Raw genomic sequence first — 55,678 nt, forward strand, 5'->3', positions numbered from 1 at the left:
GTCCTCTCCGACGTCCAGGGCCTGGTCGAGGGCCTGGGGAAGAACCCGGTGGTGTGCGGCGACAAGGCCGGCTTCATCGCCAACACGCTGCTCTTCGGCTACCTCAACCACGCGGTGCGGATGTTCGAGGGCCGCTACGCCACCCGCGAGGACATCGACGCCGGCATGCGCTACGGCTGCGGCTACCCGATGGGCCCGCTGGCCCTGCTGGACCTGATCGGCCTGGACACGGCGTACGAGATCCTGGACACGATGTACAAGCAGGGCCGCGACCGGCTGCACGCGCCCGCCCCGATCCTCAAGCAGATGGTCACCGCGGGCATGCTCGGCCGCAAGACCGGGCGCGGCTTCTACACCTACGAGGCGCCCGACAGCCCCGTCGTCGTCGCCGACGACAAGACCCCCTCGGCCGACTCCGCGCCCCAGCTCAAGCGCGACATCAAGCTGGTCGGCGTGGTCGGCACCGGCACGATGGCCTCGGGCATCGCCGAGGTCTTCGCCAAGAGCGGGTACGACGTGCTCTGCGTGGGTCGCTCGCAGGCCAAGGCCGACGGCGTCATCGCCGCGATCACCAAGAGCTTCGACAAGCAGATCCAGCGCGGCAAGAGCACCGAGGAGGCGAAGGCCGAGGTCCTCGCCCGGGTCACCGCCTCCAGCCGCCTCGACGACCTCAAGGACGTCGACCTGGTGGTGGAGGCGATCGCCGAGGACCTCGCCATCAAGACCACCCTGTTCGAGAACCTCGACGAGATCTGCAAGCCGGGCGCCATCCTGGCCACGACCACGTCGAGCCTGCCGATCATCTCGATGGCCAAGGTGACCAAGCGTCCCGAGGACGTCATCGGCATGCACTTCTTCAACCCCGCGACGATCATGAAGCTGGTCGAGGTGGTCTCCACGGTGTCGACCTCCGACGACGTCGCCGAGACCGTGCTGGCGCTGTGCGCGAAGGTCGGCAAGGTGGCCGTCTCCTGCAGCGACCGCGCCGGGTTCATCGTGAACGCGCTGCTGTTCCCCTACCTCAACGACGCGGTCAAGATGCTGGACGCCCACTACGCCTCGGCCGACGACATCGACATCGCCATGAAGCAGGGCTGTGCGCTGCCGATGGGCCCCTTCGAGCTGCTCGACGTGGTCGGCAACGACGTCTCGCTGGCGATCCAGCGCGAGCTCTACCTGGAGTTCCGCGAGCCCGGCTTCGCGCCGGCGCCGCTGCTGGAGCACCTGGTCACCGCCGGCTACCTGGGCCGCAAGACCAAGCGCGGCTTCCGCGACTACAGCGCCCGCTGAGCGGCCGGGCCGGTCACGCCACCCGCCGTGGCGTGGCCGGCCCTGACGCTCTCAGGCCGGCTGGGCGGGCTGCCACGGAGTGAGCCAGGGCGTGGCCGGCCAGCCCTCGCGCCCGGCCACCAGCTCGTACATGGTGGCGCCGTCCACCGCCTCGCGGACGATGTCGGCGTGCCCGGCGTGCCGGGCCAGCTCCTCGATCAGGTGGAACCACGCCCACCGCACCGACCACGCCTCGATGTCGGTGGGGTTCCACGGCGCCGGCGGCACCGGGACGGGGGTGTCCAGGTCGAGGCGCGTCACGGCGTCCAGCACCCGGCCCGAGACGTCGTCGAACGCGGCGAGCGCCGCCTGGACGGTGTCGCCGGGCAACCAGGTGTACGCCGCCTCCCGGGCGGCGTACCGCTCCTCGTCGCTGCGCTCGTCGACGGGGTGCTCGGGCGCCGCGAGCGCCTGGGCCAGCCAGCCCTCCTGGACGTCGCTCACGTGCTTGACCAGCGCTCCGACGCTGAGCGCGCTCGGGGTCGGAGCCAGCCCGGCCTGCTCGTCGGTGAGGCCGTAGGCCACGGCCCGGAAGGCATCCTGCTGCTGGAGAAGGTAGGCGCGTAGGGCGTCGCGCTCGTCGCGTACGGGTGGGGCCTGTCCGGGCATCAGCTGTGCTCCTCGGTGGTGGCGGCGACGTGGTCGCCGGGGGTCCGGTTCACGGTGGTGGCGCGGTGCAGGTCGCGCAGCAGCGCGATCTCGGCACCGTGGTGGATCAGCTCGCGGTGGATGTGCAGGACCAGCTCGGCCATCGGGTGCTCGGCCCAGGGCCCCTCGGCCTCGCCGCACGGCCGGGTCAGGCCCTCCTCGCCGAGGGCGCGCACGCCGGCCGTCCAGGTCGCGTACGCGTCGTCGAGCTGGGCGAGCGCTCCCTGCGCGGTGCCGGCGTAGTCAAAGGAGACGTAGTCGGTCGGCGGAGCGCCGAAGTGGGCGGCGTTGCGCCCGGCGAGGACGCCGACGATCACGTGCCCCAGCCGCCAGGCGATGGTGGTCACCGGCGCCGGGTCGGGCTCGGGGAAGGCGAAGTCGATCGTGAACGGGCCGCTGCCTCCCTGCACCGGGGCGGTGCCGGTGCCGCGCGGGCGCACGTTCCAGGTCTCGGGCGCCGGCTCCCAGAAGTACTCGGCGTCGGTGAGGTCATCCAGCCGCGGGCGCAGCTGGTGGCGCCAGTGCCAGTCGATCTGGTCGAGGAGAAGGGGGTTCCAGGTCAGGGTCGTCGTGGTCATGAGCCCACCCTGGCGGCAATACAGGACCGTTTCGGTCCGCTACCTCTGCGATCCTGGGGGTATGGCCGACACGACCCAGCGGGTGCTGACCCTGCTCTCCCTGCTCCAGTCGCGTCCGGTGTGGACCGGGCCGGAGCTGGCCGAGAGGCTGGGCGTGACCACCCGCTGCATCCGGCGCGACGTCGAGCGGCTGCGGGAGCTGGGCTACCCGGTCAACGCCACGCAGGGGGTGGGCGGCGGCTACCAGCTCGGTGCCGGCCGGGCGCTGCCGCCCCTGCTGCTCGACGACGAGGAGGCGGTGGCCGTCGCGGTCTCGCTGCGCCTGGCCGCGGGCGGCACCGTGGCCGGCGCGAGCGAGGCGGCGCTGCGGACCCTGGCCAAGCTCGACCAGGTGATGCCGCCGCGGCTGCGCGCGGAGGTGCGGGCGATCCGCGACGCCACCGTGACCCTGGCCGGCACCGCGATCGAGATCGACGGCGAGGCGCTGCTGACCCTGGCCCGAGCCTGTCGCGACAGCGTGCGCGTCCGCTTCGGGTACACCCCGCACGGCCGGGACGCCGGCGAGCGCACGGTGGAGCCGGTGCGGATGGTGGCCGCCGGCCGGCGCTGGTACCTGATGGCCTGGGACGTGGAGCGGGACGACTGGCGGACCTTCCGGCTGGACCGGATGAGCGGGGTCCGGGCGACGACCTGGCGCTTCCCGCCACGCGAGCACCCCGACCCGGCGGCGTTCGTGCAGCGGGCGGTGGCACACGGTCCCTATCGCTGGCAGACCCGGGTGCGGCTCGGCGCGCCGGCCGAGGAGGTGCGCCAGGTGGTCACCCCGCAGTCGGGCACGGTGACCCCGCTGGACGCGTCGAGCTGCCTGCTCGAGGCCGGCGCCGACAGCCTGGCGTCGATGGCGCTGCACCTGGCCTGGCTGGGCTTCGAGATCGAGGTACTCGATCCACCCGAGCTGCGCGAGGCGCTGGGCGAGCTCGCGGCCCGGCTGCTCCGGGCAGCCGCCGCCCGGCCCGAGCAGGCACACTGAGCCCGTGCGCCTCGTCTCCCTCGCCCTGCCCGCCGTGCTGGTGACCCTCCTGCTGGGGCTGCTGGGCTCGCCCGCGGCGGCCGCCGGCCCTCCGCCGGGTGCCGACTGGGACTACCAGCTGGGCGGGCCGCGCGGGGTCCCCGACCACGTCGGCGTGGTGGTCCTCGACCGCGAGGCCGCTCCCGTGCCGGGGCGTTGGAACGTCTGCTACGTCAACGCCTTCCAGACCCAGCCGGACCAGCGCCGGCTGTGGCGCGAGCGGCACTGGCGACTGGTGCTCAAGCAGGGCGGGCGCCCGGTGGTCGACTCCGGGTGGGGGGAGTGGCTGCTGGACCTGCGCACCCCCGCCCACCGGGCTGCGCTGAGCGCCATCGTGGGGGAGTGGATCGACGGCTGCGCCGCCGACGGGTTCGACGCCGTCGAGCTCGACAACCTCGACTCGTTCAGCCGCAGCCGGGGGTTGCTGCGCCCGCGCCACGCGAAGGCCTACGCCCGGATGCTGGTCGCGCGCGCCCACGACGCCGGGCTGGAGGTGGCGCAGAAGAACTGGGCGGAGCTGGACGGGAGGAGCCTCGGCTTCGACTTCGCCATCGCGGAGTCCTGCGGGCGCTGGCGCGAGTGCGGCGCCTACGTCGCGTCGTACGGGGCCCGGGTGCTGGCGGTGGAGTACGGCCGCGCCGACTTCCGTCGTACCTGCCGGCAGTGGGGGGAGCGGATCCCGGTGCTGCTGCGCGACCGGGCGCTGGCGCCTCGGGGCGCGCGCCGGTTCTGCTGAGACGGATATGTCAAGCACACTTGACATATCCGCATGGTGACAAGCATGCTTGACACATGAAGAACGTCGTGAGGGAGCTGCGCGCGGCCCGGGGCCTGTCCCAGGCGGACCTGGCCCGGGCGCTCGGTGTCTCGCGGCAGACCGTGAACTCGATCGAGACCGGTCGCTACCTGCCGTCCCTGCCGCTGGCCATCACGGTGGCCCGGTTCTTCGGCACGACCGTGGAAGAGGTGTTCGATGTCGATGCGTGAGAGCCCCACGTCCCTGACCCGCTGGGCCATCCCCGCTGTGGCGGTGCTGGCCGGGGTGGCCTACCTGGTGGCCGGCCTGCTGGGCGACGACCTGGCCTTCGGGGTGTTCGGCCTGGTCCTGATGCTGGCCGCCGGCGGAGGCTTCCTGCTCGCCACCCGCTTCAGCGAGACGGCCTCCGGGCTGCGTGAGCGGACCGACGAGCGGATCAACGAGATCGACCGCTCCGCGGCGCTGACGGCCGGGATGAGCGTGCTGCTCGCCGTGCTGGCGATGTTCGTGATCGAGCTGGCCCAAGGCGGGGACGGCTCTCCCTACTACCAGCTCGGAGCGCTCGGCGGCCTGGTGTACCTGGTCTCGCTGCTGTGGCTGCGCTGGCGTCGCTGAGCGGTCGCTCAGGCGCCGCTCAGGCGCCCGCGCGTCGCGCTCGATAGGCCGCCACCGCCACCCGGTTGCCGCACGCGGTGCTGCAGAAGCGCCGCGAGCGGTTGCGGGAGAGGTCGAGGACCAGCCCGTCGCAGCCGTCGTCGGCGCACACACCCAGGCGCGAGGTCTCGTCGGCGCGGATCACGTCGATCATCGCCATGGCGGTCTCCACCACGATCCGCGTCGCCAGCGGCTGCTCGGGGTCGACCGCGTGCAGGTGCCAGTCCCAGTCGTCGTGGCGGACCAGCTGGGGCAGGGCCCGCGCCTCGGCCAGCATCCGGTTGACGATGCCGGCGGCCGCGTCGCGCTCGCTGGTGAGCAGCTCGCGCAGCGCGGGGCGCAGGGCGCGCACCGCGGCGAGCTCGGCGGTGTCGCGCTGGTGGCGCCCGGTGTACTCGAAGCGCGCGTAGAACGCGTCCAGGTCGGCCACGCTCTGCAGCGTGTCCGGGGGCGAGGCGGTGTTGACCAGGGTCACCGCAGCCAGGAGTGCCACCTCGGTGTCATGGGTGAAGGGCATGTTGACAGGTTACTCAGGCCGGACCTAGCGTCATTGCCCATGGGCACGATCACTCATGACACCCGCGCGTCGTCGCGGCTGGGCTCCGGAGTGGCACTGGCGCTGCTGTCCGCGGCCGCCTTCGGCACGTCGGGAGCTCTGGCCCGCGGGCTGCTCGAGGCCGGCTGGTCGGCCGGAGCGGCGGTGACGGTGCGCGTCTGGCTCGGCGCCCTGATCCTGGGGGTCCCGGCTCTGGTGCTGCTGCGCGGGCGCTGGGGGCTGCTGCGCGCCCACGCGGGCCTGGTCGCGACCTACGGACTGGTCGCGGTGGCCGGGTGCCAGCTGTGCTACTTCTACGCGGTCGCCGAGCTGCAGGTCGGCGTGGCGCTGCTGATCGAGTACACCGCGCCGGTCGCGGTGGTGCTGTGGATGTGGGCGCGTCACGGACAGCGGCCCGGGTGGCTGACGGTAGCCGGGGCGGCGATCGCCACGGCGGGGCTGGTCCTGGTCCTGGACCTGATCTCCGGTGCCGACCTGAGCCTGAGCGGGGTGCTGTGGGCGCTCGGTGCGATGCTCGGTGCGGCGACCTACTTCGTGATCTCCGCCGACGAGGACAACGGTCTGCCCCCGCTGGTCCTGGCCGGAGGGGGGCTGCTGGTCGGCGGCCTCGTGCTGGCCACGGCGGGCCTGCTCGGGCTGGTCCCGATGGCGGCCAACACCCGCCCCGTGGCGTACGCCGCGGGCACGGTGTCGTGGTGGGTGCCGCTGCTCGGGCTGGGCCTGGTCTCGGCGGCCCTGGCCTACACCGCGGGGATCGGCGCGAGCCGCCGGCTGGGCTCGCGGCTGGCCTCCTTCGTCGCCCTGACCGAGGTGCTCTGCGCCCTGCTCTTCGCCTGGCTCCTGCTCGAGGAGCTGCCGCGTGCCGGGCAGCTCCTCGGTGGCATGCTGATCCTGGCCGGGGTCGTCGTGGTGAAGACCGGCGAGCGCGACGTCCCCGTGGGCGACCCGCAGTCGCCGCTCAGCGAGTGAGCCGTCTCAGCGGGCGTCCTGGCGCTTGACCACGACCTCGCGCATCAGCAGCAGGATGGCGGCGGCGGTGGGAATCGCCAGCAGCGCACCGACCACGCCGAGCAACCCCGCGCCGACCAGCGCCGCGATGACGATGACCGCGCCGGGCACGTCGACCGAGCGCGACATCACCCGCGGGTAGATCACGTAGTTCTCGATCTGCTGGTAGACGACGTAGAACACCACGCAGGCGAGCCCGATCCGGGGGTCGTTGGCCAGGCCGATCGCGCTGACGATGACGGCGCCGAGGGTGGCCCCGATCATCGGGATCACGTCGAGCAGCGCGACCACGAAGGCCAGCGCGACGGCGTACTCGCCGAGGCCGACGACGACCAGGAACACCAGCGAGGTCACGCCCGCGGTCAGCGCCACGAGGAAGGCGCCGGAGACGTAGGCGCCGACGTTGCCGAGGATCTCGTCGCCCAGGGCGCTCACCCGCTCGCGCCGGCTGGCCGGCGCGAGCCGGTACAGCGACGCCTTGAGGTGGGGCAGCGAGACGAGGAAGTAGAGCGTCAGCGCGATCACGATGAACGCGTTGAACAGCACCGAGAGCACCGCGATGCCGAAGCCCAGCGCGCCGCCGAAGGCCGCCGAGGCGAACCCGCCCTCGGCGATGTAGTCCTGGACCCGGTCGATGAGCCCGTAGCGCGCGTCGAGCTCCTGGACCCGGTCGTTGTGCTGGAGCTGGTCGAGCCAGTCCGGCGCGCTCCTGGTGATCTGGGTGACCTGCTCGGTGATCACCGGCACCAGCGCCAGCAGGAACAGGGTGATGCCGAGCAGCACGAAGCTGATCACCACCGTGACCGCCCACGGGCGCCGCAGGCCGCCGTGCACGATCAGCAGCTCGACCCAGGGGTTGAGGCCCACCGCGAGGAAGGCCGCGACCACGATCAGCAGCAGGATCGAGCTGATCGAGACGACCTGCGTGCCCAGCCAGATCGCGAGCATCGCGCCCAGGGCCCCGAAGAAGCCGATGGTGAAGGGTGAGTGCGACAGCAGCGGCCGCCCCTGGCGAGGTGCCCGGGGGCGGCCGATGCGTGGCTCGGGGGGTGCCTCGATCAGGACTCGTCCTCGGTGAAGCCCGCGACGACGTCGCGCAGCGCGCCCAGCTGGGCGGCGATCGCGTCGCGACGCTTGGACATCCGCTCCACCTCGGCACGGATCACGGCGAGCTCGCGCTCCGCCTCCGCGTCGCCGCTGGCGGCGATCGACTGGGCCTGGGTGCGCGCGGAGGTGACGATCTGCTCGGCCTCGCGCCGCGCCCGGCTGACCAGGGCCTCGGACTCGGTCTGGGCCTGCTGCCGCTGGGCGTTGGCCTGGGTGATGGCCTCGCGGGCCCGCTCCTCGGCGGCGGCCGCGCGCTGCTCGGCCTCCTCGACGAGGCGACGCGTCTCGGCGGTGGCGCTGTTGTGGTGGTCGGTGGCCTCGCGGGCCAGGCGCTCCTTCTCCACCGCCAGCGTGCGGCGCGCCTCCTGCACCTCCCGGTCGGCGGCAGCGCGGGCCTGCTCGGACTCGCGGGTCGCGGAGATGCGCAGGTCGTTGGCCTCCTGCTGGGCGGCCAGCCGCAGCTGGTCGGCCTCGCGCCGTGCCGAGGCGAGGGTGTCGGCGGCCTCGGCCCGAGCCAGGGTCCGCTCCTGCTCGGCGTCGGCGAGGATGCGGATGCGCCGCTCCTCGAGGTCCTTGAGCTGGACGATGCGCATGTCCTCGGCCTCGCGGCTGGCGTCGGCGCGGATCGCCTTCGCGTCCCGGGCGGCCTGCTCGCGGATCTCCCCGGCGTCGCGCTCGGCCGAGGCCCGGACGTCGGCGGCCTCCTCCTCGGCCAGACGCAGCATGGCGCTGGCTCGGCCGCCGAGACCGGCGTAGGAGGGGTTCTTGTTCTCGTCGAGCTCGGTGCGCAGCCGCTCGGTCTCGGCCTCGAGGCCGGCCAGGCGCTGCTGCGCCTGGGCCAGGTCGCCGGCCAGCGCGGCCCGCTCGGCGAGCATCGCCTGCAGTTGCGCGTCCACCGCCTGGCGGTCGTAGCCGCCGCGACGCACCACGGGCAGGCTGCCCGGGTCGAACGCGCTCGCGCCCGAGGCCATCGCGGGGCGCTGCTGTCCGGTCGGGCCGGGCTGAGCGACCGTGCGCTGCGCGGTCGGCGGCGCCGTCCGCCCGGGGGCGGTGGGAGGTGGCGTGGAGGCGGCGGATCGGGTGGTGCCGCCCTGCTCCTGCTCCACGGCCGGGATCAACCGGGTCGGCTGGTCATCGACGGACGCCTCGGTGCCCCCCGGCTCCTCGTCGAAGATGGACAGACCCTGGTTGCTCATGTCGTGGCTACCTCTTCCTGGCGGTGCGGCGAAGGACTCAAGTGTCGCGCATGGGCGGTGAACAACCCACCCCGGCTCGCAGGCGTTCGGCGAGCCGGGGTGGGAATGTCGCGGGGGCCCCGAGAGGCCGCCGGCTCAGACGCCGCGGAAGCGGTTGATCTCGGTCAGGTGGCGGCTGCGCATCTCCTGGTCGCGCACGCCCAGACCCTCCTCGGGGGCCAGGCAGAGCACGCCGACCTTGCCCTGGTGGGCGTTCTGGTGGACGTCGAGCGCGGCCTGGCCGACCTCGTTCAGGCCGTAGGTCTGCGACAGCGTCGGGTGGATCATGCCCTTCGCGATGAGCCGGTTGGCCTCCCAGGACTCGCGGTAGTTGGCGAAGTGCGAGGAGATGATTCGCTTGAGGTTCATCCACAGGTACCGGTTGTCGTACTCGTGCATGTAGCCCGAGGTCGAGGCGCAGGTGGTGATCGTGCCGCCCTTGCGGGTCACGTACACGCTCGCGCCGAAGGTCTCGCGGCCCGGGTGCTCGAAGACGATGTCGATGTCCTCGCCGCCGGTGAGCTCGCGGATCTTCGCGCCGAAGCGCTTCCACTCCTTGGGGTCCTGGGTGTGCTCGTCCTTCCAGAACTGGTAGTTCTCCTCGGAGCGGTTGATGATCAGCTCCGCGCCCATGCTGCGGGCGATCGCGGCCTTCTCCTCGTTGGAGACCACGCAGATCGGGGTCGCGCCGCCGTTGAGCGCGTACTGCGTGGCGAAGCCGCCGAGGCCGCCCGAGGCGCCCCAGACCAGGACGTTGTCGCCCTGCTTCATCGCGCCGCCGTTCTTGGAGACCAGCTGGCGGTACGCCGTGGAGTTCACCAGGCCGGGGGAGGCGGCCTCCTCCCAGGTCAGGTGGGCGGGCTTGGGCATCAGCTGGTTGGACTTGACCAGCGCGATCTCGGCGAGGCCGCCGAAGTTGGTCTCGAAGCCCCAGATCCGCTGCTGCGGGTCGAGCATCGTGTCGTCGTGGCCGTCGGGGTCCTCGAGCTCGACCGAGAGGCAGTGGGCGACGACCTCGGTGCCGGGCTTCCAGCGGGTGACGCCGGGGCCGGTCTTGAGCACGACGCCGGCCAGGTCGGAGCCGACCACGTGGTAGGGCAGGTCGTGGCGCTTGGTGAGCTCGGACTGGCGCCCGTAGCGCTCCAGGAAGCCGAACGTGGAGACCGGCTCGAAGATCGAGGTCCACACGGTGTTGTAGTTGATCGCCGAGGCCATCACCGCGACGTACGCCTCGCCGGGTCCGAGTTCGGGCAGCGGCACGTCGTCGAGGTGCAGCGACTTGCGGGGGTCCTTGTCGCGGGTGGCGACGCCCTCGAACATGTCGACCTCGTCCTTGTGGACCGTCACCGCCCGGTAGGACTCCGGGAGGGGCAGTGCGGCGAAGTCCTCCGCGCTGGTGTCGCCGGCGAGGATTGCGTCGAGAATCTGCTTCACGGGTACTCCTGTGTCGAGGCGGGGCTGCGGCAAGTGGTGCGGAATCTACTCAGGAGTAGCACCGGGTGTCAGCCCCGTGTGATCTATCTTGCGGACCCTCGACACAACTCCTACGCTGCGCGGGACCCGGGCGCCACCAGTCCTGCCCGCCGATCGAACTCCTCAGGAGACCTGTGACCGCGCCTCGCGTCGACCTCAACAGCGACGTGGGGGAGTCCTTCGGGCGCTGGGTGCTGGGCGACGACGAGGCCATGCTCGCCGTGGTGAGCAGCGCGAACGTCGCCTGCGGCTTCCACGCCGGGGACCCGCTCACCCTGCAGACGACCTGTCGCCACGCCGCGGCGCAGGGTGTCGCGGTCGGCGCCCAGGTGGGCTACCGCGATCTGGCCGGCTTCGGCCGGCGCTTCATCGAGATGGAGCCGGCCGAGCTGACCGCCGACGTGCTCTACCAGATCGGGGCGCTGGAGGCGATGGCGCGCGCGGCGGGGACGCGGGTGCGCTACGTCAAGCCGCACGGCGCCCTCTACAACGCGGTCGTGCACCACGAGGAGCAGGCGCGGGCGGTGGTCGCCGCGGTCCGCGCCTGGGACCCGTCGCTGCCGGTGCTGGGCCTGCCCGGCAGCGTGCTGCTGCGGGTGGCGCAGGAGGCCGGGCTGCGCGTGGTGCGCGAGGTCTTCGCCGACCGGGGCTACACCCCGCACGGCACCCTAGTGGCGCGCCGCGCGGCCGGCGCCCTGCTGAGCGACCCCGAGGTGGTGGCCCGGCGGGTGGTCCGGATGGTCACCGAGGGCGTGGTGGAGGCCGTCGACGGCAGCGAGGTGGCGCTGAGCGCGGAGTCGGTGTGCGTGCACGGCGACTCCGCGGACGCCGTGCGGATGGCGCGCCGGATCCGGGAGGAGCTGGCCCGGGTCGGGGTCGACGTGGAGCCGTTCGTGTGACGGGCCGGCGCGGCCCGACCCCCCGCCTGCTGCCGTACGGCGACCGGGCGGTGCTGGTCGAGCTGGCCGACACCGCGGCGGTGCTGCGCCTGGTCGACGCGCTGAGCGCCGCCGCTGTGTCCAGCGTGGGCGACCTGGTCCCGGCCAGCTCGACGGTCCTGTGCCTGGCCGGCGAGGGCGTGCCCGTCGCCCGCCTGCGCGCGGACCTGGCCGCGACCCTGGAGCGCCTCGCCGGCTCCACCGACCCGACCCCCGGCCCGCCGGCGTCCGCGCGAGAGGACGTGGTGGAGATCCCGGTGCGCTACGACGGCCCGGACCTGGCCGAGGTGTGCCGGCTGACCGGCCTGGCCGCCGGGGAGGTGGTCCGCGCCCACACCGGCACCCCCTGGCGGGTGGCGTTCGGCGGCTTCGCGCCCGGCTTCGGCTACCTCGTCGGCGGCGACCCCCGGCTGCGGGTGCCGCGCCGACCGCGTCCGCGCACGCGCGTGCCCGCCGGGGCGGTGGCGCTGGCCGACGAGTACAGCGGGGTCTACCCGCGTGAGTCGCCCGGGGGCTGGCAGCTGATCGGCACCACGCGCGTGTCGACGTGGGACCTGGAGCGCGAGCCGCCCGCGCTGCTGCGCCCCGGCGCGAGCGTCCGTTTCGTGGTGGAGTCGTGAGCCGCCCCCGGCTGCGGGTGCGCCGCGTCGGCGGTCCGTGCCTGGTCGAGGACCTGGGGCGCCCGGGCCAGGCGGCGATCGGGGTGGGTCGCAGCGGCGCGGCCGACCGGGCGTCGTACCTGCTCGCGAACCGGATGCTCGCCAACCCGCCCGGGGCGGCCGCCCTCGAGGTGGTGCTGGGGGGACTCGAGCTGGTCGTCGAGGAGGCCCTCGCCTGGGTCTGCGTGACCGGGGCACCCGCCCCGGTGAGCGTGGCGGGGCGCGAGGTCGGGCCCGGCCGGGTGGTGGCCGTCCCGGCCGGCTCGGTGCTCCGGCTGGGCACGCCGCCGGGCGGACTGCGCTCCTACCTGGCGGTGCGCGGCGGCATCGACGTGCCCCCGGTGCTGGGCTCACGCAGCCGCGACGTGCTGGCCGGGCTCGGCCCGGCGCCCGTCGTGCCCGGTGACGTGCTCGACGTCGGGGAGCCGGGGGAGGCCCAGCCCGTGGTCGGCGCGGTGGCGCTGCCCGGCTACCGCGACGAGGTGGTGCTGCGGGCGGTGCCGGGGCCGCGCCACCACCGGATCGCGGACCTGGGGGCTCTGGTCACCACGACGTGGACGGCCTCGGCGGACTCCGACCGGGTGGGCATGCGCCTGACCGGGGGAGTGCTGGCACCTGCCCCGGGTGCCGTCGCACTGGCCAGCGAGGGAGTGCTGCGCGGAGCGATCCAGGTCCCGCCCGCCGGCGAGCCCGTCCTGTTCCTGGCCGACCATCCGGTCACCGGCGGCTACCCGGTGGTGGCCGTGGTGCTCGACGCCGACGTCGACCGGGCGGCGCAGGTGCGCCCAGGTGAGCGGCTACGGCTCACCTGGGCGCGCACCTGGCGCTGAGTCATCCAGCGCCGAATCATCTAGTGCTGAGTCAGTGCGCGGGGACCTTCGCCGGCTCGACGAGCTCGACGAGCACGCCACCGGCGTCCTTGGGGTGCACGAAGTTGATCCGGGAGTCCGACGTGCCGCGGCGCGGGGCGTCGTAGAGCAGGCGCAGGCCGCGCTCGCGCAGGATCGCCGAGACCTGCTCGACGTCGGTGACGCGGTAGGCGAGCTGCTGCAGGCCCGGACCGGAGCGGTCGAGGAACTTGGCGATCGTGGACTGCTCGTTCAGCGGGGCCAGCAGCTGGATGCAGGAGCCGGAGTCACCGACGGCCACCATCGCCTCGCGGACCCCCTGCGCCTCGTTCACCTCCTGGTGCACCACATGCATGCCGAACTTGTCGCGATACATCGCGATCGCCTCGTCCAGGTCGGGCACGGCGACGCCGACGTGGTCGATGCAGGTGAACAGGTGCTCGGGAATCTCCAGCGGGGCTGTCATGAACGCCATCGTACGCCGAGGCCCACGCCCCGCCAGGGGCTCAGCACACTCGCCGCCGGCTGTGACGAGCGCTACAGTCCACGCGTGCGGCGGACCCCTCCCCGGAGACGGCTACTCATGGGTATCGTCGCTGGTCATGACCGGCCCGTGACTCGTGGGCCGGGAAAAAGTGAACCCGTTGCCAGGGAGGCACCATGTCCGGATCCGTCATCGTCGCGGGGGCACGCACCCCCATCGGACGCCTGCTGGGCGGACTGAAGAGCCAGTCGGCCGCCGACCTGGGCGGGGTCGCCATCCAGGGCGCCCTGGAGAGGGCCGGCGTCACCGGCGACCAGGTCGAGTACGTCATCATGGGCCACGTCATCCAGGCCGGGGCCGGGCAGATCACCGCCCGCCAGGCGGCCGTCAAGGGCGGCATCCCGATGAACGTGCCCGCGCTGACCATCAACAAGGTCTGCCTCTCGGGCATCAACGCCATCGCGCTGGCCGACCAGCTGATTCGCGCCGGCGAGCACGACATCGTCGTCGCCGGCGGCATGGAGTCGATGACCAACGCTCCGCACGTGCTGCCCAAGTCGCGCGAGGGCTTCAAGTACGGCGACGTCGCGCTGGTCGACTCGATGGCCTACGACGCGCTCTACGACCAGTTCACGAACCAGGCGATGGGCATCCTCACCGAGGAGTGCAACGCCGCCTCGGCCAAGCTCACCCGCGAGGAGCAGGACATCTTCTCCGCGCGCAGCCACGAGCTCGCCGCGGCCGCGGCCAAGAACGGCGTCTTCGACAACGAGATCGTCCCGGTCACCATCAAGGGCCGCGGTGGCGAGACCCAGGTCGCCACCGACGAGGGCGTGCGCGGCGACACCACCGCCGAGTCGCTGGCCAAGCTGCGTGCCGCCTTCGCCAAGGAGGGCACGATCACCGCGGGCTCCTCCTCGCAGATCTCCGACGGCGCCTGCGCCGTGGTGGTGATGAGCAAGGCCAAGGCCGAGGAGCTCGGCCTGGAGTGGCTCGCCGAGATCGGTGCCTCCGGCCAGGTCGCCGGCCCCGACTCGACCCTGCAGCTCCAGCCGTCGGCGGCGATCGCCAAGGCGGCCGAGAAGGAGGGCATCTCGGTCCAGGACATCGACCTGTTCGAGATCAACGAGGCCTTCGCGGCCGTGGGCATCGCCTCGGCGCGCGACCTCGGCGTCGACGAGGAGAAGGTCAACGTCAACGGCGGCGCCATCGCGCTGGGACACCCGGTCGGCATGTCCGGGGCCCGGATCGTGCTGCACCTCGCACTGGAGCTGCAGCGTCGCGGTGGCGGCATCGGCGCGGCCGCCCTGTGCGGTGGCGGCGGCCAGGGCGACGCGCTGATCGTGCGCGTGCCGAAGGCCTGAGTGAGCACCAGCAACGGGACCCTCGGGGGCCGACGTCGCGCTGCGGCGTCGGTCCCCGACCTCGTCTCCCGGGCCCGCGAGGGTGAGCCCCGAGCCGTCGCCCGGCTGATCTCCCTGGTGGAGGACGCCTCGCCGCTGCTGCGCGAGGTGATGGCCGCGCTGGCGCCGTACACCGGGAACGCCCAGGTCGTCGGGATCACCGGTTCCCCGGGCGTCGGCAAGTCGACCTCGACCAGCGCCCTGGTCACCGAGCTGCGCCGGGCGGGCAAGCGCGTCGGCGTGCTGGCCATCGACCCCTCCTCGCCGTTCACCGGGGGCGCCCTGCTGGGCGACCGGGTGCGGATGCAGGACCACGCGCTGGACCCCGAGGTGTACATCCGCTCGATGGCCTCGCGCGGGCATCTGGGCGGCCTGTCCTGGGCGACCCCCCAGGCGATGCGCGTGCTCGACGCCGCCGGCTGCGACGTGATCCTCGTCGAGACCGTCGGGGTGGGCCAGAGCGAGGTCGAGATCGCCGGCCAGGCCGACACCACGCTGGTGCTGCTCGCGCCCGGGATGGGCGACGGGATCCAGGCGGCGAAGGCGGGGATCCTCGAGATCGGCGACCTGTTCGTGGTCAACAAGGCCGACCGCGACGGGGCCGACCAGCTGCGCCGCGAGATCCGGTCGATGGTCTCGCTCTCCGAGCGACGGGAGGGAGCCTGGCAGCCGCCGATCGTGAAGACGATCGCGGCGAAGGAGGAGGGGGTCGACGAGGTCGTCGCGGAGATCGGGCGCCACCACGCCTGGCTGCGTGAGAGCGGCGAGCTCGAGCGTCGGCGCACTGCCCGGGCGCGCCACGAGATCGAGACGATCGCGGTCACCGCGCTGCGCGAGCGCTGGGGGGACGTCGGCGGCCGCACCGAGCTCGACGACCTCGCCGCCCGGGTCGCGGCGGGGGAGTCCGACCCCTACGCGGCGGCCGACGAGCTGCTCGCGGCGTACGCGGAGTAGCGTGACCGCGGGCCTGTGACCGGGCTCGCACGGCTGGGGCGGGGCAGAGCGTGCGAGGCGCCGGGTCCCGTGTGATAGTTAGGTGAGCCTCACCTGATGGGAACCCCTGTGACCACCCTCGACAAGCCTCGCCCGGTGCCGGAACGCGCCGCGCGGCGCGACGACGCGCTCCCCGGGCGGCGTCGCGGGACCACGGCACTGTCGCTGCTGGGACTCGCGCTGCTGCTGGTCGGGGTCTGCCTGGCCAGTCTCGCCTGGGGGACCCGCGACGTGGCCCCGGGGGCGGTGCTCGACGCCCTCCTCGCGCCCGACCTGTCCGACAACGACCACCGCGTCGTGCGCGAGCTGCGGCTGCCGCGCACGCTGGTCGGGCTGCTGGGCGGGATGGCGCTCGGCCTGGCCGGCGCGCTGATGCAGGGGCTCACCCGCAACCCGATCGCCGACCCCGGACTGCTGGGGATCAACTCGGGCGCCTCGCTCGCGGTGATCGTGGCGATCTCCGTCTTCGGCATCACCGGCGCGGCCGGCTTCATCTGGTTCGCCTTCGTGGGCGCCGCCCTGGCGGCCCTGGTCGTCTACGGCGTCGCGACGCTCGGGTGGGAGGGGCCCACCCCGGTCAAGCTGGCGCTGGTCGGCGCCGCCTTCACCGCCACCACCACCTCGCTGATCACGATGGTGCTGCTCACCGACCGCTCGGTGCTGGAGCAGTACCGCTTCTGGCAGGTCGGCTCGCTGATCAACCGCCCGCTCTCGACGGTGGCCGTGATCGCGCCGTTCCTGCTCGCCGGGATCGTGCTCACGATGCTGAGTGCCCGCTTCCTCAATGCGATGTCGCTGGGCGAGGACCTGGCCCGCGGGCTGGGCCAGCACGTCCTGCGCGGCCGGGCGATCGTCCTGCTCGCGGTGGTCCTGCTGTGCGGCGGCGCCACCGCCCTGGTCGGCCCGATCGCCTTCGTGGGCCTGATGGTCCCGCACGTGGCGCGCTTCGTGGTCGGCCCTGACTACCGCTGGATCCTGCCCTGGTCGATGCTGCTGGGGCCGGTCCTGCTGCTGTGCGCCGACATCCTCGGGCGCCTGGTGCTGCCCCACAGCGAGCTCGAGGCCGGGCTCGTCGTCGCCGTGATCGGGGCTCCGGTGCTGATCGCGCTGGTGCGCCGCTCGAAGGGGGTGGCGATGTGACCCTGCTCGAGGAGCGACCCACCGGGGTCGGCGAGCGGGAGGCGCGGCTGCTGCTGCGCAGCACCGCGCGCACCCGCCGTACCCGCCGGATCGCGGTGAACGCCGTGCTGAGCGTGCTCGCCGTGGCCACGATCCTGCTGACCCTGTCGGTCGGCGAGATGGCGGTCGGCGTCGGCGACGTCTTCGCCACCGCCCTGGGCCGCGGCGACGAGATCTCCCGCCTGGTGCTCGTGGAGTTCCGGCTGCCGCGGGTGCTGATGGCGGTGCTGGTCGGCGTCGCCTTCGCGCTTGCGGGCGGCCTGTTCCAGTCGGTGCTGCGCAACCCGCTGGCCAGCCCCGACATCATCGGGATCTCGCAGGGTGCCAGCGTCGGGGCGGTGGTCGCGCTGCTGGTGCTCGGTCTCTCGGGGCCGATGGTCTCGCTCGGCGCCCTGGTCGGCGCCGCGGTGATCGCCGGGGTGAACCTGCTGCTGGCCTCCCGCGGCGGCCTGGCCGGGCACCGCTTCGTGCTGTGCGGGATCGCGCTGGCCTTCGTGGCGAACAGCGTGCTCAGCTACGTGCTGACCCGGGTGGACGCGCGCGACGCCCAGACCGCGATGGTGTGGCTCTCCGGCTCGGTGTCCTCCGCCGAGTACGACGCGATCAGCCGGCTGGCCCTCGCGCTGGTCGTGCTGGTGCCGCTCGCGCTGGTGCTGGGGCGGCCCCTGGGCATGCTCGAGATGGGCGACGAGGCGGCCAGCGCGCTCGGGGTCTCCTCGGCGAGGCTGCGGCTGGGCGCGATCGTGCTCGGCGTGGCGCTCGCCGCCGTCGCCACCGCGGCCGCCGGGCCGGTCGCGTTCGTGGCGCTCACCGCCGCTCCCATCGCCCGCCGCCTCGTCGCCGACGGTCGCCTCTCCCTGGTGGCCACCGCCCTGGTGGGCGTGGTGATCATGGTCGTCGCGGACCTGGCCGCCCAGCACCTCCTCGACGGCGTGCAGCTGCCGGTCGGTGTGGTGACCGGCGTGATCGGCGGGCCCTACCTGATCTGGCTCCTCGCGAGCTCCCGTCCCCCGAGGAGGAGCGCATGAGCGCACCCACCGCCACGGCCCCCGACCGGGCCGTCGCGCCGAGCACCCCGCCGACGCTGCGCGCGGAGGGACTCGGGCTCGCCTACGACCGCCGCCAGGTCGTCGACGACCTCGACCTCGAGCTGCCCTCGGGCAAGGTCAGCGTCATCGTGGGGGCCAACGGCTGCGGCAAGTCCACCCTGCTGCGCGGTCTGGGCAGGCTGCTGCGCCCCAACCGCGGCCGGGTCCTGCTCGGCGACGAGGACATCCACCAGATGTCCGCGCGCAAGGTGGCCTCGGTGCTGGGCCTGCTCCCGCAGCAGCCGCTGGCCCCGGAGGGGATCACCGTCGGCGACCTCGTCGGGCGGGGGCGCTACCCGCACCAGGGCGTCTTCCGGCGCTGGAGCGCCGAGGACACCCGGATCGTCGCGCATGCGCTGGCGGCCACCGGGACCGGCGACATCGCCGGGCGGCGCATCGAGGAGCTCTCCGGCGGGCAGCGCCAGCGAGTGTGGATCGCGATGGCGCTGGCCCAGGAGCCGCGGATCCTGCTCCTCGACGAGCCGACGACGTACCTCGACGTCGCCCACCAGGTCGAGATCCTCGACCTGCTGGCCGAGCTCAACCACACCCGGGGCAGCACGGTGGTGATGGTCCTGCACGACCTCAACCTCGCGGCCCGCTACGCCGACCACATGGTGGTGATGGGCAACGGGGGCATCCTGTGCCAGGGCGCGCCCGGGGACATCCTCACCGTGGACACGGTGCGCGCGGCGTTCGGACTGGACTCGGTGGTCGTGCCCGACCCGGTCACCGGGGACCCGATGGTGGTGCCGCTGTCCGGGTTTCACCGCCCCTCCGTTGAGCGCTAAGTTAGGATAGCCTTACCGTGCTACCAGTGGGGTGGCGCGAGTTCAGTGATCTGGAGTAAGCCCGTGTCCTTGAAGAACGCCTTTCCGCGCACGCCCGCTCGGCTGCGTCGGTCCCGCGGTCTGGTCGGCGTGGCCCTCGCGGTCTCGCTGCTGTCCCTGGCCGCGTGCGGGTCCGAGAGCGACTCCGACGACGCCCAGGGCGGCGCGGACTCCTCGGCCGCAGAGTTCGAGCCGGTCAGCATCGAGCACGTCTTCGGCAAGACCGAGATCGACGCGCAGCCCGAGCGCGTCGTGACCCTCGGCTGGGGCTCGGCCGACGCGGCCATCGCCCTGGACGTGGTGCCGGTGGCGATGCCCTCGCTGACCTACGGCGCCGACGAGAACGGCCTGATGCCGTGGACCGCCGAGGCGCTGGAGGAGAAGGGCGCCGAGACCCCCACGCTGTTCACCGAGGGCGAGGAGCCCCCCTACGAGGAGATCATCAAGGCCAAGCCCGACGTGATCCTCGCGACCTACTCCGGCATCACCGAGGCGCAGTACAAGAAGCTCTCGGCGATCGCCGACACCGTCGCCTACCCCGGCGAGGCCTGGGCGACCCCGTGGCGCGACGTCATCACCACCACCGGTGAGGCGCTGGGCAAGGCCGACGAGGCCGAGGAGCTGGTCGAGGAGATCGACGGGCAGGTCGCGACCGCGGCCGAGGAGCACCCGGAGTTCAAGGGCAAGACCATCGCCGCCATCGCCGACTTCGGCTCGCTGTACGTCTACACCAGCGACGACCCGCGCGTGCAGTTCCTCGAGGACCTCGGCTTCGAGGTCGCACCGAGCGTCGACAAGCTGGAGACCGGCGAGGACACCTTCTTCTACACGATCTCCTACGAGGAGTCCGACAAACTGACCTCCGACGTGCTGGTCTCCTACGCCGACAGCGAGGAGCAGGCCGCCAAGGTGCGCGACTCGGCCTCCACCAAGGCCATGCAGCAGGCCAAGAACGGCACCATCGCCGAGATCACCGGCGCGCCGCTCGTGGCGTCGATCTCGCCGCCCACCGCGCTGTCGCTGACCTGGGGCCTCGACGACTTCGTCACCGCGCTCTCCGAGGCGGCCAACAAGGTCTCCTGACCTTCCACTCCGTTCGACGCGGACGCCCAGGACCGTCTCAGGTCCTGGGCGTTCGTCGTCCCCGGGCGCGCCTGCGCAGGTGCGGGGTCGTGGACTGCTAGAAATATGACGACCCATGCCCGCGGACACAGGACGGACCAGCCATGAACGCCAAGAAGGCGGTGCTCGCCCTCCTCGTCGTGCTGCTCGGGTACTGGATGGTCAACGACCCCCAGGGTCTCGCCGACTTCGCCCGCACCGGCGGCTCCGAGGGCTGGGGCGGCCTGAGCAGCGCCTTCGAGGCGATCATCGCCTTCGTCGGCGCGTTCTGAGACGGGCCCTGTCGTGGGTCTCCTCCGGGCGGTGACCGACCCGAACATCGCCAAGCACCTCCTGCGCGAGGAGGGCGAGGTGATCGTCGACGAGGTCCGCCACCACTGGGTGGCCTACGTCCTGCCGGCGCTGGAGGGGCTGCTCGCCCTGGCGCTGCTGGTGGCGCTCCCGTTCGTCGACGCGGACCTGGCCTGGTTCCCCTTCCTGCTCGTCGTCGCGCTGGTGGCGCACGGCGGCTGGCGCGCGCTGGGCGAGCACATGGACCGCTTCGTGATCACCAATATGCGGGTCTTCCGGGTGCACGGGGTCCTGTCCCAGCAGCTGGCCACGATGCCGCTGACCCGGATCCTGGACATCACCGTCGCCAAGCCGCTGCACGGGCGGATCCTCGGCTTCGGTCACTTCTGCTTCGAGTCCGCGGCCCAGGAGCAGGGCCTGCGCGACATCCGGTACGTCGGGCGCCCCGACGAGCGAGACCTCTCGATCCAGCGGGTGGTGCAGCGATCGGGCCTGCGTGGGCCTCGCACGGTGAACTGATGAGCCACCCCGGCGGCACCCGGCGATGACCCTGCCCTTCGACCCGATCGACGAGGCGGCCCGCCAGTGGGGCCTGCGCTGGTCCGGCGTGCCCGCCATGCACGCCGTCACCTCCCTGATGCGGGTCCAGCAGCTGGTGATCGCGCGCCTGGATGCGATCCTCAAGCCGCACGGGCTGACCTTCGCGCGCTACGAGGCGCTGGTCCTGCTGGTCTTCTCCACGCGCGGCTCGCTACCGCTGGGCAAGATGGGGGAGCGGCTCCAGGTGCACCCGACCTCGGTCACCTCGATCGTGAACCGGCTCGAGGCCGCCGGGCTCGTCGTACGGCGCCAGCATCCCGACGACGGGCGTGCCGTGCTGGCCGAGATCACCGAGGCCGGCCGCGCCGTGGTGGAGGCGGCCACCCGCGACCTCGTCGAGGCCGACTTCGCGCTCGGGGCCCTGGACGAGGACGCCTTGGGCGAGCTGTCGACGCTGCTGCGCCCGGTCCGCTCCGCCGCCGGCGACTTCTGAGGGCTCCGGTGCTCCGGGACGCGACGCCTGCACTAAGGTCAGCCAGCATGATCATGGGGACCGCCGGCTCGGCTCGGGCTGCTCGACTCGCCGGCGCGCTCGCCGTACTGGCCGCGGTGGTGTGCGTCCCGGCGCCGGCACAGGCCGCCGACGACCCGCAGCTGCCGGGCGAGGAGACCGCGACCAGCACCGACCTCGGCGCACCCACCGACCTCACCGCCGGCACCTGGCGCTTCGACGTGGAGGGCCCCGACGAGCCGCGCTGGTTCCGGGTGCCGCGGACGATCCCGGGCAGCACCGTGCACGCCTCGGTGCTGGCCCCGGCCGCCGAGGGCGACGCCGTGGACCTGGTGATCGCCACGCCGGACGGCGACTCCTGCGCCCAGGGCAGCGCCCGCGCGCCGTTCTCCTGGGGATGGCTGATGGACACCCAGGCCCGGGTGGGGCCCGAGGTCGACCCGGACGGCACCGGGACGGACGAGGACGAGGACCCCTGCCTGGCCGCGAAGTCGCTGCTGGTCGCGGTCGGACGCGCCAGCACCGCGGAGGGCACCGGGCGGCTGCCGGTGAGCCTGCGCCTGGTCGAGGAGGCTCCGGTGAAGAGCCTCGAGGGGCTGCCCGAGACCGAGGAGGCGCCCGAGTTCCGGGCGCCGGACGTGTCGGGGGAGCCCAGCGACGCCGAGGCCGCGCCCGGGCTCGTCGACGTCCCGGAGATCGGCACGGGGATCCACCGCGGGACCCTGTCCAGCGGTGAGGACGACGTCCGCCGGATCTCCCTGGAGTGGGGGCAGCACGCCCTGGTCCGGGTGGTCAGTCCCCGGGTGGCAGAGGACGTCGCCGAGGACCTCCCGGACGGCCTGCCCGACCTGCGCCTGGCGGTCCGCGGACCGCTGCTGTCCGCCGTGACCGACCCGGTGGACCGGACGCTCTCGTCGAGCAGCGTGACCACGCTGGAGGCCGTGGTCGGCCCGGTGGAGTACCTGCAGCGCGCCGCCGACGGTCCGTACCTGCCCGGCGACCACTTCGTGGTGGTGACGGCCGAAGGCGTCGACGGCGACCCGCTCGAGGTGGACTACACCCTCCAGGTCGAGGTGGTCGGGGAGCCCGACGCGGCGCCGGCGTACACCGAGGACGACCCGTTCGTGCTCGGCGACGGGGAGACGGCGCGGCTGGTGGGCTACGACGTCGGTCGCAGCCTGGTGCGGACGCTGAGCGCCGGAGCGCTCGCGGTGCTGGGGCTCGGCAGCCTGGGCGCCGGGGTCGTGCTGCTGCGCCGCCGCTGAGGCGGCGCTCAGCCGAGCACGCTCAGCCCAGCACCTTCAGCCCAGCGCCACCAGCAGGGCGGCCACCAGCAGGACCAGGCCCAGCGCCAGCAGCGCGAGGCCGGGGACTGCGCTGCCCCGGGGCCGCGGACTCGCGCCGGCGGTCTCCACCGGCTGCTCCACGCGGGTGGGCGCGGGCAGGACCGAGGTGGCCGGCGAGCGGGTGGGGGCATCGGGGAGTCGGACCGCCCGGGTGGGGGCGCTCGCGGTCAGGCCGGCGGTGGCCGGCTCCGGCGTGGAGGCCGGCTCCGGAGCGGGGGTGGGGGAGCCGGGACCGAAGTGGTCGCGGACCTCGACGTCGTCCCCGTCCTGCGGTGCGAACGCGGACAGTCCGAGCTCGGACAGCTCGGCGCGCAGCTGTGCGGCCGTGGAGTGCCGATCGTCGGGGTTCTGGGCGCTCGCGCGCAGGAGTACGGCGACCAGCCGCTCGACGAGCTCGCGCGGCTGGGGGAGGACCTCGGGCGCGGGCGCGACCAGGGGGTCCGGGCTCGCCGCGGGGCGCGTGCCGGTCAACATCTCGAGTCCGACCACCGCGACCGCGTAGAGGTCCTGGCGCGGGTCGGGGTGGGCGCCGTGCCACTGCTCGGGGGCCATGTAGCCGGGCGTGCCGATGGCCATCGAGGCGTGCGTCATCCGGGGCTGATCGGTCGGCGCGGCGATCCCGAAGTCGGTCAGCCGCAGCTGGGGCAGCCCTCGGCCGGTGGGCTCGAGGAGGAGGTTCGCCGGCTTCACGTCGCGGTGCACGATGCCGGCCGCGTGGACCGCCTCGAGGGCCTGCAGGGTCTGGTCGAGGAGAACCCCTACCCAGCGCACCGGCAGCGGGCCCTGCTCCTTGAGCAGGTCGGCGACCGAGCCGCCGCGCACCAGCGGCATCGTGAACAGCACCCGGTCGTCCATCCCGGCCCAGGACAGCGGGGTGACCACGTGGCGGTGGTCGATGCGCACCGACTGCTCGCGCACGAAGCGCAGCAGCGAGGAGGCGTCGGACTGGCGCAGGATCTTGGCGATCTTGACCTCGCCGTCGGCTCGGTCGTGGATCAGCCAGACCGACCCCATGCCGCCCTCGGCGACCGGGTCGAGCAGCTCGTAGCGTCCCGCGAAGATCTCACCCACGGGGAGCACCCTAAGGCCATCGGTCTCGGCAGACCCCTGGATGTATTTAGTAGGACGTCCTAGTATCTGGCGTATGAGCGACTCCTCCCGTGACCTGAACCACGCCTCGAGCGGCGAGCCCGGTGCCGCGTCCGGCCGCGCCCGCTGGCAGGCCAGGTACGACGCCTCCCGGGTGCGCGAGGCCGACTTCACCACCCTGTCGGGCGTGCCGGTCGACGCGGCGTACGGCACGGAGGACTCGGAGTGGCCCGGCGAGTTCCCCTTCACCCGCGGCCTGCACCCGACCGGGTACCGCGGCCGGACCTGGACCATCCGCCAGTTCGCCGGCTTCGGCAACGCGCAGCAGACCAACGAGCGCTACCGGATGATCCTGGGCCGCGGCGGGGGCGGGCTCTCGGTGGCCTTCGACATGCCCACGCTGATGGGCCACGACTCCGACAGTCCCAAGGCGCTGGGAGAGGTCGGCCACTGCGGCGTCGCCATCGACAGCGCCGCGGACATGGAGACGCTCTTCGACTCCATCCCGCTGGGCGAGGTGACGACGTCGATGACGATCAGCGGCCCGGCCGTCCCGGTCTTCTGCATGTACCTGGTCGCCGCCGAGCGTCAGGGCGTCGACCCCGGCGTGCTCAACGGGACCCTGCAGACCGACATCTTCAAGGAGTACATCGCCCAGAAGGAGTGGCTCTTCGCACCCGAGCCGCATCTGCGCCTGATCGGCGATCTGATGGAGCACTGTTCGCGCGACATCCCGGCCTACAAGCCGCTCTCGGTCTCCGGCTACCACATCCGTGAGGCGGGCTCGACGGCCGCGCAGGAGCTCGCCTACACGCTCGCGGACGGGTTCGGCTACGTCGAGCTCGGCCTCTCCCGCGGGCTCGACGTGGACGTCTTCGCGCCGGGGCTGTCGTTCTTCTTCGACGCCCACCTGGACTTCTTCGAGGAGATCGCGAAGTTCCGTGCCGCCCGCCGGATCTGGGCCCGCTGGATGCGCGACGTCTACGGCGCGAAGACCGAGAAGGCGCAGTGGATGCGGTTCCACACCCAGACCGCCGGCGTGTCGCTGACCGCGCAGCAGCCCTACAACAACGTAGTGCGCACCGGCATCGAGGCGCTCGCGGCGGTCCTGGGCGGCACCAACTCGCTGCACACCAACGCCCTGGACGAGACGCTGGCGCTGCCCTCCGAGCAGGCCGCGGAGATCGCGCTGCGCACCCAGCAGGTGATCATGGAGGAGACCGGCGTCGCGAACGTCGCCGACCCGCTCGGCGGCTCCTGGTACGTCGAGGCGCTGACCGACCGGATCGAGGCCGAGGCGAACGCGATCTTCGACCGGATCCTGGCGATGGGCGGCTCGACGCTGACCCACGCCGATTCCGACGGGCTCGCCGAGACCATGCGCCAGGCCACCGGCGAGGCCGAGGCGGGGGTGTGGCCGATGACGCGCGGCATCCTGCGCGGCATCGAGGAGGGCTGGTTCATGTCCGAGATCGCCGAGGCCGCGTTCCAGTACCAGGTGGCGCTGGAGAAGGGCGACAAGCGGGTGGTGGGCGTCAACTGCCACCAGGACTCGGTCACCCACGACCTGGAGATCCTGCGGGTCTCGCACGAGGTCGAGGTCGAGCAGGTCCGGCTGCTCGCCGAGCGCCGGGCTGCGCGCGACGCCGCGGCCGTGGAGTCCGCGCTGACCCGGGTGGTCGAGGTGGCGCGCACCACCGAGAACATCATCCCGGCGATGCTCGACGCGGTCCGGGTGGAGGCCACGCTGGGGGAGATCTGCGACGCCCTGCGCGCCGAGTGGGGCGAGTACCGCGAGCCTGCGCGGTTCTAGTCGTGGTGCTTGGGGGAAGATGGGCACCATGACCCAGCAGCCGTTCACCCGCCCTGGAGCGATCGACCTGTCCGCCCTCAAGCGCCCGGCGCCCGCGCCGTCCGCCGCAGCCCCCGGCGGCGTCCCTGGTGCAGCCGGTGGCGCCCCCGCAGGCATGGCCGGTGGTGCCCCCGCCGGCGCGCCCGGCGGCGGCTCGGCGTACGCCGTCCCGATCAGCGAGCAGAACTTCCAGCAGGTCCTCGAGACCTCGATGACCGCCCCGGTCCTGCTGGTGTTCTTCTCGCGCACCCGGATGCCGGAGAGCGGCCAGCTCGCCGACGACCTCGAGACGCTCTCGGGGGAGTTCGAGGGCCGATTCCTGGTCGGGCTGGTCGACATCGACGCCGCGCCGGCGATCGCCCAGGCCATGCAGATCCCGTCCATCCCGCTGGTGGTGGCCGTCGTCGACGGTCGCCCGATGCCGCTGCTGCAGGACCCGCTGCCGATCGACGAGCTGCGCACCGCGCTGACCCAGGTCGCCCAGCAGCTCACCGCGCAGGGCGTGGCCGGGCGACACCAGCCGCGCGCGGTCGGCCCGGTGGCCGACGGCGACGAGGAGCCGCAGCTCGACCCGCGCTACGCCCCGGCGCAGGACGCGCTGGCCGACGGGGACATCGACCGTGCGGTCGCCGAGTACCAGAAGCTCGTCGACGCCAACCCGGCCGACACCGAGGCCGCGGCCGGGCTGGCGATGGCCAAGGTGCTGCAGCGCACCCAGGGCGTCGACCTGAACGCCGCCCGCACGGCGGCCGCCGAGGCGCCCGACGACGTCGATGCGCAGACGATGGTGGCCGACCTCGATCTGCTGGGGGGACACGTCGACGACGCGTTCAACCGCCTCGTCGAGCTGGTGCGCCGTACCTCCGGCGACGAGCGCGACCGCGCCCGCCAGCACCTGATCGGGCTCTTCGCCGCCGTCGGCAACGACGACTCCCGCGTCATCAAGGGCCGCCAGAACCTCGCCTCCGCCCTCTTCTGACCCCCCACCCCGCCGCGCCGCGCCGCGCTCCGCGCGTCCCGCGCGCGCCGTACCCCGCCGCTGTAACGCGGGGTTATGTCCACTGGAGCAGCGTTATTTCGCTGTGGCAGTAGGCATAACCCCGCGTTACAAGCGGGATGTGTCGCCGGGGGGCGGCGCGGGGGCGGGGGCGGGGCGGGGCCGGGGCGGGAGGGCGGTGAGGAAGGCGCGTACGGCGGGGGAGGTGGCCATGCTGCGGCGGTGCAGGGCCAGCACGTCCCGGGTCGGCACGGGGTCGTGGGCCGGTACGGCGCACAGGCCGGCCGGCAGCTCCGAGCGCCCGAGGCGCGGGATCAGCGCGATGCCGAGACCGGCCTCGACCAGGGCCACGTGCGAGTGGAACTCCAGCGACTCGTGGGCGATCAGCGGCAGCCGGCCGGTGCCGTCGTACATCCGGGTCAGCCACTGACGGCAGATCGTGCCCTGCGGCGTCGCGATCCAGCGCTCGTCGACGAGGTCGGCCGGTGTCACCCGCTCGCGCGCGGCCAAGGGGTGGTCCGCCGCCACGATCACGTCCGCGACGTCGCGCGTCACCGGGGTCGTCTCCAGGTGGTCGGGGACCGCGATCGGGACGTCGCCCCAGCGGTGCACGATCGCCACGTCGCTGCGACCGTCGGCCACCAGCTCGACGGCGTCCCAGGGCTCGCGCTCGGTGAGGGAGACGGTGAGCGCCGGGTGCTCGCGCTGCACCGTGCGTACGGCGGGCGCGACCAGGCCGCGCGTCGCGGTGGAGAACGCGGTGACGCGCAGGTGACCGGTCACGGTGCCGGCGCCCGCGTGCAGGTCGGCCTCGATCTCCTCGAGGTCGGTGAGCAGCCGGGCGCCGGACTCGACCAGCTGTCGGCCGGGAGCCGTGAGCAGCACCCCGCGTCCCACCCGCTCCAGCAGCGGCACCCCGGCCTGGCGCTCGAGACGCTTGACCTGCTGGGAGACCGCGCTGGGGGTGTAGCCCAGTGCCGCGGCGGCGGCGACCACCGAGCCGTGGGTGGCGACGGCGCGCAGGGAGATCAGGGCGGCGAGGTCGATCATGAAGCAACGCTACAAGAAGACATGCAGATCAGTGCGCTGGTGCTTCGTGGTCGGTGGGCCCCAGACTCGTCCGGGTGACTGTACGAGACTCCCTCCTGGCCGCCCTGGTCGCCACCATCTGGGGCTTCAACTTCGTGGTGATCGACTGGGGGATGGCAGACGTGCCGCCGCTGCTGTTCGTGGCGCTGCGCTTCGGTCTCGTGGTCTTCCCCGCGATCCTGCTGGTCCCACGCCCCGCCGCGCCGTGGAGGACCGTCGCCGCCGTCGGGGTGTTCATGTCGTTGGGACAGTTCGGCCTGCTCTACGTCGCCATGCACGCCGGGCTGCCGCCCGGTCTCGCGGCGCTGGTCCTCCAGGCCCAGGTCATCTTCACGATCGTGATCGCCGCCGGGGTGCTGGGGGAGCGCCCCACCCGCGGGCAGGTCGCCGGCGTGCTCCTGGGCTCGGGCGGCCTGGTCGTGGTCGCCCTCGGCCGTGGTGGCGACGTGCCGTTGGCTGCCCTGCTGCTGTGCCTGGCCGGCGCGCTGTCCTGGGGCATCGGCAACGTCGTCTCCCGGGCGTCCGGGATCGCCGGCGGGCTCTCGCTGACGGTGTGGTCGGCCGTCGTGGTGCCGGTCCCGCTGCTCGCGCTCTCCCTGCTGCTCGACGGCCCGGACACCGTCGGGGCGGCGCTGGTCGGGCTGAGCCCGCAGGCGGTGCTCTCGACGCTGTACACCGCGGGGCTGGCCTCGCTGGTCGGCTACGGCATCTTCAACGCGCTGCTCTCGCGCAACCCGCCGGCGGCGGTGGTGCCGTGGGTGCTGCTGGCGCCCGTGGTGGCGATGACCTCGGCCTGGCTGCTGTGGGGCGAGCAGCCCAACCGCGCGGAGGTCGGCGGAGGCGGGCTGCTGCTGGTCGGCGTGCTGGTCGCCCTGCGCCCGGGGTTCGGGCGGCCCCGCAGGGACCTAGTTGCCGGACTCGGTGTAGGCGGGGGAGTCGCCGGGGCCGGCCTGGCGCAGGGCGGCCTCGACCCGGCGGGCGGTGAAGTCCGCGCACCGCTCCCTGACCTCGTCGAGGGTGCAGAACGCCGCTGAGCGGATCTCGCGCTCCTCGCGAACGACGCGCTCCAGCATGCTCGAGGGGTGGCGCCCCCCGTCGAAGACCAGGCACAGCGCGTCGTCCCAGCCGCTCCACGCGGGCAGCCAGTCGGTGAGCAGCAGCGGCCCGGCCGGGATCGTCAGCCCGAGCTCCTCCTCGATCTCCCGGCTCACCGCCAGCTGCGGGGACTCGCCCACCTCGACCACGCCGCCGGGCAGGTCCCAGTCCCGCTTGTAGGTGAGCTGGCACAGCAGCACCCGGTCCTGCTCGTCGCGCACCAGCATCTGGCTGATCGCCCGCTTGCGCGGCAGGAACGAGTTGAGCAGCTCGCGGAACCCCTCGGGGCGATCGGCCGGCACGTCGGAGGCGAGCCGGGCGAAGACGACCAGGTCCACGGTGCCGCCGTCGCGGGGCACCCCGCGCATCACGCCCTCGCGGCGCAGCCCGGCCCAGGTGGCGATGCGCAGCGCGGCCTCGTCGTCGGGGGGGATCAGCGTCTCCACCCGGAGGTGGCCGGCGAGCAGCGCCTCGACCTCACGGCGTACGACGTCGACGGCGGCCGAGCCGTGGGCGGTCAGCGACGGCTCCCAGCTGATGCGGGCGATGCCCTCGGCGACCACCGCCACGTGCAGGGTCGGCTGGCCCGGGAGGGACGACGGGTCGGTCACGCAGTCACCCTAGCCGTCCCTCCCGCGCCCACGCGCGAAGCCGTCACGTGCTCAGCGACGGCGCCGGAACCAGACCGTGGCGAGCGGCGGGATGACCACATCGGCATGCGCCGGGTGGCCGGACCACTCGCCCTCGACGGCCTCGATCGCGCCCAGGTTGCCGACGCCGGAGCCGGTGTAGCCCTCCGCGTCGGTGTTGAGCACCTCGTCCCAGGTGCCCGCCTCGGGCAGCCCGAGGCGGAAGCCCTCGTGCGGCACGGCCGAGAAGTTCGCCACGCAGACCAGGTCCGGCGCACCGGGCGCCCGGCGCACGAACGAGAACACGTTGCGCCCGGCGTCGTTGGCGTCGATCCAGGCGAAGGTCGACGCGTCGTTGTCGGCGGCGTAGAGGGCGGGGGAGTCGCGGTAGACGGTGTTCAGGTCGCGGACCAGGTCGCGCATCCCGCGGTGCTCGGGGTGGTCGAGCAGCCACCAGTCGAGCTGGCGGGCCTCGGCCCACTCCGACTCCTGGCCCAGCTCGACGCCCATGAACACCAGCTGTTTGCCGGGGTGGGCCCACATGAACCCGAGGTAGGCGCGCATGTTGGCCAGCTGGCGCCAGCGGTCCCCGGGCATCTTGCGCAGCAGCGAGCCCTTGCCGTGCACGACCTCGTCGTGGCTGATCGGCAGCACGTAGTTCTCGGAGAACGCGTAGACCAGCGAGAACGTCATCTGGGCGTGGTGGTAGGCGCGGTGCACCGGGTCGTGCTCGACGTAGCCCAGCGAGTCGTGCATCCAGCCCATGTTCCACTTGAAGCCGAAGCCCAGCCCGCCCTCGCTGGTCGGGGCGGTGACGCCGGGCCAGGAGGTGGACTCCTCGGCGATGGTCATCGCCCCCGGCACCCGCTTGTCGACGGTGGCGTTCATCTCCTGAAGGAACTGCATCGCCTCGAGGTTCTCGCGGCCCCCGTGCACATTGGGGGTCCACTCGCCCGGCTCGCGGCTGTAGTCGAGGTAGAGCATCGAGGCGACCGCGTCCACACGCAGCCCGTCGATGTGGTACTCCTCGAGCCAGTACAGCGCGTTGGCGACCAGGAAGTTGCGCACCTCGCGGCGACCGAAGTTGAAGACGTAGGTGCCCCAGTCGGGGTGCTCGCCCCGGCTCGGGTTGGGGTCCTCGTAGAGCGGCGTGCCGTCGAAGCGGGCCAGCGCGAACTCGTCCTTGGGGAAGTGCGCCGGCACCCAGTCGACGATGACGCCGATGCCGGCCTGGTGCAGCCGGTCCACCAGATGGCGGAAGCCGTCGGGGTCGCCGAGCCGCGCGGTCGGGGCGAAGTACGACGTGACCTGGTAGCCCCACGACCCGCCGAAGGGGTGCTCCATCACCGGCATGAACTCGACGTGGGTGAACCCGAGCTCGGTGAGGTAGGGCACCAGCACGTCGGCGAGCTGGCGGTAGTCGAGGGTCTCGCCCTGCCAGCCCTTGCGCCACGAGGCGAGGTGCATCTCGTAGACCGACATCGGCTCGGCGACGTGACGCCGCTCGGGACGCGAGGCCATCCAGGCGTCGTCGGACCAGGAGTAGGAGGAGTCGAAGACCACCGACGACGTCAGCGGCGGCACCTCGGTGTGGAAGGCCATCGGGTCGGCCTTCTCCCGCCAGACGCCGTCGGCACCCAGGATCGCGAACTTGTAGCGGGTGCCGGAGCCGATGTCGGGGACGAACAGCTCCCACACGCCGGAGACGCCGAGCTGGCGCATCGGGTGCTCGCGGCCGTCCCAGCCGTTGAAGTCGCCCTTGAGGCGCACACCGCGGGCCGAGGGCGCCCAGACGGCGAACGAGGTGCCGGTGATCCCGGCGGGGTAGTGGCGCACCTTCGCGCCGAGGACCTCCCAGAGGTTCTCGTGGCGGCCCTCGTTGATCAGGTGCAGGTCGGTGGGGCCCAGCGTCGGCAGGAACCGGTAGGGGTCGTCGAGGACCACCGGCTCGGCGTCGTAGGAGACCACCACCCGGTAGTCGGGGACCTCCTCGACCGGCAGCACGCCGGCCCAGATGCCCTCGTACTCGTGCACCAGTCGGGTCTCGGTGCCCTGGTGGCCGATCACGACGCTGGAGGCCAGCGGCTTGAAGACCCGGACCGTGACGCCGCCGTCGTGCGGGTGGGCGCCGAGCACGGCGTGCGGGTCTCCGTGCGCGCCCTCGATGAGCAGGTCGAGCTCCTCGCGGGGCACCGGCTTGAGCGCGGCGGTGGAGGCGGGGGTCTCGTCGGTCATGATGTGGCTCCGATCCGGGCGACGGCAGCGAGGGGGATGGACACCCACGCCGGTCTGTTTCGGGTCTCGTAGACGGTCTCGTAGACGGCCTTGTCCGCGACGTACGCCGCGAGCAGGGTCTGCTCGCCGGCGGAGAGGTCGCGACCGGCGTAGGCCTGCAGGAAGGCGTTGCGGTTGTGCTCGGACCACTCCTCGGCGCGGTAGGCGCGCTGGTGGTCGTCGTTGGCGTCGCCCTCGCCGAGGGTGCGCTCGACCACGCGCGGCGCGTAGTCGAAGGAGCGCAGCATCCCGGCGACGTCGCGCCATGGCGAGTCCGGCAGCATCCGCTCGGCCAGCGGCTTGGCGGGCTCGCCCTCGAAGTCGACGATCTTCCAGCCCTTGCTGGTGCGCAGGGTCTGGCCCAGGTGCAGGTCGCAGTGCACCCGCTGGACGGGCACGTCGTCGAGCTCGCCGAGCCTGGCGTACGCCGCGCGCAGGCCCTCGGCGTACGGCTCGAGGCCCGGCACGATCGTCAGCGCCTCGTCCAGGCGCCGGCTCATCGCGGCCCCGAGCTCGGCCATCTGCGCGGAGCTGCGCCGCTCGACGGGGAAGTGCTCGGCGAGGTCCGCGTGCACCTCGGCCAGCGCCACCCCGAGCCGCGCGGCCTCGGCGGCGAAGTCGCCGCCCACCTCGTAGGCGTGCAGGTCGGCCTCGGCGAAAAGGTTGCGCACGCTGGCCAGGGCGAGGTCCCAGCCGTCGCTGGCGGTGCGCAGGAACTGCTGCAGCATCGCCAGCTGGATGACGGAGTCGGCGGCCTCGTCGTGGATGTCGAGCCAGCCGTAGAGCGCGGCCACGTGGTCGGAGCCGGTGCGGGTGAGCACCTCGTGGATCGCGATGTCGGGGTTGACCCCCGGGGTCACCTTGCGGAAGACCTTCATCAGCGAGTCCTCGCCGAAGGCCACCGACGAGTTGGACTGCTCCCCGCTGAACAGCGTGGAGTGCCCACTCAGGTCGAGGTCGTGCCCGGGCAGGCGGTGGAAGGCCAGCGGGCTGTCGGGGTCGACGGTGCGGGTGGCCGCCAGGTCGAAGGAGCGCAGCCAGGACGCCATCGCGTCGTGGTCGTGGACCGCGTCGTAGGCGTGCACCTCGCCGAGGCCGAGGTCGGGCTCGGCCCAGGTGCCGACCAACGCGTGCTCGAGGCGCTCCTGCGGCTCGGGGTAGAAGGCCAGCGGGACCTGGTACATCTCGCGGCGCTCCTCGCCGCCCTCGGTCCCGTCGGTGTAGTCGACGACGACGAGGTCGATGACCACCCGCGGGCCGCCCTCCACGCCGCCGGGCACCTCGCCGAGTCGCCGGATCTGCGTGACCGTGAAGGCGCGGCCCTTGCCGCCGAACCAGCGCGACCTTTCCAGGAACGGGACCATGACGTCCGTGGGACCGGTCATGTCGACGCTCCCTCCTCCGCCGAAGCGGGCTTGGTGAGACGGAACCAGTAGAAGCCGTAGGCGCCGAGGGTCAGCAGGTAGGGCAGCTCGCCGACGGGCGGGAAGGGCACCCCGCCGAGCAGCTCGACGGGCTGGTAGCCCTCGAAGCGGCGCAGGTCCAGCTCGACCGGCTGGGGGAAGCGCGAGAGGTTGTTGACGCAGACGATGGTGTCGGTGCGCCCGTTCTCGTCGGTGTGCTCGCGGGCGTAGGAGAGCACGCTGGGGTTGGACCCGCCCAGGTCGGCGAAGGTGCCGAGGCCGAACGCCGCGTGCTTGCGGCGGGCGTGGATCATCCGGCGCGTCCAGTGCAGCAGCGAGGAGGAGTTCTCCAGCTGCGCCTCGACGTTGACGCTCTGGTAGCCGTAGACCGGGTCCTGGACCAGCGGCAGGTGCAGCTTGCCCGGCGTGGCCACCGAGAAGCCGGCGTTGCGGTCCGGGGTCCACTGCATCGGGGTGCGCACCCCGTCGCGGTCACCGAGCCAGATGTTGTCGCCCATCCCGATCTCGTCGCCGTAGTACAGCACCGGCGAGCCCGGCAGGGAGAGCAGCAGCGCGGTGAACAGCTCCATCTGGTTGATGTCGTTGTCCAGCAGCGGCGCCAGCCGGCGGCGGATGCCGATGTTGGCCTTCATCCGCGGGTCCTTGGCGTACTCGCCCCACATGTAGTCGCGGTCCTCGTCGGTGACCATCTCGAGGGTGAGCTCGTCGTGGTTGCGCAGGAAGATGCCCCACTGGCAGTTGTGCGGGATCGCCGGGGTCTGCTCGAGGATCTCCGAGATCGGGAAGCGCGACTCGCGGCGCACCGCCATGAAGATGCGCGGCATCACCGGGAAGTGGAAGCACATGTGGCACTCGTCGCCACCGGACTCGAAGTCGCCGAAGTAGTCCACGACATCGGCGGGCCACTGGTTGGCCTCGGCCAGCAGCACCCGGCCGGGGTACTTCTCGTCGACGAAGCGGCGCACCATCCGCAGGAACTCGTGGGTCTCGGGGAGGTTCTCGCCGTTGGTGCCGGGACGCTCGTAGAGGTAGGGGACCGCGTCCAGGCGGAACCCGTCCAGGCCCATGTCGAGCCAGAAGGACAACGCCTCCAGCATCGCCTCGTGGACCTTGGGGTTGTCGAAGTTGAGGTCGGGCTGGTGGCTGAAGAAGCGGTGCCAGAAGTACTGCTGGCGCACCGGGTCCCAGGTCCAGTTCGACGGCTCGGTGTCGACGAAGATGATCCGCGCGTCCTCGTAGAGCTCGTCGGAGTCCGACCAGACGTAGAAGTCGCCGTAGGGGCCCTCGGGGTCCTCGCGGCTCGCCTGGAACCACGGGTGCTGGTCGCTGGTGTGGTTCATGACGAAGTCGATGATCACGCGGATGCCGCGCTTGTGCGCCTCGTCGAGGAAGTGGTGGAAGTCCTCGATCGTGCCCACCTCGGGGAGGACCCCGGTGTAGTCGGCGACGTCGTAGCCGCCGTCGCGCAGCGGGCTGGGGAAGAACGGCGGCACCCACAGGCAGTCGACGCCGAGCCACTGGAGGTAGTCCAGCTTCTCGGTCAGGCCCTTGAAGTCGCCGGTGCCGTCGCCGTTGGAGTCGCGGAACGAGCGGACCAGCACCTCGTAGAAGACGGCCGTCTTGAACCAGTCGGGGGTGTCACCCCCGGCGAAGAGCGCGTTGTCGGCGGCGGTGGTGCCCGCGGCTGGGTCGGCGGTGACGGCGGGATCGCCGGTCGTGGATCCGGATGACGCGGGCTCGATCAACGGGGCCTCCTGACAGTGAGGATGTGGGCGGGCTCGTAGGACGGGTCGAGGCGCACGTAATTGTGCGCGCCCCAGGTCCAGGTCTCGTCGGTGAGCTCGTCGTGGACGTGGAAGGAGTCGTGCCACTCCATTCCGAGGGCGGGCAGGTCGAGGTGGACGGTCGTCTCGCGGGTGCCGTGCGGGTCGACGTTGACCACGACGATGACCAGGTCCTCCTCAGCGTCCGCCTGGGCGGCGGACCCCGCGGGCGGGGACTGCTTGGAGAAGACCAGGACGTTCTCGTCGTCGCTGTGGTGGATCACCACGTTGCGCAGCTGCTGCAGTGCCGGGTGGGCGCGGCGGATCGCGTTGAGCCGGGTGAGGTACGGCGCGAGCGTGCGGCCCTGCGCCTCGGCGCCCTCCCAGTCCCGGAGCCGGATCTGGAACTTCTCCGAGTCGAGGTACTCCTCGCTGCCCGGCTTGAGCGCCACGTGCTCGTAGAGCTCGAAGCCGGCGTAGACGCCCCAGCTCGGCGAGCCGGTGGCCGCGATCGCAGCCCGGATCTTGAACGCCGCCGGCCCGCCGTACTGCAGGTAGGCGTGCAGGATGTCGGGGGTGTTCACGAAGAAGTTCGGCCGCAGCAGGTGTGCGGACTCCTCGGACAGCTCGCGCAGGTACTCCTCGAGCTCCCACTTGGCGTTGCGCCAGGTGAAGTAGGTGTAGCTCTGGTGGAAGCCGACCGAGCCGAGCGCGTGCATCATCGCCGGGCGGGTGAACGCCTCGGAGAGGAACAGCACGTCGGGGTCGGTGCTGCGGATCTCCTTAAGCAGCCGCTCCCAGAAGGCCACCGGCTTGGTGTGCGGGTTGTCGACGCGGAAGATCCGCACCCCGTGATCCATCCAGTGGCGCACCACCCGCAGCACCTCGGCGTAGATGCCCTCGGGGTCGTTGTCGAAGTTGATCGGGTAGATGTCCTGGTACTTCTTCGGCGGATTCTCCGCGTAGGCGATGGACCCGTCCGCGCGGGTCGTGAAGAACTCCGGGTGCGCGCTGACCCAGGGGTGGTCCGGGGCCGCCTGCAGCGCCAGGTCCAGCGCCACCTCGAGGCCGAGCTCGCCGGCGCGCGCGACGAAGTCGTCGAAGTCGTCGATGGTCCCCAGGTCCGGGTGCACGGCGTCGTGGCCGCCGTGCCGGCTGCCGATCGCCCACGGCGAGCCCGGGTCGTCGGGGCCGGGGGTGAGGGTGTTGTTGGGGCCCTTGCGGTTGACCTCGCCGATCGGGTGGATGGGCGGCAGGTAGACCACGTCGAAGCCCATCGCGGCGACCGCGTCGAGGCGCTTCGCGGCGGTGGCGAAGGTGCCGCTGACGACCTTGCCGGTGGCCGGGTCGTGGTAGGCGCCCTCGGAGCGCGGGAAGAGTTCGTACCAGCTGCCGAAGAGCGCTCGGGAGCGGTCGGCGTAGAGGGGGAAGGGGCCCTCGAGGGTGACCAGGTCGCGCAGCGGGTTGGCCGCGAACACCTCGTCGAGCTCGGGGGACTGCAGCGCGGCGAGGCGGGCCCCCTCCGGGCGGGCGGTGTCGGTGGCCGCGTCGATCGCGGAGCGCAGCACCTCGCGCTGGCCGTCACCGGCGGGCAGGTCGGCGAGGATGCGCTCGCACAGCAGCCGCGCCTCGGTGAACATCAGCTCCACGTCCACGCCGGCCGGGATCTTCAGGCCCGCGTCGTGCTGCCAGGTGGCCAGGGGGTCGGACCAGGCCTGGATGGCGAAGGTCCACGGCCCCTCGGCGTCGGGCGTGACCCACGCCTCGTAGCGATCGGGGGTCTCGGGATCGGGGCTGGGTGCCATCCGCACCGGGGGGCGGCGTACGCCGTCGGGTCCGGTGAGGACCACCTCGGCGCCGAGCTTGTCGTGGCCCTCGCGGAACACCGTGGCGGTGACCGGGAAGGGCTCGTGGAGGGTTGCCTTGGCTGGCTGACGGCCCAGATCGACCAGAGGCATGACGTTCATGACGGGGATGCGTCCGACCATTTGTCCAACCTAGCGGTCTGTGGTGACAGGGCAGCAACACCGGGGGGCGGCGCCGGGCGTGGGGCGCCGGGTCGGGCCTGCGGTGCTGCGCAGGGAGTGGTTCCCCGTTCCTTGGTCGTTACACACCATTAGCGGGATTCGGTTGGAACGTTCCAGCGTGACCGCTACGGTCAGCATGTGCGAGCCATCAGACGATTCACCGTCCGTCCTGTCCTGCCCACCGAGCTCAGCGCCCTGAGCGATCTGGCCGCCAACCTGCGCTGGAGCTGGCACCACGACTCCCAGGAGCTCTTCCGCACGGTCGAGCCCGACCTGTGGGAGGAGGTCGGCCGTGACCCGGTGCGCCTGCTGGGCGCCCTGGACCCGGCCCGGCTCGAGGAGCTGAAGCGCGACAAGAGGTTCCGCAAGCAGCTGCGGGCCGTCGCCGAGGACCTCACCGAGTACCTCACCGCGGACCGCTGGTACCAGCGGCGCGCCGCCGAGGGGAAGACCTCTCCCGCCGCGATCGGCTACTTCTCCCCGGAGTTCGGCATCGCCTCGGTGCTGCCGCAGTACAGCGGTGGCCTGGGCATCCTCGCCGGCGACCACCTCAAGAGCGCCTCGGACCTCGGCGTGCCGATCGTCGGCGTGGGTCTGCTCTACCGGCACGGCTACTTCCGCCAGTCCCTCTCCCGCGCCGGCTGGCAGCAGGAGACCTACCCGGTCATCGACCCCGACGGTCTGCCGGTCTCGCTGCTGCGCGAGGAGGACGGGACCCCGGCCATCGTCACCCTCGGCGTGCCCGGTGCCGACCTGCACGCCCGGATCTGGGTGGCGCAGGTGGGCCGCGTCCCGCTGCTGATGCTCGACTCCGACGTCGAGGCCAACGAGCCCCGGCTGCGTGAGGTCACCGACCGCCTCTACGGCGGCACCTCCGAGCACCGCCTCCTGCAGGAGCTGCTGCTCGGCGTCGGCGGCGTCCGCGCGCTGCGCGTGTACTCGCGCATCACCGGCAGCCCCGAGCCCGAGGTCTTCCACACCAACGAGGGGCACGCCGGCTTCCTGGGCGTCGAGCGGATCCGCGAGCTCACCGTCGGCGAGGGCGGACCGGCCCTGGACTTCGAGACCGCGCTGGAGGTCTCGCGCACCGGCACGGTGTTCACCACCCACACGCCGGTGCCCGCGGGCATCGACCGGTTCCCGCGCGACCTGGTCGCGCAGTACTTCTCCGGCAACAGCCCCACGCCGGGCGTGCCGGTCGAGGAGGTGCTGGCGCTCGGCGCCGAGAACTACGACGGCGGCGACCCCGGAGTGTTCAACATGGCCGTGATGGGCCTGCGCCTGGCCCAGCGCGCCAACGGGGTGTCCCAGCTGCACGGCCACGTCTCGCGCGGCATGTTCAACGGCCTGTGGCCGGCCTTCGACGAGTCCGAGGTCCCGATCGGGTCGATCACCAACGGCGTGCACGCGCCGACCTGGTGCGCGCCCGAGGTCTTCGAGCTCTCCCGCGGTGCCGGCGTGGACCCCGACTCCGAGCTGACGCGCCTGGACCCCAGCGACGCCTTCGCCGCCGTCGACCGGGTGGCCTCCGCCGACATCTGGCGCACCAAGCGCGTGCTGCGCGAGCGGCTGGTGCTCGACGCCCGGCGCCGGGTCCGCGAGTCCTGCCTCGAGCGCGGCGCGGCCCCGGCCGAGCTGGACTGGACCGACTCCGTGCTCGACCCCGACGTGCTCACCATCGGCTTCGCGCGGCGGGTCCCGTCGTACAAGCGGCTCACGCTGATGCTGCGCGACCCCGCCCGGCTCAAGCGCCTGCTGCTCGACCCCGAGCGGCCGATCCAGCTGATCATCGCCGGCAAGGCGCACCCGGCCGACGACGGCGGCAAGAAGCTGATCCAGGAGATCGTCCGGTTCGCCGAGGACCCCGAGGTGCGGCACCGGATCGCGTTCCTGCCCAACTACGACATCGCGATGGCGCTGCCGCTGTACCCGGGCTGCGACGTGTGGCTGAACAACCCGCTGCGGCCCTACGAGGCCTGCGGCACCTCCGGGATGAAGGCGGCCCTGAACGGCGGGCTGAACCTGTCGATCCTCGACGGCTGGTGGGACGAGTGGTACGACGGCAACAACGGCTGGGCGATCCCGTCCGCCGACGTCGTCGACGACCCCGACCACCGTGACGACATCGAGGCGACGGCGCTCTACGACCTGATCGAGAACGAGGTCGCCCCGCGCTTCTACGACGTGGACCGCCAGGGCGTCCCGGCGCGCTGGATCGAGATGGTGCGCCACACGCTGAAGTCGCTCGGCCCCAAGGTGGTGGCCTCGCGGATGGTCCGCGACTACGTCGAGGCGCTCTACGCCCCGGCCGCCGCGTCGCGGCGCAACATCGTGGCCGACCCCGACGCGGCCCCCGAGCTGGCGCGCTGGAAGCACCGGGTCCGCGACGCGTGGCCGCACGTGGTCGTCGAGCACGTCGACTCCTCCGGCGTGGGCGACAGCCCGGAGCTGGGCGACGAGCTCACCGTGCGCGCCTTCGTGGCGCTCGGCGCCCTCTCGCCCGAGGACGTCGACGTGCAGCTGGTGCACGGACCGACCACCGCGGAGGACACGCTGAGTGACGCCGCGACCACCTCCCTGGAGCTGCAGGAGTCCTACGAGGGCTCCCGGTACTCCTTCGGGGGCACGGTCAGGCTCGCGCGCCCGGGCCCGTTCGGCTACACGGTGCGCGTCCTGCCGCGTCACCGGCTGCTGACCGCGCCGGCCGAGCTGGGCCTGATGACCCTGCCCGGCTGAGGCGCCTGCCGGGCCCGCGCTCAGACCTGGCGCAGCACCACCGTCGAGCGCGGGCCCACCAGCAGCCACTCCCCGGCCCGCAGCGGCGTGCCCTCGGCCAGGTCGGCATCGGTGGAGAGCACCACCTCGCCCTGCTGGACCCAGTCGTTCTCGGGGAGGTGGACCTTCACCGGGCCGTCGCCGGAGTTCAGCCAGACCATGAACGACTTGTCGTGCAGCTGCTCCCCGTGCGGGCCGGGCGCGCGCAGCGGGGACCCGGAGACGAACATCCCCACCACGTGCAGCGAGTCGTCCTGCCAGTCGTCGCCGGTCATCTCCCGCCCGCTCGGGTGCAGCCAGGCCAGGTCCTTGGGGCCGCCGCGGATCGCCGGACGACCCTCGAACCAGTGCCGCTGGCGCAGCGCGGGGTGCTCTCGCCGCAGACGCAGCGCGGTCCTGGTCACCGCGTGCACGTCGAGCCAGGCGTCGTCGAGGGACCAGTCCATCCAGGAGATCTCGTTGTCCTGGCTGTAGGCGTTGTTGTTGCCGCGCTGGGTCCGGCCGCGCTCGTCGCCGGCGGTCAGCATCGGCACCCCGGCCGACAGGCACAGCGTCGCCATCAGGTTGGCGGCCTGGCGTCGCCGTAGGGCGCGGATCCGGGGGTCGTCGGTCTCGCCCTCCACCCCGTGGTTCCAGGAGCGGTTGTTGTCGGTGCCGTCCCGGTTGTCCTCGCCGTTGGCCTCGTTGTGCTTGCGGTCGTAGGAGACCAGGTCGCGCACCGTGAAGCCGTCGTGGGCGGTGATGAAGTTGACCGAGGCGTACGGCGAGCGCCCGTCGTCGGCGTACAGGTCCGAGGAGCCGGCCAGCCGGGTGGCCACGCTGCGCACCCCCGCCGTGGCGCCGCGCCAGAAGTCGCGCATGGTGTCGCGGTACTTGTCGTTCCACTCCACCCACGGCGGCGGGAACTCGCCCACCCGGTAGCCCTCGGCGGAGGCGTCCCACGGCTCCGCGATCAGCTTCGTGTGCCGCAGCACCGGGTCCTGGCCGATCGTGGTCAGCAGCTGACAGTGCATGTCCACGTCGTAGCCGGTGCGGGTCAGGGCCGGGAGCAGGTCGAAGCGGAACCCGTCGACGTGCATCTCCTCGGCCCAGTAGCGCAGCGAGTCCAGGATCAGCCGCAGCACCTGGGGGTTGGAGCTGTCGACGGTGTTGCCGCACCCGGTGACGTCCCAGTAGGTGTCGTCGAAGACGGGGCCGCCGGCCGCCAGCTCCGCGAGCGTGGGCAGCACGCGCCGGTAGGTGCCGCGGTCGTCGAGGCCGCGGAAGCTGAGCGCGGGCCCCTGCGAGCCGGCCTCGGCGGTGTGGTTGTAGACCACGTCGAGGATGACCTCGAGCCCGGCGGCGTGGAAGGCCTTCACCATCTCCTTGAACTCGCGCACCTGCTCGCCGCGATCCCCCGAGGAGGAGTAGCCGTTGTGCGGCGCGAAGAACCCCAGGCTGTTGTAGCCCCAGTAGTTGTGCAGGCCGAGCCGGGACAGCCAGGGCTCGGAGAAGAACTGGTGCACCGGGAGCAGCTCGACCGCGGTCACCCCCAGGTCGAGCAGGTAGTCGATGACCGCGGGCGAGGCGAGTCCGGCGTAGGTGCCGCGGAGCTCCTCGGGCACCCGGTCGTGCAGGGCGGTCATGCCCTTCACGTGGAGCTCGTAGATCACCGTGTCGCGCCAGCGGTGCTGCAGCGGACGGTCGCCCTCCCAGTCGAACCGGTCGTCGACCACCACGCTGCGCGCGACGTACGGCGCGGAGTCGGTGGTCTCCGGCTTGGCGGGGTCGTCGAGGCGGTGGGCGTAGATGGCCGGGTGTGCGGTGAGGTCGCCGGACACGGCCCGGCCGTAGGGGTCCAGCAGCAGCTGGGCGGGGTTGAAGCGCAGGCCCTGGGCGGGGTCCCAGGGACCGTCGACGCGGAAGCCGTAGCGGGTACCGGGGGCGACTCCCGGCAGCGCGCCGTGCCAGATGCCCAGGGTGCGCTCGGTGAGCGAGACGCGCATCTCGATGTCCAGCTCGTGGAACAGGCACAGCCACACGTGGGTGGCGTCGGGGGCGTAGACGGCGAAGTTGGTCGACTCCTCCGACCAGGTGGCACCCAGCGGGTAGTGGTGTCCGGGCCAGACGCTGGACGTCTGCCCCTCGTAGGTCCACATTCCAGGAGTCATTCGCCCATTGTCCCCGATCGCCCTCCTCCGGACTCCTGACGGCGGCTCGGCGGCTCGGGCACAATGCGGCGTGGGCCGGCGCAGGCGCCGGACGTCGACGAGCAGTGAGGTGTGCAGCATGGGTGAGTTCGTCCGACTCGAGGTCTCCGACCAGGTGGCGACGCTGCGGCTGGACCGGCCGAAGATGAACGCGCTCGACGCGCAGGTGCAGGAGGAGATCCGTGCCGCCGCGGCCGAGGCCACCGAGCGTGACGACATCAAGGCCGTGGTCATCTACGGCGGGGAGCGGGTGTTCGCGGCCGGGGCGGACATCAAGGAGATGGCCGACATGTCCCACACCGACATGGTCAAGCGCTCGAGTGGGCTGCAGTCGGCGTTCTCGGCCGTGGCGCAGATCCCCAAGCCGGTCGTCGCCGCGATCACCGGCTACGCGCTGGGCGGAGGATGCGAGCTCGCCCTGTGCGCCGACCTGCGCTTCGCCGCGCACGACGCGACGCTGGGGCAGCCGGAGATCCTGCTCGGCATCATCCCCGGGGCCGGCGGCACCCAGCGGCTCACCCGCCTGGTCGGCCCGAGCAAGGCCAAGGACCTGGTCCTCACCGGCCGCTTCGTGAAGGCCGACGAGGCACTGGCCATCGGCCTGGTCGACCGCGTCTTCCCCGCCGACGAGGTGTACCGCGAGGCGCTGGCCTGGGCGCGCCAGTTCGCCGGTGCCGCGACCTACGCCGTGCGTGCCGCCAAGGAGGCCATCGACCGCGGGCTGGAGACGGACCTGGAGACCGGGCTGGCCATCGAGCGCCAGCAGTTCGCCGCCCTGTTCGCCACCGAGGACCGGACCATCGGGATGGCGTCGTTCATGGAGAAGGGGCCGGGCAAGGCCGAATTCGTGGGACGGTGACTAGCCAAGGCCCCGTCCGTCGGCTTCGATGACGGGCGAGCGAGCCCGACGGGAGGCTCGTCGAGACACGGATGAGGGATGAGCAGTGGCGCAGAAGGAAAAGGTGGACAGCGAAGCCGGCAAGAGCGGGCGGACCAAGCGGGACCTCAGCCCGAACGGCGTCCGCTCGATGCTGGCGCAGTTGGCCTGGCTGGTCTGTGTCGTGTGCGCGCTCTTCCTCGCGGTCGGCGCGCTCTGTGTCGCGCTGGGGGCCAACGAGGACAACAGTCTGGTGTCCTTCGTGCTCAGCGGCGCGGACCTCGTCGACCTCGGCATCTTCGCCCGCGAGGGCGGGGTCAAGGAGTTCACCGGACCGAACGCCGAGACGCTGAACGCGCTGGTCAACTGGGGGATCGGCGCCGTGGCGTGGCTGGTGATCGGCAAGGTCTTCGACAAGCTGCTGCGCCCCTGAGACCGAGCCTCACCCGCTCGCGGCGGCCGGCCGGCACCACGCGGGCCGGCGGTCGGCCGTGGGCGTGGACCGGGGTCACTCGGCGCGGGGGTCCGTGACAGTATCGCTGTGACTGACCACACGCGAGAGTCCCGTTCTCGCCCGGACGGCCAACTAGTAACCTCGCACAACACATCGAGCGCACAGGAGGGGCCGTACCGGCCACACCACCATGAACATTGTTGTCTGTGTGAAGCACGTCCCGGACGCCACTGCGGACCGGCATTTCGAGTCCGACAACACCGTCGACCGCGTGAGCGTCGACGGGCTGCTCTCCGAGCTCGACGAGTACGCCGTCGAGCAGGCCCTGCAGCTGAAGGAGAAGAACGAGGGCGCCGAGGTCACCGCGCTCTGCGTCGGCCCGGAGAAGGCCGTCGACGCGGTCCGCAAGGCCCTTCAGATGGGCGCCGACAAGGGCGTCCTGGTCTCCGACGAGGCCATCGCGGGCTCCGACTACGTCGCCACCTCGCTGGTGCTGGCCAAGGCCATCGAGAAGCTCGGCGCGGAGTCCCCGGTCGACCTGGTGGTGTGCGGCATGGCCAGCACCGACGCCTCGGGCAGCGTGGTCCCGGCGATGCTCGCCGAGCGGCTCTCCCTGCCGCAGGTCACCTTCGCCTCGGTCGTGGAGACCCAGGGCAAGGAGGTGCGCGTCAAGCGTGACGGCGACACCGCCACGGAGGTCATCGGTGCCACGATGCCGCTGGTGCTCTCGGTCACCGACCAGACCGGCGAGGCTCGCTACCCGTCCTTCAAGGGCATCATGGCGGCCAAGAAGAAGCCGCTGGAGACGCTCTCGCTGAGCGACCTCGGCGTGGAGGCCGACCAGGTCGGGCTCTCCGTGGCCTGGACCGCCGTCGAGGACACCGCGGCCCGCCCGCCGCGCACCGCCGGCGAGATCGTCACCGACGAGGACGGCTCGGGTGCCAAGGCGCTCACCGACTTCCTCGCCTCGAAGAAGTTCATCTGAGGAGCGTCGAATGTCTGAGATTCTGGTTCTGGTCGACCACGTCGACGGGACTGTCCGCAAGCCCACCTACGAGCTGCTGACGATCGCGCGCCGCCTCGGCGAGCCCTCGGCCGTCTTCATCGGCTCCGCCGACAAGGCGGCCGCGGCCGCCGACAGCCTCAAGAAGTACGGCGCGGAGAAGATCTACTCGGTCGACGACGCGCAGATCAAGGGCTACCTGGTGGCCCCCAAGGCCGAGACGCTGCAGCAGCTGGCCGAGAAGACGTCGGCCGGCGCGATCCTGATCCCCTCCTCCGCGGAGGGCAAGGAGATCGCGGGTCGGCTCGCGATCAAGCTCGACTCGGGCCTGATCACCGACGCCGTGGACGTGCAGCCCGGCCCGGTCACCACGCAGTCGGTCTTCGCCGGCAACTACACGGTGACCGCCAAGGTCACCCACGGCACGCCGATCATCACGGTCAAGCCCAACTCGGCGGCTCCCGAGGAGGCGGCCGGTGCCGGCACGGTCGAGGAGTTCGCGCCGTCGATCTCCGACGCCGCCAAGACCGCGCAGATCATCGCCTCGCAGCCGCGCAAGGCGACCGGTCGCCCCGAGCTGACCGAGGCCGCGATCGTGGTCTCCGGCGGTCGTGGCACCGGCGGCAACTTCGAGCCCGTCGAGGGGTTCGCGGACTCCCTCGGTGCAGCCGTCGGCGCCTCGCGCGCCGCGGTGGACTCGGGCTGGATGCCGCACACGTTCCAGGTGGGGCAGACCGGCAAGACGGTCTCGCCGCAGCTCTACGTGGCCAACGGCATCTCCGGTGCGATCCAGCACCGCGCCGGCATGCAGACCTCGAAGACGATCGTGGCCGTCAACAAGGACGAAGAGGCCCCGATCTTCGAGCTGGTCGACTTCGGCGTCGTGGGGGACCTGCACACGGTCCTCCCGGCCGCCACCGAGCAGGTCAACCAGCGCAAGGGCTGACCCGCTCCCGCGCGTCCACGACGCCGCGTCGCCCCTCAGGGGCGGCGCGGCGTCGTGCGTCGTGGGCTCAGTAGTCCTCGTCGGGTGCCGGCTCGTCGATGATGCCGACCTTGCTCACCCGCACCGTGCGCGCTCCGGGCTTGCCGCCGATCCGGATCCGGCGCAGCGCCTGGTTGTTGGCCGTGTCGGACTCCACCAGCCGGCGCATCGGGTTGCCCTCGACGGCGATGTAGTACACGCCGTTGGGCACCTTGCGCAGGTCGAAGGACTGGCCCGCGCGGAACTGCGCGTAGGTGTCGCCCGAGCCGGAGGCCAGCACCTCCCGGATCGAGAGCGAGCCCAGCTCCCCGCAGGCGCTGGACAGGTCGGTCTCGTCGGGCTGCCAGTCCGCGCCGGGCACCGTGTAGTCGACCATGTCGGTGTTGGCCAGGCAGAAGGACTGCTTGCGGGAGCGCACCGCCTCGGTGCGGTCGGCGCGCAGCAGGCTGTAGCGGGCGAAGTCGAGGAAGTGCCAGTGCTGGTGGGTGCGCGCGGCGTGCCAGTGCAGTTGACCCACCTGCTGGTAGCCGGTCTGCTCGCCGTCGGCGTCGAAGAAGTACTGGTAGGCGTCCATCAGGTCCTCGCCCTCGCGGCGGAACCCGTCGACCACCAGCGGGCCGGTCCCGGCGTTCCACACCGTCGCCGAGAACTGCAGGAAGTTGCCGTTGGGCGCCACCCGGATCCCGAACGCCGGCAGCGAGCGCAGGTCGGGGGTCGCGTCCCCGGGGGCTCCCGCGGCGCGTCGCGACGGCTCCTGGGCGGCCGGCGTGGCCCGAGGGCTCACCGACGGCGTGGGCCGGGCGTCCTGGCGGTGCGGGTGGTCCTCGCCGTGTCGGCGTGCGCGGCGGACGACCAGGGGGAAGGTGCGTTGCGACTGGGCCGCGCTCAGGCCCAGCGGGCCGGCGTACGCGGCACCGAGCGTGGCGGTGACCCGGTAGCGCCCGGGTCGCAGCGGCATCCGGCGCTCGGACTCGGTCAGCGGCGAGGCCCAGCCCGCCTGCACGCCCTGCACCGAGCCCAGGCTGTAGGTGCTGCCCCCGCAGTACTGCGGGTAGGGGGAGCGGGCGGGCGCGTCCGGGCGGACCCGCTCGGTGCTCCAGCTGTTCAGGCAGCCGCCGCGCCGCGCCTGGTGCACCACCTTGCCGGCGCGGTTGCGCACGACCACGCGCAGCATGCCGGGAAGGTTGGAGCCGAACGCGCTGAGCCGGACCCCGGGCAGCGGGACCGGGCCGTCGGGCGATTGCCAGTGGGTGAGGATGGGCTGGGAGTACGACGCACGCGTCGAGCGCAGCTCGAAGGGCACGTCGCCGGCCACCAGTCGGACCCCGAGGTTCACCCAGGCCCGCTTGCCGGAGGACTCGGCGACCACCCTGGGCGGAGCCCACAGGGTGACCGGAGGGGTGGCCGCCCGGGCGGCGGCAGCCAGGCCCGAGGAGCTGGGCGCGGGGGTGGGCGCGGGGGTGGGCGAGGCGGACGCACCGCCCGTGCCGGTGCCCGCGAGGGTGGAGGCGACGATCGTCGCGGTGGCGAGGATCGTGAGGAGTGGACGGCGCACGGCGGTTCCCTTCGACGAGGTGTGCTGCTCCTCACTGTGACGCGCCAGGCGGCGTTCCGGTTGCCCGCCGCGCGGGGGAGTGGGGCGAGACGGCCTCGGAGCCGGGCACGCCGAGGGATTACCCTCCAGGCATGTCGAGTGAGCAGGACGTCATCGAGGCGGCCCGGCGGGCCCGCGAGGCCTCCCACGGTCTGGCCGTCGCCACCCGGGCCCAGAAGGACCGCGCGCTGCACGCGATGGCCGCGGCGCTGATCGAGCACGCCGCGACCATCCTCCAGGCCAACGCCGAGGACGTCGCCCGGGCCGAGGAGGAGGGGACGTCGGCCAACATCGTCGACCGGCTCCGGCTCACCGACGAGCGCCTGGCGGCGATGGCGCAGGGCCTGCGCGAGGTCGCCGCGCTGCCCGACCCGGTGGGCGAGGTCGTCCGGGGCAGCACGCTGGCCAACGGCCTCGAGCTGCGCCAGGTCCGGGTCCCGTTCGGGGTGGTCGGCATCATCTACGAGGCCCGCCCCAACGTGACCGCCGACGCCGCCGGCATCTGCGTGAAGTCCGGCAACGCGGTGCTGCTGCGCGGCAGCTCCAGCGCCCGCTCCAGCAACGCCGCCATCGTGGCGGTGCTGCGCGACGCCGCCGCGTCCGAGGGGCTCGACCCGGACGCCGTCCAGCTGGTCCCCGGGCACACCCGCGACAGCGTCAAGACGCTGATGCGCGCCCGCGGGCTGGTCGACGTGCTCATCCCGCGCGGGGGAGCAGGGCTGATCCGCAGCGTGGTCGAGGAGTCGACGGTGCCGGTGATCGAGACCGGCGTCGGCAACTGCCACGTCTACGTGGACCGGGCCGCGGACCTGGAGAAGGCGCTGGCCATCGTGGTCAACTCCAAGACCCAGCGCACCAGCGTCTGCAACGCCGCCGAGTCGCTGCTGGTGCACGCCGACATCGCCGACGAGTTCCTGCCGACGGTCATCGAGACCCTGCACGCGCACGGCGTGGTGATCCACGGGGACGACCGCTTCGCCGAGTACGACGACGTGGTGCCCGCCACCGACGAGGACTACGCCGAGGAGTACCTCTCCCTCGACATCGCCGCGGCCGTGGTCGACGACCTGGAGGAGGCGGTGGCCCACATCCGGCGCTACTCCAGCCAGCACAGCGAGGCCATCGTCACCGAGGACCAGAGCGCCGCCCGCCGCTTCGTCGCGGCCGTCGACGCGGCCGCGGTCCTGGTCAACGCGTCCACCCGCTTCACCGACGGCGGCGAGTTCGGCTTCGGGGCGGAGATCGGGATCAGCACCCAGAAGCTGCACGCGCGCGGCCCGATGGGACTCAGCGAGATGACCTCCACCAAGTACGTCGTGACCGGCGACGGACACGTGCGCTGAGACCGGTAGGCTGTGGCGTATGACGTTGAGTGACCTGACCCTTCTCGCCGCCGAGTCCAGCGAGCACGGGGACCCCGCGATCAATCCCTACCTGGTCGGCCTGATCACGTTCGCGATCCTGATGTCGATGCTGATCGGCCTGCTCGCCTTCGGCGCGGGGCGCGAGCACAGCTGAGCGTGTCAGCCGCGGGGGCCTCGGGGCCGGCGCGCCGCAGGGTCGGCGTGATGGGCGGCACCTTCGACCCGATCCACCACGGGCACCTCGTCGCCGCCTCGGAGGTGCAGGCGTGGTTCGGCCTCGACGAGGTCGTCTTCGTCCCGACCGGGGATCCCTGGCAGAAGTCGCACCGGCAGGTCTCCCCGGCCGAGCACCGCTACCTGATGACGGTCATCGCGACCGCCGCCAACCCGCGGTTCACGGTGTCCCGCGTCGACATCGACCGGCAGGGGCGCACGTACACGATCGACACGCTGCGCGACCTGCACGCGCAGCTTCCCGACGTCGAGCTCTACTTCATCACCGGTGTCGACGCGCTGGCTGAGATCTTCACCTGGCGTGACGCCGCCGAGCTCTTCGAGCTCGCCAACTTCGTGGGCTGTACCCGTCCCGGCTACGCGATGGACCAGCACACGCTCGACACGATCCCGCAGGATCGCGTCACGATGGTGGAGATCCCGGCACTGGCGATCTCCTCGACCGACTGCCGCGAGCGCAAGCAGCGCGGCGAGCCGGTCTGGTACCTCGTCCCGGACGGTGTCGTCCAGTACATCGCCAAGCACGACCTCTATCCCGGGCCGGATTCGGTTCCCGGGACGGTTCAAGGAGTAGCACCATGACCGCCACCGACCATGCCCTCGAGCTCGTCCGCGCGGCGGCCCTCGCCGCCGCCGACAAGCAGGCTGCCAAGATCGTCGCCTTCGACGTGAGCGAGCAGCTCACCATCACCGACGCCTTCCTGATCGCCTCGGCCACCAACGACCGCCAGGTCAAGGCGGTCGTCGACGCGGTCGAGGACAAGCTCCGCGACCTCGGCGCCAAGCCGATCCGGCGCGAGGGCGAGCGCGACGGACGCTGGGTGCTCATCGACTACGGCGACGTGGTCGTCCACGTCCAGCACGAGGAGGAGCGCGAGTTCTACGCCCTCGAGCGGCTCTGGCGCGACTGCCCGGAGATCGAGCTGCCGGCCGACCCGGCCCGGCCCGCCACGCATGAGGCCTGAGCAGGCCGCTTCCATCGACCCGGCCCGCCCCGGGCGCCGGCTGGTGCTGGTGCGCCACGGCCAGACCGCCTGGAACGCCGAGGGCCGGGTCCAGGGCCAGACCGACGTCGAGCTCGACGACATCGGCCACGCCCAGGCCGCCGCGGCGGCGCCGTACCTGGCGTCGCTGCGTCCGGACGTGCTCTGGTCCTCCGACCTCGCCCGCGCCCGCCAGACCGCCGCCTACGTGGCCAAGGAGGCCGGCCTGGAGCCGGTGCTCGACGCCCGCCTGCGCGAGTTCGACTTCGGTGAGCGCGAGGCGATGACCCAGGTCGACTACGCCGCGCAGCACCCGCAGGAGCACGCCGCCTTCCGCACGGGGCGCTACGAGGTCGCCCCCGGCGCCGAGCGGCCCGGCGAGGTGGCGGCGCGGATGCGCGCGGCCCTGGACGACCTGGTGGCCGGTCTCGCGCCCGGCGCGACGGCGATGGCGGTGAGCCACGGAGCCGCGACGCGGGTGACCGTGGTGTCGCTGCTGGGGCTCGGCGTGGAGAGCGCGGGGGTGCTCAGCCCGGTGGTGAACTGCGCGGCCGTGCTCCTCGAGGAGGCCGGGTACGGCGGGCGGTGGCGGCTCGCGGGGTACAACCTGGGCGCCGGCGACGCGCTGTGAGGGACCCCGATTTCACACCGGTGGGGGACGCCCGCTAGTGTTCTCTCGTTGCCCGGGCGGTGTGAGCCGGCCGAGAGCAATGGGGCTGTGGCGCAGCTGGTAGCGCACCTCCATGGCATGGAGGGGGTCAGGGGTTCGAATCCCCTCAGCTCCACAACGCAGAAGGCCGGTCCTCACGGACCGGCCTTCTGGCTTTCCCGGCCCTTTCAGCACTGCTGAGGGCCGGCGGCTCAGAGCGGCAGCGCCAGCGCGCGCCGTACGTCCTCGAGCTCGGCGGCCGCCCGCTCGTCGTCCCAGCCGAGCTCGCGTGCGGCGACCGCGGCGATGCTGGCCAGCGTCTCCTCGGGCACCTGCCCCAGCGTGCCCAGGCCGGTGCGGCGCAGCATCACGTCGCGCAGGGTGCGCGCCATCTCCCAGCGCGTCGCCACCACGACCTGGGCCAGCAGCTCTCCGTCGGCGTCGAGGCGGCGGGCGAGGGCGGGGTCCTCGCGTGCCAGCTCGAGCACCGCGCGGTGCTCGGTGCCGTGGTGCTGGACCAGGTAGCGCACGGTCTCCGGGGCGAAGTCGGGGCTGTCGGCGATGCTGGCCGCGAGGTACCGCGCGAACGGGCCGGTGTCGCAGCCGTGCAGCGGGGTGCGCGCCGTACGGCTGCGGGCGGCCGGGCGGCCGACCTTGCGCTGCACGGCACGCAGGGTCTTCTGCGCGAAGTGCCGGCTGGTGGTGTACTTGCCGCCGCTGGTGCTGATCAGCCCCTCGACGCCGTCCCGGGCGTGGTCGACGTACTCCGAGGAGCGCGAGGCGTTGTAGGTGTCCTCGCCGGACGTCTCGCTCAACGGTCGCAGCCCGCCGTAGGCGAACAGGACGTCGTCGATGCCGAGCTGCACGGGCAGCATCGAGGACCCGTTGATCACGTCCAGGAACTCCGTCACGCTCTCGCGGGTCAGGCGCCACTCGTCGACCGGGCCGGTGTAGGGCTTCTCGGTGGGCCCGATCAGGCTGTGCCCGCGCCACGGGGCGCAGGAGAAGTGCCCGTGCGGCGTGACGTGCAGCGTCATCACGTCGGTGAGCTGGCGGGTGAGCAGGTAGATCCCCTCCGAGCGGACCTGCGGGCGCGGACCGGCGGTCTGCTGTGTCTGCGGCGTGCCGGCCAGGACGTCGTGGCCCCACGGTCCGGTCGCGTTGACGACGACGCCGGCCTGGATCTCGTGCTCGGTGCCGGTGAGCAGATCCTCGACGACGGCCCCGAGCACCTGGGTGCCCGTCCCGCGAGCCCGGGTGAGCAGTCGCGCGGCCCGGGTGTGGTTGGCGATCAGGGCGCCGTTCGCGGCGGCGGAGCGCACGAACGCGAGCGTGAGCCGCTCGGGGCTGATCATCATGCAGTCGTGGTACAGCAGCGGCGTGCGACCGCTGTCCACCCGGGCGGCGCGCGCCTCCTCGCGCGTCATCCGCCGGTGGCGCGGGATCCGCTTGTCGGGATCGCGCACCCGGTTGCGGTCGAAGGAGAGCGCGTCGTAGGCGGTGAGCCCGGCGTGCTCGACGAGACCGGCGTCGGGCAGCACGATCGGGTAGGGGTGGACCAGGTTGGGCGCGATGTCGCTGAGAATGCGGCGCTCGCGCAGTGACTCGCGCACCAGCCGGACCTCCAGGTGCTTGAGGTAGCGCAGCCCGCCGTGGACGAGCTTTCCGGTCGCCGCCGAGGTGGCGGCCCCGAAGTCGTCGCGCTCCACCAGGGCCACCGAGTAGCCGCGGCTGGCCGCCTCGTAGGCGATCGCGGCGCCGGTGATCCCGCCGCCGAGGACGAGCACGTCGACGTGGGTCTGCTCGCCGGGAGCGAGGCGCTCGACGAACCGGTCCAGCAGCAGCGGGGTCATCGTGCGCCCCCGTTCAGCTGCTCGCGGATCTCGCGGCGCAGCCGCTCCCGCTCGCTGGCGATGTCCAGCTCCCCGAGGCGCATCACCAGCACCGGGAGGCGCCAACGGTCGATCTCGGCGCGGTCCATGCCGGTCAGCCGCAGGTACTGCGAGAGCCAGGAGGCGCACAGGGTGCGGCGGAAGACGTTGAACACCAGCTTCTTGAGCGCCGGGGTCCCGGGCCACAGCTCGGCGTCGCGCAGCAGGAAGGCGGTGGCCGCCACGTCGGCGGCCGGGTCGCCGCGCCGCGCCGTGGGCCAGTCGATGACCTCGTGCCCGGCCTCACCGTGGGTGAAGACGTTCTCGGAGTGGAAGTCCATGTGCAGCACGCTGGAGCCGTCGGGCAGCGCCCGGATCCGACGTACGGCGGATGCCCGCTCGTCGTCGGCGAGGAACGCCAGCGGCGGCGTGTCGAGGGTGGCGACCACGCTCTCGCGCAGGTCGGGGAACACCTCGCTGTGCTGGGCGTGCAGGCGGGCCTGGAGCCGGGCGAGCACGCCGGCCGAGCGGGGCAGGCGCAGGGGGTTGCGCTCCATCACCCGGGTCAGCGACTCGCCGACGACCCGGTCCAGGACCAGGCCGGTGAGCTCCCCCACGCGGACCTGGCCGTGGCAGCGGACGGCGGTCAGGCCGAGGCGGTGCGCCTCGGCGCTGTACGCCTCCTCGCGGTCGATCTCCGCGGCGGGGTAGCCGGCGTGGAAGAGCTTCACGACGCGGTCGGTGCCCCAGGCGTGCACCTCGGCGCTACGCCCGGTCGCCAGGTGGGCGCCGAGCTCCGGGGGGAGGGCGGTGTCGCTCATGGCTGCGCCACCCGCCGGGTCGCGCCGTACCCGGTCCGCATCGCCTCCGCGACGACGGCCCGCTGCTGGTCCTCGGTCAGAGCGCGCGGGTCACCGACGGCCTTGGCCCGCCAGTACAGGCCGCAGCACCACTCCAGGAGCAGGGCGTTCTCGACGGCGCTGGTCAGGTCGGCGCCTAGCGCCACGGAGCCGTGGTTGGCCATCAGCGCGGCCTGCTTGCCGGCCAGCGCGGTGTCCACCGACGCGGCGAGGTCCGCGGACCCGAAGACGTCGAACGGCGCCACGCGGACCGCGCCACCGAGGGCCAGCTGCTGGTAGTGCACGCAGGGGAGCTCGTCGAGCACCAGCGACAGGGTGGTGGCCATCGGGGAGTGGGTGTGCACGACGGCGCACGCGTCGGGGCGGCGCAGCAGCATCAGGTGCAGGCCGAGCTCGGAGGTGGGAGCGAGGTCGCCCTGGACCAGCTCGCCGTCGAGGGTGACCACGCTGACCTGGTCGGCGGTGACGTCCGCGAGCACCGCCCCGGTGGCGGTCACCGCCACCAGGTCTCCGATCCGGGCGCTGACGTTGCCGGCGGTCCCGATCAGGAGCCCTTCGGCGGCGAGGCGACGAGCGGCGGCGGCGACGGCGTCGCGGGTGGAGGCGATGTCCTGCGGGTGGTCGGCTCCGGGGCCCATGCTGGTGGTGGGGCGTGTAGTGGTCACTTTGATAGCGTAACCAATATTGAGTTTGGTTTGGGGGTTACGAGTGTCGGCTCGAGATGACGACCTGGCAGGGGTCCCACTCGCGCGCACCCCGCTCCAGGCACGCTCGCGGGCGAAGGTGCTGCGCGCGTTGGCGGCGGCCGAGGCGCTGCTGGAGAGCGCGGGGCCGGACTCGTTGACCTTGACCTCCGTGGCGCGCGAGGCGGGTCTCACGGTGGGTGCGCTCTACCCGTACCTGCCGGACCGGGATGCGATCGTGCGGGCCCTGACGTCGCGCTACCACGCCCGTCTGGAGGCGCTGATGGCCGCGATCACGGCCGAGAGCGTGCCTGCGGTGGGTGATCCCGTCAGCCAGGTGCTCGATGCACTCGCGGGCCTCTACCGCGACCAGGCCGGGATCCGGTCGCTGCGCGCGGCCTGCGTCGAGCCCTCGGACGAGGCGCGGGACCACAAGGCACGGATGGCCCGGCACACGCACGCCGTCCTGGTGGCGCGGGGGATCCTCCCTGACGACGAGACGTCGGTGGCCGTGGCGCGCACGATGTTCCTCGCCGCCGACGCCGTGATGCACGAGGCGTTCCGGGGCGAGCGCGCCGGTGACCAGGTGCTGCTGGAGCAGCTCAAGGAGATGCTGCGCGGGTACCTGCGCCAGGTGGCGGGCTGACGGTAGGTGTTGACGGCACTGGGCTGACGGCACTGGGCTGATGGCACTGGGCTGATCGCACCGTGCTGATCGCACCGTGCTGACGGCACCCGAGGAGGGTGCTATTCGCGGCGGGGCCGGTGGCGAGTCCAGTCAGGTGGGGCCGGGTCCGGGCAGTCGGTGTGTGCGCTGTCGAGCTTGTGGCCGTCGTGGCCGTCGTGGTGCTGGCGGCGCTCGTGGTGCTGGTGGTGCTCGTGGTGAGGTCGTCTGCGGGGCGGGGGTGGCTGGAACTCGGGTAGTCGGTCGTGGGGGTTGAGCCGGACCTGCCAGGGGGTGTGGTGCAGGGTGCGGTGGTGGTGGCCGCAGACCAGGACCAGGTTGTCGAGTGCGGTGGTGCCGCCGTCGGCCCAGTGGGTGAGGTGGTGGGCGTGGCACATCACCGGGGGCCGGGTGCAGGCCGGGAAGGCGCAGTGCCGGTCGCGGACGACGAGGGCGCGCCACAGTGCCGGGGTGACCAGGCGGTGGGCGCGGCCGACGTCGAGCTGCTCGCCGGGGCCGCCGAGGGCGACGGGGATCAGGTCGGCGTCGCAGGCCAGCCGGCGTGCGGTGGCCGCGGACAGGGTCAGGCCCTCGTCGGTGACCCCCAACCCGGCGGCGAGGTCTGCGGCGATGCCCGACCTGCCGGTCCCGAGCAGCGACCAGTCGATGTCGCCGTCGCCGCTGGCAGGCGCCTGCCGGTCCAGGCACCCGGTCAGGGCGGTGTAGTCGAGGGTGACCGTGACCCGCGGCCGGGCGCCGTGTGACTCGGGTGCCTGGTCGGTGTCCAGGGCGTGTTGCGCGGTCTGGATCAGCGCGTCCCACAACCGCGCGCCGTGGTCACGCGGATCCAGCACCTCCCCGCCACACCCCTCGTCGGGGTCGTCGCTCAACGCCGGCTGGGGCTTGGTCAACGGCAGCAGCGCGGCCTTGAGGACTGCGGCGTCCTCCACTGACCCCCGCCCCTTCACCCGGACCCCGCCGGCGCCGTCGTCGACCAGGGACAGGAACCGGTCCAGGTGTGCGGCCCGTTCGGCGCGGTCCAGGGCCTTCTCCAGGTCGCGTTCGGTGCGTTCGGGGTCGACGACGTGGATCAGGTGGCGGGCGGCCTTGGCCAGCTCGGAAGCGTCCAGGCGCTCGGCCTCACCCAGCAACAGCGCTTCGGCCTCCTGGCGCAGGCGCGGGTTGCGGGGCAACTGCTCGACCGCGTCCACGATCACCCCGGCCTGCTCGGGTGAGACCCGGCCGGCCCGCAGCGCGGCCAACGTCGCCTGCCGGTCGCCGCACAGCAACCCGGCGTGGTCGACCGCGCGCTTGCCCTGGGCACGGCGCAGCCCACCGAGGTGCGTGAACCAGTCGCCGGTTGAGGCCCAGGCACGGTCGGTCTTGGCCGCGGCGCGGGCGTGGACCTCGGCCAGCAGTTCGGCCTCGACCGCGGCCAGGTGTGCCCGTAGCCCTTCCAGCGCGCCGACGCCGTTCATCAGCTCCTCGGAGGTCCGGCTGGCCCACAGCACCGAGTCCAACCCGGCCAGGGCCTCCTCGGCGCGGGAGACCACCGCGACCGCACCACCAGCGGCACCGTCACCGGTGCCGTCGGGGCTGACTGTGATC

General features: G+C 72.6%; 52 protein-coding genes, 1 tRNA gene and 1 pseudogene (2 of these 54 cut by a window edge). 34 read left to right on the top strand and 20 right to left on the bottom strand.

All coding sequences use genetic code 11. The features are described 5' to 3' along the window. Positions 1–1,290, top strand: the 3' portion of a protein-coding gene (locus AC6EH9_RS09255) for a 3-hydroxyacyl-CoA dehydrogenase family protein (RefSeq protein WP_498422464.1). Its footprint begins 513 nt before the window's first position; 1,290 of the gene's 1,803 nt are visible here — the last part of the coding sequence; its start codon lies off the left edge, out of view; its stop codon occupies positions 1,288–1,290. A gap of 51 nt (positions 1,291–1,341) precedes the next feature. Here AC6EH9_RS09255 and AC6EH9_RS09260 read toward each other — a convergent pair whose 3' ends face one another. Next, positions 1,342–1,938, bottom strand: a complete 597-nt coding sequence (locus AC6EH9_RS09260; RefSeq protein ID WP_498422466.1) for a DinB family protein — start codon at positions 1,936–1,938, stop codon at positions 1,342–1,344. Continuing rightward, a complete protein-coding gene (locus AC6EH9_RS09265; RefSeq protein ID WP_498422468.1) occupies positions 1,938–2,555 on the bottom strand; it encodes a DinB family protein in 618 nt (205 codons plus the stop codon). Before AC6EH9_RS09265 ends, AC6EH9_RS09260 begins: the two co-directional genes overlap by 1 nt. A 61-nt stretch (positions 2,556–2,616) precedes the next feature. Between AC6EH9_RS09265 and AC6EH9_RS09270 the strand changes: the two genes are divergently transcribed. The 4 genes from AC6EH9_RS09270 to AC6EH9_RS09285 are packed head-to-tail and all read left to right on the top strand — an operon-like array spanning position 2,617 to position 4,996. Next, a complete protein-coding gene (locus AC6EH9_RS09270; RefSeq protein WP_498422470.1) occupies positions 2,617–3,585 on the top strand; it encodes a helix-turn-helix transcriptional regulator in 969 nt (322 codons plus the stop codon). A 4-nt stretch (positions 3,586–3,589) separates the two neighbouring features. Next, a complete protein-coding gene (locus AC6EH9_RS09275) occupies positions 3,590–4,360 on the top strand; it encodes an endo alpha-1,4 polygalactosaminidase (protein ID WP_498422471.1) in 771 nt (256 codons plus the stop codon). A gap of 56 nt (positions 4,361–4,416) precedes the next feature. After that, the gene (locus AC6EH9_RS09280) at positions 4,417–4,611 is read left to right on the top strand and encodes a helix-turn-helix transcriptional regulator (protein ID WP_498422473.1); all 195 of its coding nucleotides are present in this window, start codon (positions 4,417–4,419) and stop codon (positions 4,609–4,611) included. After that, complete coding sequence (locus tag AC6EH9_RS09285; RefSeq protein ID WP_498422475.1) at positions 4,598–4,996, top strand: hypothetical protein; 399 nt, start codon at positions 4,598–4,600, stop codon at positions 4,994–4,996. Before AC6EH9_RS09280 ends, AC6EH9_RS09285 begins: the two co-directional genes overlap by 14 nt. Before the next feature lie 19 nt (positions 4,997–5,015). Here AC6EH9_RS09285 and AC6EH9_RS09290 read toward each other — a convergent pair whose 3' ends face one another. Beyond that, a complete protein-coding gene (locus AC6EH9_RS09290) occupies positions 5,016–5,552 on the bottom strand; it encodes a CGNR zinc finger domain-containing protein (RefSeq protein WP_498422477.1) in 537 nt (178 codons plus the stop codon). Between the two features lie 39 nt (positions 5,553–5,591). Between AC6EH9_RS09290 and AC6EH9_RS09295 the strand changes: the two genes are divergently transcribed. Further along, complete coding sequence (locus AC6EH9_RS09295; protein ID WP_498422479.1) at positions 5,592–6,560, top strand: EamA family transporter; 969 nt, start codon at positions 5,592–5,594, stop codon at positions 6,558–6,560. A 6-nt stretch (positions 6,561–6,566) separates the two neighbouring features. Here the strand turns inward: AC6EH9_RS09295 and AC6EH9_RS09300 are convergent, their stop codons facing one another. The 3 genes from AC6EH9_RS09300 to ccrA all read right to left on the bottom strand — a co-directional run bounded on the left by AC6EH9_RS09300 (position 6,567) and on the right by ccrA (position 10,375). Next, a complete protein-coding gene (locus AC6EH9_RS09300) occupies positions 6,567–7,547 on the bottom strand; it encodes an AI-2E family transporter (protein ID WP_498422480.1) in 981 nt (326 codons plus the stop codon). Between the two features lie 110 nt (positions 7,548–7,657). Then, positions 7,658–8,902: a hypothetical protein gene (locus AC6EH9_RS09305; RefSeq protein ID WP_498422482.1), complete on the bottom strand. Its 1,245-nt coding sequence runs from the start codon at positions 8,900–8,902 to the stop codon at positions 7,658–7,660. A gap of 135 nt (positions 8,903–9,037) precedes the next feature. Continuing rightward, a complete protein-coding gene (gene ccrA, locus AC6EH9_RS09310) occupies positions 9,038–10,375 on the bottom strand; it encodes a crotonyl-CoA carboxylase/reductase (RefSeq protein WP_498422484.1) in 1,338 nt (445 codons plus the stop codon). 173 nt (positions 10,376–10,548) lie between these two features. On the opposite strand from ccrA, the gene AC6EH9_RS09315 reads away from it, so the two are divergent. Genes AC6EH9_RS09315 through AC6EH9_RS09325 form a run of 3 tightly spaced genes read left to right on the top strand, consistent with a single transcriptional unit; the run spans position 10,549 to position 12,841 of the window. Further along, positions 10,549–11,313: a LamB/YcsF family protein gene (locus AC6EH9_RS09315; RefSeq protein WP_498422485.1), complete on the top strand. Its 765-nt coding sequence runs from the start codon at positions 10,549–10,551 to the stop codon at positions 11,311–11,313. After that, on the top strand, positions 11,310–11,972 hold the full coding sequence (locus tag AC6EH9_RS09320; RefSeq protein ID WP_498422487.1) for a 5-oxoprolinase subunit B family protein: 663 nt from the start codon (positions 11,310–11,312) through the stop codon (positions 11,970–11,972). The genes AC6EH9_RS09315 and AC6EH9_RS09320 overlap by 4 nt, the downstream gene beginning before the upstream one ends. Beyond that, entirely contained in the window at positions 11,969–12,841 is an 873-nt protein-coding gene (locus tag AC6EH9_RS09325; RefSeq protein ID WP_498422489.1) for a 5-oxoprolinase subunit C family protein, read from the top strand. The genes AC6EH9_RS09320 and AC6EH9_RS09325 overlap by 4 nt, the downstream gene beginning before the upstream one ends. Positions 12,842–12,872: 31 nt before the next feature. Here the strand turns inward: AC6EH9_RS09325 and mce are convergent, their stop codons facing one another. Continuing rightward, the gene (mce, locus tag AC6EH9_RS09330) at positions 12,873–13,325 is read right to left on the bottom strand and encodes a methylmalonyl-CoA epimerase (protein ID WP_498422490.1); all 453 of its coding nucleotides are present in this window, start codon (positions 13,323–13,325) and stop codon (positions 12,873–12,875) included. A gap of 194 nt (positions 13,326–13,519) precedes the next feature. On the opposite strand from mce, the gene AC6EH9_RS09335 reads away from it, so the two are divergent. From AC6EH9_RS09335 to AC6EH9_RS09380, 10 genes are all read left to right on the top strand, one after another. Beyond that, positions 13,520–14,707: an acetyl-CoA C-acetyltransferase gene (locus AC6EH9_RS09335; RefSeq protein ID WP_498422491.1), complete on the top strand. Its 1,188-nt coding sequence runs from the start codon at positions 13,520–13,522 to the stop codon at positions 14,705–14,707. Further along, a complete protein-coding gene (gene meaB, locus AC6EH9_RS09340; protein WP_498422493.1) occupies positions 14,708–15,700 on the top strand; it encodes a methylmalonyl Co-A mutase-associated GTPase MeaB in 993 nt (330 codons plus the stop codon). It abuts the gene before it with no gap. A gap of 96 nt (positions 15,701–15,796) precedes the next feature. Continuing rightward, positions 15,797–16,879: a FecCD family ABC transporter permease gene (locus AC6EH9_RS09345; protein WP_498422494.1), complete on the top strand. Its 1,083-nt coding sequence runs from the start codon at positions 15,797–15,799 to the stop codon at positions 16,877–16,879. Beyond that, a complete protein-coding gene (locus AC6EH9_RS09350; RefSeq protein WP_498422496.1) occupies positions 16,876–17,946 on the top strand; it encodes a FecCD family ABC transporter permease in 1,071 nt (356 codons plus the stop codon). Before AC6EH9_RS09345 ends, AC6EH9_RS09350 begins: the two co-directional genes overlap by 4 nt. Beyond that, positions 17,943–18,797, top strand: a complete 855-nt coding sequence (locus tag AC6EH9_RS09355) for an ABC transporter ATP-binding protein (protein WP_498422499.1) — start codon at positions 17,943–17,945, stop codon at positions 18,795–18,797. The genes AC6EH9_RS09350 and AC6EH9_RS09355 overlap by 4 nt, the downstream gene beginning before the upstream one ends. Positions 18,798–18,860: 63 nt before the next feature. Continuing rightward, positions 18,861–19,919 carry an iron-siderophore ABC transporter substrate-binding protein gene (locus AC6EH9_RS09360; RefSeq protein ID WP_498422501.1) on the top strand — a complete coding sequence of 353 codons (1,059 nt, stop codon included), beginning with the start codon at positions 18,861–18,863 and terminating at the stop codon, positions 19,917–19,919. Positions 19,920–20,062: 143 nt separating this feature from the next. Continuing rightward, positions 20,063–20,230, top strand: a complete 168-nt coding sequence (locus AC6EH9_RS09365) for a hypothetical protein (RefSeq protein WP_498422502.1) — start codon at positions 20,063–20,065, stop codon at positions 20,228–20,230. Positions 20,231–20,261: 31 nt separating this feature from the next. Further along, positions 20,262–20,768: a PH domain-containing protein gene (locus tag AC6EH9_RS09370; RefSeq protein ID WP_498422504.1), complete on the top strand. Its 507-nt coding sequence runs from the start codon at positions 20,262–20,264 to the stop codon at positions 20,766–20,768. Positions 20,769–20,793: 25 nt separating this feature from the next. After that, on the top strand, positions 20,794–21,282 hold the full coding sequence (locus tag AC6EH9_RS09375) for a MarR family winged helix-turn-helix transcriptional regulator (protein WP_498422506.1): 489 nt from the start codon (positions 20,794–20,796) through the stop codon (positions 21,280–21,282). A 47-nt stretch (positions 21,283–21,329) separates the two neighbouring features. Beyond that, entirely contained in the window at positions 21,330–22,565 is a 1,236-nt protein-coding gene (locus AC6EH9_RS09380) for a hypothetical protein (protein WP_498422508.1), read from the top strand. A 36-nt stretch (positions 22,566–22,601) separates the two neighbouring features. Here the strand turns inward: AC6EH9_RS09380 and AC6EH9_RS09385 are convergent, their stop codons facing one another. Continuing rightward, on the bottom strand, positions 22,602–23,717 hold the full coding sequence (locus AC6EH9_RS09385) for a serine/threonine-protein kinase (protein ID WP_498422510.1): 1,116 nt from the start codon (positions 23,715–23,717) through the stop codon (positions 22,602–22,604). A gap of 73 nt (positions 23,718–23,790) precedes the next feature. Between AC6EH9_RS09385 and icmA the strand changes: the two genes are divergently transcribed. Continuing rightward, entirely contained in the window at positions 23,791–25,548 is a 1,758-nt protein-coding gene (icmA, locus tag AC6EH9_RS09390) for a coenzyme B12-dependent isobutyryl-CoA mutase large subunit (protein ID WP_498422511.1), read from the top strand. A gap of 28 nt (positions 25,549–25,576) precedes the next feature. Then, a complete protein-coding gene (locus tag AC6EH9_RS09395; RefSeq protein WP_498422512.1) occupies positions 25,577–26,566 on the top strand; it encodes a co-chaperone YbbN in 990 nt (329 codons plus the stop codon). 126 nt (positions 26,567–26,692) lie between these two features. On the opposite strand, the gene AC6EH9_RS09400 is transcribed toward AC6EH9_RS09395, so the two are convergent. Continuing rightward, positions 26,693–27,634, bottom strand: a complete 942-nt coding sequence (locus AC6EH9_RS09400; protein ID WP_498422514.1) for a LysR family transcriptional regulator — start codon at positions 27,632–27,634, stop codon at positions 26,693–26,695. A 74-nt stretch (positions 27,635–27,708) separates the two neighbouring features. Here AC6EH9_RS09400 and AC6EH9_RS09405 point away from each other — a divergent pair. Continuing rightward, positions 27,709–28,536 (top strand): annotated as a pseudogene (locus AC6EH9_RS09405) (EamA family transporter); the annotation flags it as partial. Between the two features lie 42 nt (positions 28,537–28,578). Here the strand turns inward: AC6EH9_RS09405 and AC6EH9_RS09410 are convergent. The 5 genes from AC6EH9_RS09410 to AC6EH9_RS09430 are packed head-to-tail and all read right to left on the bottom strand — an operon-like array spanning position 28,579 to position 36,846. Continuing rightward, complete coding sequence (locus tag AC6EH9_RS09410; protein WP_498422515.1) at positions 28,579–29,379, bottom strand: NUDIX domain-containing protein; 801 nt, start codon at positions 29,377–29,379, stop codon at positions 28,579–28,581. Between the two features lie 51 nt (positions 29,380–29,430). Next, positions 29,431–31,632, bottom strand: coding sequence for a 1,4-alpha-glucan branching protein GlgB (gene glgB / locus AC6EH9_RS09415; RefSeq protein ID WP_498422516.1), 2,202 nt, complete (start codon positions 31,630–31,632; stop codon positions 29,431–29,433). Next, positions 31,629–33,056: a maltokinase N-terminal cap-like domain-containing protein gene (locus AC6EH9_RS09420; protein ID WP_498422518.1), complete on the bottom strand. Its 1,428-nt coding sequence runs from the start codon at positions 33,054–33,056 to the stop codon at positions 31,629–31,631. Before AC6EH9_RS09420 ends, glgB begins: the two co-directional genes overlap by 4 nt. Next, positions 33,053–34,840 (bottom strand): maltose alpha-D-glucosyltransferase, encoded by a 1,788-nt coding sequence (gene treS, locus AC6EH9_RS09425; RefSeq protein WP_498422520.1) that lies wholly within the window; start codon positions 34,838–34,840, stop codon positions 33,053–33,055. Before treS ends, AC6EH9_RS09420 begins: the two co-directional genes overlap by 4 nt. Continuing rightward, positions 34,837–36,846, bottom strand: a complete 2,010-nt coding sequence (locus AC6EH9_RS09430; protein WP_498422522.1) for an alpha-1,4-glucan--maltose-1-phosphate maltosyltransferase — start codon at positions 36,844–36,846, stop codon at positions 34,837–34,839. Before AC6EH9_RS09430 ends, treS begins: the two co-directional genes overlap by 4 nt. 177 nt (positions 36,847–37,023) lie before the next feature. Here AC6EH9_RS09430 and glgP point away from each other — a divergent pair, with 177 nt between their 5' ends. Beyond that, a complete protein-coding gene (glgP, locus tag AC6EH9_RS09435; RefSeq protein ID WP_498422523.1) occupies positions 37,024–39,621 on the top strand; it encodes an alpha-glucan family phosphorylase in 2,598 nt (865 codons plus the stop codon). A gap of 20 nt (positions 39,622–39,641) precedes the next feature. On the opposite strand, the gene glgX is transcribed toward glgP, so the two are convergent. After that, complete coding sequence (gene glgX, locus AC6EH9_RS09440; protein ID WP_498422525.1) at positions 39,642–41,810, bottom strand: glycogen debranching protein GlgX; 2,169 nt, start codon at positions 41,808–41,810, stop codon at positions 39,642–39,644. A gap of 118 nt (positions 41,811–41,928) precedes the next feature. On the opposite strand from glgX, the gene AC6EH9_RS09445 reads away from it, so the two are divergent. The 4 genes from AC6EH9_RS09445 to AC6EH9_RS09460 all read left to right on the top strand — a co-directional run bounded on the left by AC6EH9_RS09445 (position 41,929) and on the right by AC6EH9_RS09460 (position 45,129). Then, a complete protein-coding gene (locus AC6EH9_RS09445; protein ID WP_498422526.1) occupies positions 41,929–42,708 on the top strand; it encodes an enoyl-CoA hydratase/isomerase family protein in 780 nt (259 codons plus the stop codon). A gap of 85 nt (positions 42,709–42,793) precedes the next feature. Further along, entirely contained in the window at positions 42,794–43,159 is a 366-nt protein-coding gene (locus AC6EH9_RS09450) for a hypothetical protein (RefSeq protein WP_498422528.1), read from the top strand. 229 nt (positions 43,160–43,388) lie between these two features. Further along, positions 43,389–44,165, top strand: a complete 777-nt coding sequence (locus tag AC6EH9_RS09455; protein ID WP_498422529.1) for an electron transfer flavoprotein subunit beta/FixA family protein — start codon at positions 43,389–43,391, stop codon at positions 44,163–44,165. A gap of 10 nt (positions 44,166–44,175) precedes the next feature. Then, a complete protein-coding gene (locus AC6EH9_RS09460) occupies positions 44,176–45,129 on the top strand; it encodes an electron transfer flavoprotein subunit alpha/FixB family protein (RefSeq protein ID WP_498422531.1) in 954 nt (317 codons plus the stop codon). A 67-nt stretch (positions 45,130–45,196) separates the two neighbouring features. Here AC6EH9_RS09460 and AC6EH9_RS09465 read toward each other — a convergent pair whose 3' ends face one another. Beyond that, complete coding sequence (locus AC6EH9_RS09465; RefSeq protein WP_498422533.1) at positions 45,197–46,723, bottom strand: lysyl oxidase family protein; 1,527 nt, start codon at positions 46,721–46,723, stop codon at positions 45,197–45,199. A 131-nt stretch (positions 46,724–46,854) separates the two neighbouring features. Between AC6EH9_RS09465 and AC6EH9_RS09470 the strand changes: the two genes are divergently transcribed. From AC6EH9_RS09470 to AC6EH9_RS09495, 6 genes are all read left to right on the top strand, one after another. Then, positions 46,855–48,105: a glutamate-5-semialdehyde dehydrogenase gene (locus AC6EH9_RS09470; protein WP_498422536.1), complete on the top strand. Its 1,251-nt coding sequence runs from the start codon at positions 46,855–46,857 to the stop codon at positions 48,103–48,105. 19 nt (positions 48,106–48,124) lie between these two features. After that, positions 48,125–48,280 carry a hypothetical protein gene (locus AC6EH9_RS09475; protein ID WP_498422538.1) on the top strand — a complete coding sequence of 52 codons (156 nt, stop codon included), beginning with the start codon at positions 48,125–48,127 and terminating at the stop codon, positions 48,278–48,280. 2 nt (positions 48,281–48,282) lie between these two features. Beyond that, on the top strand, positions 48,283–48,942 hold the full coding sequence (nadD, locus tag AC6EH9_RS09480) for a nicotinate-nucleotide adenylyltransferase (RefSeq protein ID WP_498422539.1): 660 nt from the start codon (positions 48,283–48,285) through the stop codon (positions 48,940–48,942). Beyond that, positions 48,939–49,325, top strand: coding sequence for a ribosome silencing factor (gene rsfS / locus AC6EH9_RS09485; protein WP_498422541.1), 387 nt, complete (start codon positions 48,939–48,941; stop codon positions 49,323–49,325). Before nadD ends, rsfS begins: the two co-directional genes overlap by 4 nt. Next, positions 49,315–49,974, top strand: a complete 660-nt coding sequence (locus AC6EH9_RS09490; protein ID WP_498422542.1) for a histidine phosphatase family protein — start codon at positions 49,315–49,317, stop codon at positions 49,972–49,974. Before rsfS ends, AC6EH9_RS09490 begins: the two co-directional genes overlap by 11 nt. 81 nt (positions 49,975–50,055) lie before the next feature. Continuing rightward, positions 50,056–50,128: transfer RNA gene (locus tag AC6EH9_RS09495), tRNA-Ala, on the top strand. Positions 50,129–50,204: 76 nt separating this feature from the next. Here AC6EH9_RS09495 and AC6EH9_RS09500 read toward each other — a convergent pair. The 3 genes from AC6EH9_RS09500 to AC6EH9_RS09510 are packed head-to-tail and all read right to left on the bottom strand — an operon-like array spanning position 50,205 to position 53,388. Next, positions 50,205–51,845, bottom strand: coding sequence for a glycerol-3-phosphate dehydrogenase/oxidase (locus tag AC6EH9_RS09500; protein ID WP_498422543.1), 1,641 nt, complete (start codon positions 51,843–51,845; stop codon positions 50,205–50,207). Further along, a complete protein-coding gene (locus AC6EH9_RS09505; RefSeq protein WP_498422545.1) occupies positions 51,842–52,684 on the bottom strand; it encodes a phosphotransferase family protein in 843 nt (280 codons plus the stop codon). Before AC6EH9_RS09505 ends, AC6EH9_RS09500 begins: the two co-directional genes overlap by 4 nt. Beyond that, positions 52,681–53,388 carry a class II aldolase/adducin family protein gene (locus tag AC6EH9_RS09510; RefSeq protein WP_498422547.1) on the bottom strand — a complete coding sequence of 236 codons (708 nt, stop codon included), beginning with the start codon at positions 53,386–53,388 and terminating at the stop codon, positions 52,681–52,683. The genes AC6EH9_RS09505 and AC6EH9_RS09510 overlap by 4 nt, the downstream gene beginning before the upstream one ends. 43 nt (positions 53,389–53,431) lie before the next feature. On the opposite strand from AC6EH9_RS09510, the gene AC6EH9_RS09515 reads away from it, so the two are divergent. Further along, on the top strand, positions 53,432–54,052 hold the full coding sequence (locus AC6EH9_RS09515) for a TetR/AcrR family transcriptional regulator (RefSeq protein ID WP_498422549.1): 621 nt from the start codon (positions 53,432–53,434) through the stop codon (positions 54,050–54,052). A gap of 101 nt (positions 54,053–54,153) precedes the next feature. Here AC6EH9_RS09515 and AC6EH9_RS09520 read toward each other — a convergent pair whose 3' ends face one another. After that, positions 54,154–55,678, bottom strand: partial view of an HNH endonuclease signature motif containing protein gene (locus tag AC6EH9_RS09520; protein WP_498422551.1) — the 3' portion only. The gene runs 5 nt beyond the window's last position; 1,525 of the gene's 1,530 nt are visible here — the last part of the coding sequence; the start codon falls outside the window, past its right edge; it ends in the stop codon at positions 54,154–54,156.

This window comes from Nocardioides sp. Z21_20, assembly GCF_059766585.1.

Coding starts and splice junctions, on each gene's coding strand:
- AC6EH9_RS09260 (WP_498422466.1), bottom strand. CDS start 1,938: ATGCCCGGACAGGCCCCACCCGTACGCGACGAGCGCGACGCCCTACGC.
- AC6EH9_RS09265 (WP_498422468.1), bottom strand. CDS start 2,555: ATGACCACGACGACCCTGACCTGGAACCCCCTTCTCCTCGACCAGATC.
- AC6EH9_RS09270 (WP_498422470.1), top strand. CDS start 2,617: ATGGCCGACACGACCCAGCGGGTGCTGACCCTGCTCTCCCTGCTCCAG.
- AC6EH9_RS09280 (WP_498422473.1), top strand. CDS start 4,417: ATGAAGAACGTCGTGAGGGAGCTGCGCGCGGCCCGGGGCCTGTCCCAG.
- AC6EH9_RS09285 (WP_498422475.1), top strand. CDS start 4,598: ATGTCGATGCGTGAGAGCCCCACGTCCCTGACCCGCTGGGCCATCCCC.
- AC6EH9_RS09290 (WP_498422477.1), bottom strand. CDS start 5,552: ATGCCCTTCACCCATGACACCGAGGTGGCACTCCTGGCTGCGGTGACC.
- AC6EH9_RS09295 (WP_498422479.1), top strand. CDS start 5,592: ATGGGCACGATCACTCATGACACCCGCGCGTCGTCGCGGCTGGGCTCC.
- AC6EH9_RS09300 (WP_498422480.1), bottom strand. CDS start 7,547: ATGCTCGCGATCTGGCTGGGCACGCAGGTCGTCTCGATCAGCTCGATC.
- AC6EH9_RS09305 (WP_498422482.1), bottom strand. CDS start 8,902: ATGAGCAACCAGGGTCTGTCCATCTTCGACGAGGAGCCGGGGGGCACC.
- mce (WP_498422490.1), bottom strand. CDS start 13,325: ATGACAGCCCCGCTGGAGATTCCCGAGCACCTGTTCACCTGCATCGAC.
- AC6EH9_RS09335 (WP_498422491.1), top strand. CDS start 13,520: ATGTCCGGATCCGTCATCGTCGCGGGGGCACGCACCCCCATCGGACGC.
- AC6EH9_RS09345 (WP_498422494.1), top strand. CDS start 15,797: ATGGGAACCCCTGTGACCACCCTCGACAAGCCTCGCCCGGTGCCGGAA.
- AC6EH9_RS09355 (WP_498422499.1), top strand. CDS start 17,943: ATGAGCGCACCCACCGCCACGGCCCCCGACCGGGCCGTCGCGCCGAGC.
- AC6EH9_RS09365 (WP_498422502.1), top strand. CDS start 20,063: ATGAACGCCAAGAAGGCGGTGCTCGCCCTCCTCGTCGTGCTGCTCGGG.
- AC6EH9_RS09375 (WP_498422506.1), top strand. CDS start 20,794: ATGACCCTGCCCTTCGACCCGATCGACGAGGCGGCCCGCCAGTGGGGC.
- AC6EH9_RS09380 (WP_498422508.1), top strand. CDS start 21,330: ATGATCATGGGGACCGCCGGCTCGGCTCGGGCTGCTCGACTCGCCGGC.
- icmA (WP_498422511.1), top strand. CDS start 23,791: ATGAGCGACTCCTCCCGTGACCTGAACCACGCCTCGAGCGGCGAGCCC.
- AC6EH9_RS09395 (WP_498422512.1), top strand. CDS start 25,577: ATGACCCAGCAGCCGTTCACCCGCCCTGGAGCGATCGACCTGTCCGCC.
- AC6EH9_RS09400 (WP_498422514.1), bottom strand. CDS start 27,634: ATGATCGACCTCGCCGCCCTGATCTCCCTGCGCGCCGTCGCCACCCAC.
- glgB (WP_498422516.1), bottom strand. CDS start 31,632: ATGACCGACGAGACCCCCGCCTCCACCGCCGCGCTCAAGCCGGTGCCC.
- AC6EH9_RS09420 (WP_498422518.1), bottom strand. CDS start 33,056: ATGACCGGTCCCACGGACGTCATGGTCCCGTTCCTGGAAAGGTCGCGC.
- AC6EH9_RS09430 (WP_498422522.1), bottom strand. CDS start 36,846: ATGGTCGGACGCATCCCCGTCATGAACGTCATGCCTCTGGTCGATCTG.
- glgX (WP_498422525.1), bottom strand. CDS start 41,810: ATGACTCCTGGAATGTGGACCTACGAGGGGCAGACGTCCAGCGTCTGG.
- AC6EH9_RS09445 (WP_498422526.1), top strand. CDS start 41,929: ATGGGTGAGTTCGTCCGACTCGAGGTCTCCGACCAGGTGGCGACGCTG.
- AC6EH9_RS09460 (WP_498422531.1), top strand. CDS start 44,176: ATGTCTGAGATTCTGGTTCTGGTCGACCACGTCGACGGGACTGTCCGC.
- AC6EH9_RS09470 (WP_498422536.1), top strand. CDS start 46,855: ATGTCGAGTGAGCAGGACGTCATCGAGGCGGCCCGGCGGGCCCGCGAG.
- AC6EH9_RS09475 (WP_498422538.1), top strand. CDS start 48,125: ATGACGTTGAGTGACCTGACCCTTCTCGCCGCCGAGTCCAGCGAGCAC.
- rsfS (WP_498422541.1), top strand. CDS start 48,939: ATGACCGCCACCGACCATGCCCTCGAGCTCGTCCGCGCGGCGGCCCTC.
- AC6EH9_RS09490 (WP_498422542.1), top strand. CDS start 49,315: ATGAGGCCTGAGCAGGCCGCTTCCATCGACCCGGCCCGCCCCGGGCGC.
- AC6EH9_RS09500 (WP_498422543.1), bottom strand. CDS start 51,845: ATGACCCCGCTGCTGCTGGACCGGTTCGTCGAGCGCCTCGCTCCCGGC.
- AC6EH9_RS09505 (WP_498422545.1), bottom strand. CDS start 52,684: ATGAGCGACACCGCCCTCCCCCCGGAGCTCGGCGCCCACCTGGCGACC.